The organism is Pseudomonas sp. PI1 (assembly GCF_000812405.1).
Lineage (GTDB): Bacteria > Pseudomonadota > Gammaproteobacteria > Pseudomonadales > Pseudomonadaceae > Pseudomonas > Pseudomonas citronellolis.
Genome location: NZ_JWMC01000019.1, coordinates 1 through 55,656, shown reverse-complemented (window position 1 = coordinate 55,656; position 55,656 = coordinate 1). Strand labels below are relative to the sequence as shown.

At 69.0% G+C, this 55,656-nt stretch carries 49 protein-coding genes (1 of these 49 only partly in view); 21 read left to right on the top strand and 28 right to left on the bottom strand.

Annotated features, from left to right (window positions below):
* Together RN02_RS08215 and eat are read right to left on the bottom strand one after the other, a co-directional pair.
* Positions 1 to 678 carry the beginning of an ethanolamine ammonia-lyase subunit EutB gene (locus RN02_RS08215; RefSeq protein WP_043314044.1) on the bottom strand. The gene continues 717 nt to the left of window position 1, outside the view, so only the first 678 of its 1,395 coding nucleotides appear in the window; its start codon is at positions 676 to 678; its stop codon lies off the left edge, out of view.
* 52 nt (positions 679 to 730) lie between these two features.
* Positions 731 to 2,095, bottom strand: coding sequence for an ethanolamine permease (gene eat / locus RN02_RS08210; protein ID WP_043273217.1), 1,365 nt, complete (start codon positions 2,093 to 2,095; stop codon positions 731 to 733).
* Between the two features lie 303 nt (positions 2,096 to 2,398).
* Here eat and qhpR point away from each other — a divergent pair, with 303 nt between their 5' ends.
* Positions 2,399 to 3,448: an AraC-like transcriptional regulator QhpR gene (qhpR, locus tag RN02_RS08205; protein WP_043273215.1), complete on the top strand. Its 1,050-nt coding sequence runs from the start codon at positions 2,399 to 2,401 to the stop codon at positions 3,446 to 3,448.
* A gap of 275 nt (positions 3,449 to 3,723) precedes the next feature.
* Here qhpR and exaC read toward each other — a convergent pair whose 3' ends face one another.
* Complete coding sequence (exaC, locus tag RN02_RS08200) at positions 3,724 to 5,244, bottom strand: acetaldehyde dehydrogenase ExaC (protein WP_043314043.1); 1,521 nt, start codon at positions 5,242 to 5,244, stop codon at positions 3,724 to 3,726.
* A gap of 304 nt (positions 5,245 to 5,548) precedes the next feature.
* Here exaC and RN02_RS08195 point away from each other — a divergent pair, with 304 nt between their 5' ends.
* The 4 genes from RN02_RS08195 to RN02_RS08180 all read left to right on the top strand — a co-directional run bounded on the left by RN02_RS08195 (position 5,549) and on the right by RN02_RS08180 (position 10,030).
* Positions 5,549 to 7,459, top strand: coding sequence for a sigma-54-dependent Fis family transcriptional regulator (locus RN02_RS08195; RefSeq protein ID WP_043314042.1), 1,911 nt, complete (start codon positions 5,549 to 5,551; stop codon positions 7,457 to 7,459).
* A gap of 310 nt (positions 7,460 to 7,769) precedes the next feature.
* Positions 7,770 to 9,122, top strand: coding sequence for a UDP-N-acetylmuramate:L-alanyl-gamma-D-glutamyl-meso-diaminopimelate ligase (gene mpl / locus RN02_RS08190; RefSeq protein ID WP_043314041.1), 1,353 nt, complete (start codon positions 7,770 to 7,772; stop codon positions 9,120 to 9,122).
* Between the two features lies 1 nt (position 9,123).
* Positions 9,124 to 9,753 carry a flavin prenyltransferase UbiX gene (gene ubiX, locus RN02_RS08185; protein WP_043314040.1) on the top strand — a complete coding sequence of 210 codons (630 nt, stop codon included), beginning with the start codon at positions 9,124 to 9,126 and terminating at the stop codon, positions 9,751 to 9,753.
* 16 nt (positions 9,754 to 9,769) lie between these two features.
* On the top strand, positions 9,770 to 10,030 hold the full coding sequence (locus tag RN02_RS08180; protein WP_043314039.1) for a YceK/YidQ family lipoprotein: 261 nt from the start codon (positions 9,770 to 9,772) through the stop codon (positions 10,028 to 10,030).
* A 619-nt stretch (positions 10,031 to 10,649) separates the two neighbouring features.
* Here the strand turns inward: RN02_RS08180 and RN02_RS08175 are convergent.
* From RN02_RS08175 to RN02_RS08165, 3 genes are all read right to left on the bottom strand, one after another.
* On the bottom strand, positions 10,650 to 11,291 hold the full coding sequence (locus tag RN02_RS08175) for an oxidoreductase (RefSeq protein ID WP_009615978.1): 642 nt from the start codon (positions 11,289 to 11,291) through the stop codon (positions 10,650 to 10,652).
* A 42-nt stretch (positions 11,292 to 11,333) separates the two neighbouring features.
* On the bottom strand, positions 11,334 to 12,848 hold the full coding sequence (locus RN02_RS08170; RefSeq protein ID WP_043314038.1) for a C13 family peptidase: 1,515 nt from the start codon (positions 12,846 to 12,848) through the stop codon (positions 11,334 to 11,336).
* An 89-nt stretch (positions 12,849 to 12,937) separates the two neighbouring features.
* Positions 12,938 to 13,393: a MaoC family dehydratase gene (locus RN02_RS08165; protein WP_009615980.1), complete on the bottom strand. Its 456-nt coding sequence runs from the start codon at positions 13,391 to 13,393 to the stop codon at positions 12,938 to 12,940.
* Between the two features lie 152 nt (positions 13,394 to 13,545).
* Between RN02_RS08165 and RN02_RS08160 the strand changes: the two genes are divergently transcribed.
* Genes RN02_RS08160 through RN02_RS08150 form a run of 3 tightly spaced genes read left to right on the top strand, consistent with a single transcriptional unit; the run spans position 13,546 to position 15,226 of the window.
* Positions 13,546 to 13,914, top strand: a complete 369-nt coding sequence (locus tag RN02_RS08160) for a CidA/LrgA family protein (protein ID WP_009615981.1) — start codon at positions 13,546 to 13,548, stop codon at positions 13,912 to 13,914.
* The gene (locus RN02_RS08155) at positions 13,907 to 14,620 is read left to right on the top strand and encodes an LrgB family protein (RefSeq protein ID WP_043314037.1); all 714 of its coding nucleotides are present in this window, start codon (positions 13,907 to 13,909) and stop codon (positions 14,618 to 14,620) included. The genes RN02_RS08160 and RN02_RS08155 overlap by 8 nt, the downstream gene beginning before the upstream one ends.
* 15 nt (positions 14,621 to 14,635) lie before the next feature.
* Positions 14,636 to 15,226 carry an LON peptidase substrate-binding domain-containing protein gene (locus RN02_RS08150; protein WP_043314036.1) on the top strand — a complete coding sequence of 197 codons (591 nt, stop codon included), beginning with the start codon at positions 14,636 to 14,638 and terminating at the stop codon, positions 15,224 to 15,226.
* Positions 15,227 to 15,470: 244 nt separating this feature from the next.
* Here the strand turns inward: RN02_RS08150 and prpD are convergent, their stop codons facing one another.
* The 6 genes from prpD to RN02_RS08120 form a co-directional block, all read right to left on the bottom strand.
* Entirely contained in the window at positions 15,471 to 16,955 is a 1,485-nt protein-coding gene (gene prpD, locus RN02_RS08145; protein ID WP_043314035.1) for a 2-methylcitrate dehydratase, read from the bottom strand.
* A gap of 329 nt (positions 16,956 to 17,284) precedes the next feature.
* The gene (gene prpF, locus RN02_RS08140) at positions 17,285 to 18,472 is read right to left on the bottom strand and encodes a 2-methylaconitate cis-trans isomerase PrpF (RefSeq protein ID WP_043314034.1); all 1,188 of its coding nucleotides are present in this window, start codon (positions 18,470 to 18,472) and stop codon (positions 17,285 to 17,287) included.
* 162 nt (positions 18,473 to 18,634) lie between these two features.
* Entirely contained in the window at positions 18,635 to 21,244 is a 2,610-nt protein-coding gene (acnD, locus tag RN02_RS08135; RefSeq protein ID WP_043314033.1) for a Fe/S-dependent 2-methylisocitrate dehydratase AcnD, read from the bottom strand.
* Between the two features lie 2 nt (positions 21,245 to 21,246).
* Positions 21,247 to 22,404, bottom strand: a complete 1,158-nt coding sequence (prpC, locus tag RN02_RS08130) for a bifunctional 2-methylcitrate synthase/citrate synthase (protein ID WP_043314032.1) — start codon at positions 22,402 to 22,404, stop codon at positions 21,247 to 21,249.
* Positions 22,405 to 22,516: 112 nt separating this feature from the next.
* On the bottom strand, positions 22,517 to 23,401 hold the full coding sequence (gene prpB / locus RN02_RS08125; RefSeq protein ID WP_009615988.1) for a methylisocitrate lyase: 885 nt from the start codon (positions 23,399 to 23,401) through the stop codon (positions 22,517 to 22,519).
* The gene (locus RN02_RS08120; protein ID WP_009615989.1) at positions 23,398 to 24,120 is read right to left on the bottom strand and encodes a GntR family transcriptional regulator; all 723 of its coding nucleotides are present in this window, start codon (positions 24,118 to 24,120) and stop codon (positions 23,398 to 23,400) included. The genes prpB and RN02_RS08120 overlap by 4 nt, the downstream gene beginning before the upstream one ends.
* A 195-nt stretch (positions 24,121 to 24,315) precedes the next feature.
* On the opposite strand from RN02_RS08120, the gene RN02_RS08115 reads away from it, so the two are divergent.
* The gene (locus RN02_RS08115; protein ID WP_043273198.1) at positions 24,316 to 24,927 is read left to right on the top strand and encodes a class I SAM-dependent methyltransferase; all 612 of its coding nucleotides are present in this window, start codon (positions 24,316 to 24,318) and stop codon (positions 24,925 to 24,927) included.
* Between the two features lie 7 nt (positions 24,928 to 24,934).
* Here the strand turns inward: RN02_RS08115 and RN02_RS08110 are convergent, their stop codons facing one another.
* The 3 genes from RN02_RS08110 to RN02_RS08100 all read right to left on the bottom strand — a co-directional run bounded on the left by RN02_RS08110 (position 24,935) and on the right by RN02_RS08100 (position 26,134).
* Positions 24,935 to 25,174 carry a hypothetical protein gene (locus RN02_RS08110; RefSeq protein WP_009615991.1) on the bottom strand — a complete coding sequence of 80 codons (240 nt, stop codon included), beginning with the start codon at positions 25,172 to 25,174 and terminating at the stop codon, positions 24,935 to 24,937.
* Between the two features lie 165 nt (positions 25,175 to 25,339).
* Positions 25,340 to 25,570 (bottom strand): hypothetical protein, encoded by a 231-nt coding sequence (locus tag RN02_RS08105; RefSeq protein ID WP_009615992.1) that lies wholly within the window; start codon positions 25,568 to 25,570, stop codon positions 25,340 to 25,342.
* A 111-nt stretch (positions 25,571 to 25,681) separates the two neighbouring features.
* Positions 25,682 to 26,134, bottom strand: a complete 453-nt coding sequence (locus tag RN02_RS08100) for a hypothetical protein (RefSeq protein WP_009615993.1) — start codon at positions 26,132 to 26,134, stop codon at positions 25,682 to 25,684.
* Positions 26,135 to 26,260: 126 nt separating this feature from the next.
* Here RN02_RS08100 and RN02_RS08095 point away from each other — a divergent pair, with 126 nt between their 5' ends.
* Together RN02_RS08095 and RN02_RS08090 are read left to right on the top strand one after the other, a co-directional pair.
* Positions 26,261 to 26,557, top strand: coding sequence for a type II toxin-antitoxin system MqsR family toxin (locus tag RN02_RS08095; protein WP_009615994.1), 297 nt, complete (start codon positions 26,261 to 26,263; stop codon positions 26,555 to 26,557).
* A 2-nt stretch (positions 26,558 to 26,559) separates the two neighbouring features.
* Positions 26,560 to 26,961, top strand: coding sequence for a type II toxin-antitoxin system MqsA family antitoxin (locus RN02_RS08090; protein WP_043314031.1), 402 nt, complete (start codon positions 26,560 to 26,562; stop codon positions 26,959 to 26,961).
* A 292-nt stretch (positions 26,962 to 27,253) separates the two neighbouring features.
* Here the strand turns inward: RN02_RS08090 and RN02_RS08085 are convergent, their stop codons facing one another.
* From RN02_RS08085 to ada, 8 genes are all read right to left on the bottom strand, one after another.
* Positions 27,254 to 28,582: a sigma-54-dependent transcriptional regulator gene (locus RN02_RS08085; protein WP_043314030.1), complete on the bottom strand. Its 1,329-nt coding sequence runs from the start codon at positions 28,580 to 28,582 to the stop codon at positions 27,254 to 27,256.
* Entirely contained in the window at positions 28,579 to 30,465 is a 1,887-nt protein-coding gene (locus RN02_RS08080) for a sensor histidine kinase (RefSeq protein WP_043314029.1), read from the bottom strand. The genes RN02_RS08085 and RN02_RS08080 overlap by 4 nt, the downstream gene beginning before the upstream one ends.
* Before the next feature lie 108 nt (positions 30,466 to 30,573).
* A complete protein-coding gene (locus RN02_RS08075; RefSeq protein WP_043314028.1) occupies positions 30,574 to 31,308 on the bottom strand; it encodes an amino acid ABC transporter ATP-binding protein in 735 nt (244 codons plus the stop codon).
* A complete protein-coding gene (locus RN02_RS08070) occupies positions 31,305 to 31,973 on the bottom strand; it encodes an amino acid ABC transporter permease (protein ID WP_173427889.1) in 669 nt (222 codons plus the stop codon). Before RN02_RS08070 ends, RN02_RS08075 begins: the two co-directional genes overlap by 4 nt.
* A complete protein-coding gene (locus RN02_RS08065; RefSeq protein WP_043314027.1) occupies positions 31,970 to 32,716 on the bottom strand; it encodes an amino acid ABC transporter permease in 747 nt (248 codons plus the stop codon). The genes RN02_RS08070 and RN02_RS08065 overlap by 4 nt, the downstream gene beginning before the upstream one ends.
* A 186-nt stretch (positions 32,717 to 32,902) precedes the next feature.
* Entirely contained in the window at positions 32,903 to 33,811 is a 909-nt protein-coding gene (locus RN02_RS08060; protein WP_009616002.1) for a glutamate/aspartate ABC transporter substrate-binding protein, read from the bottom strand.
* 455 nt (positions 33,812 to 34,266) lie between these two features.
* Complete coding sequence (locus RN02_RS08055; protein ID WP_043314026.1) at positions 34,267 to 34,908, bottom strand: phosphatase PAP2 family protein; 642 nt, start codon at positions 34,906 to 34,908, stop codon at positions 34,267 to 34,269.
* Between the two features lie 81 nt (positions 34,909 to 34,989).
* Entirely contained in the window at positions 34,990 to 36,048 is a 1,059-nt protein-coding gene (ada, locus tag RN02_RS08050; protein ID WP_043314025.1) for a bifunctional DNA-binding transcriptional regulator/O6-methylguanine-DNA methyltransferase Ada, read from the bottom strand.
* 122 nt (positions 36,049 to 36,170) lie between these two features.
* Between ada and RN02_RS08045 the strand changes: the two genes are divergently transcribed.
* From RN02_RS08045 to RN02_RS08025, 5 genes are all read left to right on the top strand, one after another.
* Positions 36,171 to 38,534, top strand: a complete 2,364-nt coding sequence (locus RN02_RS08045) for an ATP-binding protein (protein ID WP_043314024.1) — start codon at positions 36,171 to 36,173, stop codon at positions 38,532 to 38,534.
* A gap of 19 nt (positions 38,535 to 38,553) precedes the next feature.
* On the top strand, positions 38,554 to 39,735 hold the full coding sequence (locus RN02_RS08040) for a response regulator (RefSeq protein ID WP_043273188.1): 1,182 nt from the start codon (positions 38,554 to 38,556) through the stop codon (positions 39,733 to 39,735).
* A 92-nt stretch (positions 39,736 to 39,827) separates the two neighbouring features.
* Positions 39,828 to 40,721, top strand: coding sequence for a PA4780 family RIO1-like protein kinase (locus RN02_RS08035; protein ID WP_043314023.1), 894 nt, complete (start codon positions 39,828 to 39,830; stop codon positions 40,719 to 40,721).
* Complete coding sequence (locus tag RN02_RS08030) at positions 40,718 to 41,269, top strand: nucleotidyltransferase family protein (protein WP_043314022.1); 552 nt, start codon at positions 40,718 to 40,720, stop codon at positions 41,267 to 41,269. The genes RN02_RS08035 and RN02_RS08030 overlap by 4 nt, the downstream gene beginning before the upstream one ends.
* 79 nt (positions 41,270 to 41,348) lie before the next feature.
* Complete coding sequence (locus RN02_RS08025; protein WP_009616009.1) at positions 41,349 to 42,239, top strand: EamA family transporter; 891 nt, start codon at positions 41,349 to 41,351, stop codon at positions 42,237 to 42,239.
* A gap of 574 nt (positions 42,240 to 42,813) precedes the next feature.
* Here the strand turns inward: RN02_RS08025 and cueR are convergent.
* From cueR to RN02_RS08010, 3 genes are all read right to left on the bottom strand, one after another.
* Positions 42,814 to 43,215 carry a Cu(I)-responsive transcriptional regulator gene (cueR, locus tag RN02_RS08020; protein ID WP_009616010.1) on the bottom strand — a complete coding sequence of 134 codons (402 nt, stop codon included), beginning with the start codon at positions 43,213 to 43,215 and terminating at the stop codon, positions 42,814 to 42,816.
* On the bottom strand, positions 43,202 to 45,625 hold the full coding sequence (locus RN02_RS08015; protein WP_043314021.1) for a heavy metal translocating P-type ATPase: 2,424 nt from the start codon (positions 45,623 to 45,625) through the stop codon (positions 43,202 to 43,204). The genes cueR and RN02_RS08015 overlap by 14 nt, the downstream gene beginning before the upstream one ends.
* Positions 45,626 to 45,732: 107 nt before the next feature.
* Positions 45,733 to 46,137 (bottom strand): hypothetical protein, encoded by a 405-nt coding sequence (locus RN02_RS08010; RefSeq protein WP_009616012.1) that lies wholly within the window; start codon positions 46,135 to 46,137, stop codon positions 45,733 to 45,735.
* A gap of 152 nt (positions 46,138 to 46,289) precedes the next feature.
* On the opposite strand from RN02_RS08010, the gene RN02_RS08005 reads away from it, so the two are divergent.
* Positions 46,290 to 46,487: a heavy-metal-associated domain-containing protein gene (locus tag RN02_RS08005; protein ID WP_009616013.1), complete on the top strand. Its 198-nt coding sequence runs from the start codon at positions 46,290 to 46,292 to the stop codon at positions 46,485 to 46,487.
* On the opposite strand, the gene RN02_RS08000 is transcribed toward RN02_RS08005, so the two are convergent.
* Entirely contained in the window at positions 46,466 to 47,119 is a 654-nt protein-coding gene (locus tag RN02_RS08000) for a TetR family transcriptional regulator (RefSeq protein ID WP_043273179.1), read from the bottom strand. The two genes, RN02_RS08005 and RN02_RS08000, sit on opposite strands and share 22 nt — an antisense overlap.
* Before the next feature lie 148 nt (positions 47,120 to 47,267).
* On the opposite strand from RN02_RS08000, the gene RN02_RS07995 reads away from it, so the two are divergent.
* From RN02_RS07995 to RN02_RS07985, 3 genes are all read left to right on the top strand, one after another.
* The gene (locus tag RN02_RS07995) at positions 47,268 to 48,452 is read left to right on the top strand and encodes an efflux RND transporter periplasmic adaptor subunit (RefSeq protein ID WP_009616015.1); all 1,185 of its coding nucleotides are present in this window, start codon (positions 47,268 to 47,270) and stop codon (positions 48,450 to 48,452) included.
* Between the two features lie 13 nt (positions 48,453 to 48,465).
* Positions 48,466 to 51,630: an efflux RND transporter permease subunit gene (locus RN02_RS07990; RefSeq protein ID WP_043314020.1), complete on the top strand. Its 3,165-nt coding sequence runs from the start codon at positions 48,466 to 48,468 to the stop codon at positions 51,628 to 51,630.
* Positions 51,631 to 51,804: 174 nt separating this feature from the next.
* Complete coding sequence (locus RN02_RS07985; RefSeq protein WP_043273176.1) at positions 51,805 to 52,980, top strand: multidrug effflux MFS transporter; 1,176 nt, start codon at positions 51,805 to 51,807, stop codon at positions 52,978 to 52,980.
* Positions 52,981 to 52,986: 6 nt separating this feature from the next.
* Here the strand turns inward: RN02_RS07985 and RN02_RS07980 are convergent, their stop codons facing one another.
* Positions 52,987 to 53,166 (bottom strand): hypothetical protein, encoded by a 180-nt coding sequence (locus RN02_RS07980; protein ID WP_043314019.1) that lies wholly within the window; start codon positions 53,164 to 53,166, stop codon positions 52,987 to 52,989.
* A gap of 260 nt (positions 53,167 to 53,426) precedes the next feature.
* Here RN02_RS07980 and RN02_RS07975 point away from each other — a divergent pair, with 260 nt between their 5' ends.
* On the top strand, positions 53,427 to 55,322 hold the full coding sequence (locus RN02_RS07975) for a propionyl-CoA synthetase (RefSeq protein WP_043314105.1): 1,896 nt from the start codon (positions 53,427 to 53,429) through the stop codon (positions 55,320 to 55,322).
* Positions 55,323 to 55,656: the final 334 nt, after the last annotated feature.

Genomic DNA, 55,656 nt, shown 5'->3' with positions numbered 1-55,656 from the left:
GAGCACGCAGGACTGGGTGGGGATTTCGTAGCGCTGGATGATGGCGTCGAGCATTTCCAGCAGGGTGCAGATGGATTGCAGGCTGTCGGTGGCCGGGTTGATCCCCAGCATGGCGTCGCCGTTGCCGTAGAGCAGGCCATCGAGGACGCTGGCGGCGATGCCGGCCGGATCGTCGGTGGGGTGGTTGGGCTGCAGCCGGGTGGACAGCCGGCCGCGCAGCCCCTGGGTATTACGGAAGCGGGTGACCACGCGGATTTTCTGCGCCACCAGCACCAGGTCCTGCACGCGCATGATCTTCGATACCGCGGCCGCCATCTCCGGCGTCAGCCCCGGCGCCAGGGCGCGCAGGCTGGCCTCGTCGGCGGCGTCGCCGAGCAGCCAGTCGCGGAAGTCGCCCACCGTCAGGTGGCTGACCGGGGCGAAGGCGGCGCGGTCGTGGCCGTCGATGATCAGCCGGGTGACTTCGTCGGCTTCGTAGGGGATCAGCGCCTCGTCGAGGAAGCGCTTGAGCGGCACCTCGGCCAGGGCCATCTGCGCGGCCACGCGCTCGGCGTCGCTGCTGGCGGCGACGCCGGCCAGGCAGTCGCCGGAGCGCGCCGGGCTGGCCTTGGCCATCAGTTGCCTGAGGCTGTCGAAGCGCCAGGTCTGGCCACCGACGCTGTGGACGTATCCGGGCATGGGAACTCCTTGTGCTCAACGGCGCCGGACCTCGCGGCCCGGCGCGGGTGGATCAACCTTCGCTGGCGAAGCTGGCCGGCACGCCACGGCGCGCGGCGATCACCAGGTTGCAGCAGATGAAGCCGGCGAGCATCAGCGCCAGGAACACCAGGGCGATCACCTGGTTGTACCACAGCATGGCAGCCAGGCAGACCAGCGCCAGGGCCAGGGCGATGCCCGGCACTATCGGGTAGCCGGGCGCGCGGAAGGTGCGCTCCAGGTGCGGCTCGCTGCGGCGCAGCTTGAACAGGCTGAGCATGCTCATGATGTACATGACGATGGCGCCGAACACGCTCATGGTGATCATCGCGGCGGTCAGGGTCATGCCCTGCAGGCTGATCAGGTTGTCGCTGAAGATCGCCGCGATGCCCACCACGCCGCCGGCGAGGATGGCCCGGTGCGGGGTCTGGAAGCGCGACAGCTTCGCAAGGCTTGCGGGCAGGAAGCCGGCGCGGGCCAGGGCGAAGAACTGCCGCGAGTAGCCGAGGATGATGCCGTGGAAGCTGGCCACCAGGCCGAACAGGCCGATCCACACCAGCATGTGCATCCAGGTGGAGTTGTTGCCGACCACCGCTTTCATCGCCTGCGGCAGCGGGTCGTTGATGTTCGACAGCTCGCGCCAGTCGCCGACGCCGCCGGCGAAGATCATCACGCCGATGGCCAGGGTCACCAGGGTGAGGATGCCGGCGATGTAGGCGCGCGGGATGGTGCGTTTCGGGTCCTTGGCTTCCTCGGCGGCCATGGCCGCGCCCTCGATGGCGAGGAAGAACCAGATGGCGAAGGGAATGGCCGCGAAGATGCCGCCGATGGCCGCGCTGCTGAAGGTGCTGGAGCCGGCCCAGCCGTTGAGCACGAAGTTGCTGAAGCTGAAGCCCGGCGCCACCACGCCCATGAACACCAGCAGCTCGGCCACCGCGAGCACGGTGACCACCAGCTCGAAGGTGGCGGCGATGCTCACGCCGAGGATGTTCAGTGTCATGAAGATGGCGTAGGCGCCGGTGGCCGCCCATTTCGGGTCCAGCGCCGGGAACTGCACGTTGAGGTAGGCGCCGATGGCCATGGCGATGGCCGGCGGGGCGAAGACGAACTCGATCAGGGTGGCGATGCCGGCGATGGTCGCCCCGGTCTTGCCGAAGGCCCGCAGGCTGTAGGCGAAGGGGCCGCCGGCGTGGGGGATGGCGGTGGTCAGCTCGGTGTAGCTGAAGATGAAGCAGGTGTACATCAGGGCCACCATCAGGGTGGTGACCAGGAAGCCCAGGGTGCCGGCGGTGCCCCAGCCGTAGCTCCAGCCGAAGTACTCGCCGGAAATCACCAGGCCCACGGCCAGGCCCCAGAGGTGCAAGGTTCCCAGCGTCGGTTTTAGTTGTGATGCGCTCATTGCGGACTCCTCTGCCCCTCGGGGCGTGGACGGGTTGCCTGGCTTCGATGGTAGCGACGGCGGGGGCCCAGGACTTGACCCTGGAGCCCGCCGTGCGGTCTCTGCGGTCAAGTTGCAACGAGGTGTTACCCATCGCCCCAGGATGGCGCGGGGCCTGCACGGGAATGTCGCGTCCAGGGGCCGATGCGGCGGCTGTCATGGGGTATTTCGGGCCTCCGGGGCGAGGCACGGTAATTGCTAACGGTAAACGGTAATTGCTAAGTAGTTTTGTCGGATAAGCGATCAATAACAACGAGCGTGCCCATGAACCCGTCCCTGTTTTCCTGTGCCGTCGCCACGCCCTCGGCGAGCAACCTGGGCGTGCTGTCCGCCGCCGCCAGCGGCCTGGATGGCTTCATCACCGCCCAGGGCGGCGACATCGACCGCGTCTTCGGCCGCGCCGGCATCGACCCCGAGCGCCTGCGCCACCCCACCCTGAGCCTGGCCCTGACCAACTATTGCCAGGTACTGGAGGAGGCGGCGCGGCAGTCCGGCTGCGACAACTTCGGCCTGCGCTACGGCCAGCAGTTCCAGCCCCGTGCCCTTGGCCTGCTGGGCTACGTGGGGCTGTGTTCGGAAACCCTGGAAGACGCCCTGCGCAACTTCGCCGCGGCCTTTCCCTTCCACCAGCACAGTACCCTGATCCGCCTGGTGGATTGCGGCGAGTGCTACCGCTTCGACTACCAGGTGCAGCACGGCGCCATCCTCGACCGCCGCCAGGACGCCGAGCTGACCATGGGCATGGCGCTGAACCTGCTGCGCCACGCCCTCGGCCAGGACTGGTCGCCGCGCGCGGTGGGCTTCGAGCATGCCCGCCCGGAGGACTGGCAGGAGCACGCGCGGGTGTTTGGCGCGCCGGTGCACTTCCAGCGCGGCTGTAATTCGCTGCTGGTGCCCAAGGCCGACATCAAGGGCCGGCTAATGCCCGAGCGCGACGCCAACCTGCTGTTCCTGGTGCAAGACGTGATTCGCCGCCTGGGCGAGCAGGGCCGCGGGCCGGACCTGCTGGAAGACGCCGGCACCCAGATCCGCCTGGCCCTGAGCGAGGGCGAACCGGTGCTGGAACTGATCGCCGAGCGCCTGGAGCTGACCACCGCCGGCCTGCAACGGCGCCTGCGCGAGGCCGGACTGAGCTTCAGCCAGTTGGTGGAAAACACCCGCCGCGAACTGGCGGTGCACTACCTGCGCCAGCGCCAACGGCCGATCTCCGAGCTGGCGCCGCTGCTGGGCTACTCCGAGACCAGCGCCTTCTCCCGCGCCTTCCGCCGCTGGTTCGGCGTGAGCCCGCGGCAATGGCGCAGCGACGAAGCCTGATCTTCCCGGCCGCGCCGGCGCACGCCTGCAACGTAGGACCTTGACCGCGATAACCGGAGATTCCGGCGCGGATTACGCTGCGCGACCCGCGCCGTTCCCATGTAGGAGCGCGCCCTGCGCGCGAATCGCGGGCAGGGCCCGCTCCTACAGGTTGACTGCGAATTTCCCATCCATGCCGGGAGATAACGGCGGATAACCGCGAACGCTTACTTCTTCGAGACGAAAAAAAGCGCGACCCGAAGGCCGCGCGGAAGAGAGTCGGAAGCTCGGTCGGATCAGAAGAAGCCCAGCGGGTTGATGTCGTAGCTGACCAGCAGGTTCTTGGTCTGCTGGTAGTGGTCGAGCATCATCTTGTGGGTCTCGCGGCCCACGCCGGATTTCTTGTAGCCGCCGAACGCGGCGTGCGCCGGGTACAGGTGGTAGCAGTTGGTCCACACGCGGCCGGCCTTGATGCCGCGGCCCATGCGGTAGGCGCGGTTGATGTCGCGGGTCCAGACGCCGGCGCCCAGGCCGTACTCGGTGTCGTTGGCGATGGCCAGGGCCTCGGCCTCGTCCTTGAAGGTGGTGACGCCCACCACCGGGCCGAAGATTTCTTCCTGGAACACGCGCATCTTGTTGCTGCCCTTGAGCAGCGTCGGCTGGATGTAGTAGCCGGTGGCCAGGCTGCCTTCGAGCTTCTCGACCTGGCCGCCGACCAGCACTTCGGCGCCTTCCTGCTGGGCGATGTCGAGGTAGGAGAGGATCTTGTCGAACTGCTGCTGCGAGGCCTGGGCGCCGACCATGGTGTCGGTGTCCAGCGGGTCGCCGCGCTTGATCGCCTTGACCTTCTTCATCACCACTTCCATGAACTGCGGGTAGATGGATTCCTGCACCAGCGCGCGGGACGGGCAGGTGCACACCTCGCCCTGGTTGAAGAAGGCCAGCACCAGGCCCTCGGCGGCCTTCTCGATGAAGGTCGGCTCGGCCTGCATGATGTCTTCGAAGTAGATGTTCGGGCTCTTGCCGCCCAGTTCCACGGTGCTGGGGATGATGTTCTTCGCCGCGCACTCGAGGATGTGCGAGCCCACCGGGGTGGAGCCGGTGAAGGCGATCTTGGCGATGCGCTTGCTGGTGGCCAGCGCCTCGCCGGCTTCCTTGCCGAAGCCTTGGACGACGTTGAGCACGCCCGGCGGCAGCAGGTCGCCGATGATCTCCATCAGCACGCAGATGCCCAGCGGCGTCTGCTCGGCCGGCTTGAGCACCACGCAGTTGCCGGCGGCCAGGGCCGGGGCGAGTTTCCAGGCGGCCATCAGCAGCGGGAAGTTCCACGGGATGATCTGCCCGACCACGCCCAGCGGCTCGTGGATGTGGTAGGCCACGGTAGTGTCGTTGATCTCCGCGGCCGAGCCTTCCTGGGCGCGGATGCAGCCGGCGAAGTAGCGGAAGTGGTCGGCGGCCAGCGGGATGTCGGCGTTGAGGGTTTCGCGCACCGGCTTGCCGTTGTCCCAGGTCTCGGTGACGGCGAGCACTTCCAGGTTCTGTTCGATGCGGTCGGCGATCTTCAGCAGGACCAGCGAGCGCTCCTGCACCGAGGTGCGGCCCCAGGCATCGGCCGCGGCATGGGCGGCGTCCAGGGCCTTGTCGATGTCGGCGGCGTCGGAGCGGGGGAACTCGGCGATGGGCTGGCCGTTCACCGGCGAGGTGTTGACGAAGTACTGGCCGTTGACCGGGGGCACGAACTCGCCACCGATGTAGTTGCCGTAGCGGGACTTGAAGGAAACGACAGCACCTTGGCTACCGGGTTGGGCGTAACGCATGGTGGATCTCCTGGCTCTTGTGCTTGTTGGGGAGGACGCGTTTGCGGTCTGACAAGCGTAGAGCAAGGGCCGGGCCATGCCAGCGCGAACCGCGTGGTTGCTGGGCCGGCGGTCGGCTGGCGGGCGCCCGCCGACGGGCGGTGTGGCAGCGCTGGCACAGGCCGGGGTGACAGTTTGTCCCGCATCCGGTACAGCGGCTGACCGCCAGGTCACGCGGGCATTGCATTGCGCGGCGCGCTGGACGATGCTGCGGGAACGGTCGCCCCGGGACTGCCTGCCGTCCCTTCCGTGGAGAACCATAACAATGAGTGCGAACGCCATGAGTCGCCACGCCCGCCAGGTCATGACGGTGGCCCGTGGGCAGCAACCGGCCAGCGGCCCCGCCGCCGATCCGTCGATCGCCCGTTCCTGGCTGCGCTGCCTGGAGGAATACCACCTCGACCCGGCGCAGACGCTGCCGCCCACGGTGCTGGAGCACCGGCGCATGCTGGAGCGCCGCGAAGGCCTGCAGCAGGTGCTGGAGATCGCCAGCGGCGAGATGACCAGCCTGCGCCAGCAGCTTGCCGGCGCCGGCCACGCGGTGCTACTCACCGACGCCCGCGGGGTGATCCTCAACCGCGTCTGCGACGAGGCCGAGCGCGCCACCTTCGAACACGCCGGGCTATGGCTGGGCGCCGACTGGAGCGAGGCCCGCGAGGGCACCAACGGCATCGGCACCTGCCTCATCGAGCGCCAGGCGCTGACCATCCACCGCGACGAACATTTCCGCAGCCTGCACACCGGCCTGACCTGCTCGGCGAGCCCGGTGTTCGACCCCCACGGCGAACTGCTGGCGGTGCTCGACGTGTCCTCGGCGCGCCGCGACCTGTCGCGGCAGAGCCAGTTCCACACCATGGCCCTGGTCAACCTCTCGGCGAAGATGATCGAGAGCTGTTACTTCCTGCGCCGCTTCGAAGGCCAGTGGCTGCTGCGCTTCCACCTGCAGGCCGAGTACGTCGGGCTGTTCAGCGAGGGCCTGGTGGCCTTCGACGGCGCCGGGCGCATCCTCGCCGCCAACCAGGGCGCGCTGAACCTGCTCGACCGCCCGCGCGACGGCCTACTCGGCCGATCGGTGGAGGACTGCTTCGACATCCGCCTGGACGAACTGCTCGGCCGCGCCAGCACCCAGGCCGGCCTCAGCTGGCCGCTGCGCAGCCATGCCGGGCGCCAGTTCCACGCCCAGCTGCGGGGCGAGCCGCGGCCGCTGGTGGTGCCCGTGGCGCGGCCGGCGCCTGTCGCCCCGGGGCTGTGCCTGGGCGACGAACACCTGGCCGCGGACTTCCGCCGCGCCCTCAAGGTCTATGCCCACGACGTGCCGCTGCTGTTGCACGGCGAGACCGGCTCGGGCAAGGAGGCCTTCGCCAAGGCCGTGCACCAGTCCGGCGAGCGCGCCGGCAAGGCCTTCGTCGCGCTGAACTGCGCGGCCATCCCGGAAAGCCTGATCGAGAGCGAGCTGTTCGGCTACCGCGGCGGCAGCTTCACCGGCGCGCGCAAGGAAGGCATGCGCGGCAAGCTGCTGCAGGCCGACGGCGGCACCCTGTTCCTCGACGAGATTGGCGACATGCCCCTGGCCCTGCAGACGCGCCTGCTGCGCGTACTGGAAGAGCGCCAGGTGGTGCCCCTGGGCGACGGCGTGGCGCAGCCGGTGGACCTGCGCCTGATCAGCGCCACCCACCGCAACCTGGAAGAGCTGGTGGCCGCCGGCACCTTCCGCGAAGACCTCTACTACCGCCTCAACGGCCTGGTGCTGCAACTGCCGGCCCTGCGCGAGCGCGAGGACCGGCCGCAGCTGCTGGCGCAACTGCTCGCCGAGGAATCCCGGGGCCGGTCCATCGTGCTCGACGAGGACGTGCGCCAGGTCCTGCTCGACCATCCCTGGCCGGGCAACGTGCGCCAGCTGCGCAACGTGCTGCGCACCCTGGTGGCGCTGAGCGAGGGCGGCCGCGTGCACCTGGCCGACCTGCCGGTGGACATCCGCCGCGCCGCGCAACCCAAGCCCGCGCCCGAAGCGGAGGCGCCCGCCGACTGCCTGCTCGACGCCGAGCGCGGCGCGCTGCTGGCGGTGCTGGAGGCGCAGCGCTGGCACATGAGCCGCACCGCGCAGCAGCTGGGCATCAGCCGCAACACCCTCTACCGCAAGCTGCGCCGCCACGGTTTGAGCCGCTCCGTACCGTAGGGCGTACAACCGTTCGCGGTTGTACGCCGTTTGACCCAGGCCCCAGGCGGCTCCGGGTTCGACCTTGGCGGTGGGGGCGGCTGTGTAGATGGATGGCTTCAGGTTCGACCTTGGCTTTGGGTGAAGATTGGGTGTATCGGCGGATAACCGCGAACGGTTATACGCCCTACGCCAGGCCCACCAATGGCTTGCGTGGAACCCCCGCCCAATGGCGCCGTCTGATGCATCCAGCCACCCCGCCGGCACCCGGCGCTGTGCTAATCTGCCGCCCATTCGAAGCGCCTTCCCAGGCTTGATTGCAGGAGTCTGCATGCATATCCACATCCTCGGCATCTGCGGCACCTTCATGGGCTCGCTGGCCGTGCTGGCCAAGGAACTGGGGCACCGCGTCACCGGTTCCGACGCCAACGTCTACCCGCCCATGAGCACCCAGCTGCAGGCCCAGGGCATCGAGCTGATGCAGGGCTACGAGCCCGCCCACCTGGAGCCGGCGCCGGACCTGGTGGTGATCGGCAACGCCCTGTCGCGCGGCAACCCGGCGGTGGAGCACGTGCTGAACAAGGGCCTGCCCTACGTTTCCGGCCCGCAGTGGCTGGCCGACCACGTGCTGCAGGGCCGCTGGGTGCTGGCCGCCGCCGGCACCCACGGCAAGACCACCACCAGCAGCATGCTGGCCTGGGTGCTGGAGCATGCCGGCATGAGCCCGGGCTTCCTGATCGGCGGCGTGCCGCAGAACTTCGGCGTCTCCGCGCGCCTGGGCGGCACGCCGTTCTTCGTGGTGGAGGCCGACGAGTACGACAGCGCCTTCTTCGACAAGCGCTCCAAGTTCGTCCACTACCGCCCGCGCACCGCCATCCTGAACAACCTGGAATTCGATCACGCGGACATCTTCCCCGACCTGGCCGCCATCGAGCGGCAGTTCCACCACCTGGTGCGGACCATCCCCGGCGAAGGCCTGATCATCCACCCGGAAAACGAAACCGCGCTCAAGCGCGTGATCGGCATGGGCTGCTGGACCCCGGTGCAGACCACCGGCGAGGGCGGCCAGTGGCAGGCGCGCCTGCTCAGCGCCGATGGCTCGCGCTTCGAGGTGCTGTTCGACGGCGCCGCCCAGGGCACGGTGGAGTGGGAACTGACCGGCCAGCACAACGTCGCCAACGCCCTGGCCTGCCTGGCCGCGGCGCGCCACGTCGGCGTGGTGCCGGAGCTGGGCTGCGCCGCGCTGTCGGCGTTCAAGAGCGTCAAGCGGCGCATGGAGAAGGTCGCCGAAGTGAAGGGCGTGACCCTCTACGACGACTTCGCCCACCATCCGACCGCCATCGCCACCACCCTCGACGGCCTGCGCAAGCGCGTCGGCGACGCCCCGGTGATCGCCGTGGTCGAGCCGCGCTCCAACTCCATGAAGCTCGGTGCCCACCGCGACGGCCTGGCGGACAGCGTCACCCAGGCCGACCAGGTGTTCTGGTACGCGCCGCCGAACCTGGGCTGGGACCTGGCCGCCACTGTGGCCGGCTCGACCGTGCCGACCCAGGTGTGCGACTCCCTGGAAGCCATCATCGAGGGCGTGAAGGCCGTGGCCACGCCGGGCACCCAGGTGGTGATCATGAGCAACGGCGGCTTCGGCGGCCTGCACGGCAAGCTGGCCAAGGCCCTGGAGGACTGAGATGGCGGGAGCCGAACGCGTCACCCTGGCGATGACCGGCGCCTCCGGCGCGCAGTACGGCCTGCGCCTGCTCGACTGCCTGGTGCAGGAAGACCGCGAGGTGCACTTCCTGATCTCCAAGGCCGCGCAACTGGTGGTGGCCACCGAGACCGACGTGACCCTGCCGGGCAAGCCCCAGGCGATGCAGGCCTTCCTCAGCGAATACACCGGCGCCGCGCCGGGGCAGATTCGCGTCTACGGCAAGGAAGACTGGATGGCCCCGGTAGCCTCCGGCTCCGGCGCGCCCGGCTCGATGGTGGTGGTGCCCTGTTCCACCGGCACGCTGTCGGCGATCGCCAGCGGCGCCTGCAACAACCTGATCGAGCGCGCCGCCGACGTCGCCCTGAAGGAGCGCCGCCAGCTGATCCTGGTGCCGCGCGAGGCGCCGCTCTCCAGCATCCACCTGGAGAACATGCTCAAGCTGTCCAACCTGGGCGCGGTGATCCTGCCGGCGGCGCCGGGTTTCTACCACCAGCCGCAGACCATCGACGACCTGATCGACTTCGTGGTCGCGCGCATCCTCAACCAACTGGGCATCCCCCAGGACATGCTACCGCGCTGGGGCGAACACCACCTTGTCAGTGACGAATAAGCTCCTCGCCGCCCTGATGCTGCTGCAGCTGGGCGGCTGCGCCACCGTGAAGACCCTCGACGCCAACAAGCCCGGCGCCCCGCTGATCTATGCCGGCACGCGGCTGGACTGGTATTCCATCAACGGCGGTTGTTGCCCGCAGGATCATTACGGCACCGAGGCGCCGAAATACCCGCGGCTGGACCTGCCGGGTAGCGCGTTGCTGGACACCGTGCTGTTGCCGCTGTCGATCGCCGCCGAGCTGGGGATCGGCCTGCAGGTGTGGGGCGGGAATTGACGCCGCGGGCCTTGCCCGCGAATCGCGCGCAGGGCGCGCTCCTACAGGTGGGCGTCGCGTAGAGCGGATCCTATCCGCGAACCGCGCCGGAGCCCCCGGCTATCGCGGACAAGGTCCGCTCCTACAGGGGAATGCCATGCCTCATGCCGAACTGTAGGAGCGGGCCCTGCCCGCGAAATCGCGCGCAGGTTGCGCTCCTGCAGGTGGGCGTCGCGTAGGAGCGGATCTTATCCGCGAACCGCGCCGGAGCCCCCGGCTATCGCGGACAAGGTCCGCTCCTACAGGGGAATGCCATGCCTCATGTCGAACTGTAGGAGCGGGCCCTGCCCGCGAATCGCGCGCAGGGCGCGCTCCTACAGGTGGGTGTCGCGTAGGAGTGGATCCTATACGCGAATCGCGCCGGAATCTCCGGCTATCGCGGACAAGGTCCGCTCCTACAGGGGAATGCCATGCTTCATGCCGAACTGGGAGCGGGCCCTGCCCGCGAAATCGCGCGCAGGGCGCAACAGGAAACACCGTCGTAGGATGGTGTTGAGCGAAGCGATACCCATCGCCACGGCCGCATGGGTTTCGCCAAGGCTCAACCCATCCTACGAAGAGCGCCTCGGCGCTGTCGGGACTATTTCCCCAGCCTGCGCAGCTCATCCGACTCCACGAACCGCACACCCTTGCCCGTCTCCAGGGCCAGGCGCCAGAGGGCGCGGGCCAGGGCGCAGGCTTCGATGCCGTGCAACTTGCCGGGGAGGATGCGGGCGAAGGGCGCGGCGAGCAGTTCGGCCAGGCGGATTTCCTCGCGCTGGCCCAGCAGCAGGGACGGGCGGGCGATGGTCAGTTGCGCCCAGCCCTGTTTCTGCAGGGCCTCTTCCAGCTCGCCCTTGACGCGGTTGTAGAACAGCGAGGACTTGCTGTCCGCGCCCAGCGCGCTGACCACCACGTAGTGCCGCGCGCCGAGCTTGAGCGCGTGCTCGCCCAGGGCCAGCGGCAGGTCGTAGTCCACCGCCTTGAAGGCCGCCTCCGAGCCGGCCTCCTTGAGGGTGGTGCCCAGGCAGCAGAACACCGTGTCCACCGGTCCGGCCAGGTTGGGGATGAGTTCGGCCAGCGGGCCGATGGGGTTCTCCAGGCGCGGGTGGGCGGCCAGTGGCCGGCGCGTAGGCGCCAGCACGCGCTTGACCGTCGGCTCGCTGAGCATGCGGTCGAGCAGGTGTTCGCCGGTGAGGCCGGTGGCGCCGGCGAGAATGACATGCGTCGGTGTTGAATACATCCTGGTTTCTCCGCTGACACAGTTACAAGCGTAGTTGCCGGGCTATCGTTTTTCCTGCACGTGCCCCGCATCGGCGCTCAGGGCCCGGCTGGCCTGGCCCGCACGCAAGGTGTTCCAGCGCTGCAGCACGGCCGCTGGCGCCCACAGCTGCGGCTCGGAAGCGTCGAAGCCGTCCGCCGCCTCGCGCCGGGCGACCTCGCTGCTGGCCAGCTGGAAGGCCTGCTGCAGGTCGTCGGTGGCGTTCAGGGCGTTGGCGAACAGGGCCTGGCCGAAGTAGGTGAAGTCCGCTTCCTCGGAACAGCCGAAGGACACCCGGTCGCTGCGCGCCGCCGTCATGATCAGAGTCCTGTCGTCCTTCAGAGGTTCGATGAAGCCGCCGCTGTAGCAGGCCGAGATCACCAGCACCTTGTCGCGATCCTTCAGCGGCGCGAGGAGTTCGGCCAGGTCGGCGGCGGGCAGGTTGTCCAGGCGGATGCCGGGCATGTCGAGGATCAACTGGTGGTCGTGGCTGCCGTGGCTGGTCAGGTAGATGAACACCAGGTCTTCCGGGCCGCTGCTGCGCGCCAGGGCGCGGATCGCCCGCGCCAGGCTTTCGCGGGTGGCCATGGGGCGGTCGTCGGCATGGTTGCGGTTGTTCACCAGGGTAACCACGCCGCGCGCGCCGAAGCGCTGGCCGAGCAGGCGGGCGACGTAGTCGGCCTCGCGCAGGAACACGCTCTGCTTGCCGTCGCCGCCCACGCTCAGGGCGTACAGCTCCACCTGCGGCGTGGAAGGCGGCAGCGCGGCCAGGGCGCGGTCGAGCAGGCGGCCCTGTTCCAGCAGGCCGATCTCCACCGGGTTGGGCAGGCGCCGGCCCTGTTCGTCGCGGCGCAGCAGACCGTTGCTCCAGGTGCCGGCCTGCAGGCGCCCGTCGGCGCCGCGCAGGCTGCCCTTGCCGGCGAACTTGCCGTCGGCGAACTGGCCACGGTAGACCTGGCCGTCGGCCTGGGTCAGCACGCCTTCGCCGGCGAAGCGCCAGTCCTTGAAGCCGCCTTCGTAGCGGCTGCCGTCGCGGCCCTCGTACTTGCCCTGGCCGTTCAGCGCGCCCTGGCTGAACTGGCCGCTCCAGACGTCGCCGTCGGCGTTGACGAAGCGCCCCTGGCCGCTGAATTCGGTGTTCTCGAAGCCGCCCTCGTAGCGGTCGCCGTCGGCATCGCTGAAGCTGCCCTTGCCGCGCAGCTGGCCGTTCTCGAAGGTGCCGGCGTATTCGTTGCCCTGGCCGTCGTCCAGTTGGCCCTGGCCGTGGTAGAGGCCGGCGCGGAAGCCGCCCTGGTAGTGGCTGCCGTCGGCGCCGTGCCATTCGCCCGGGCCGTCGAACAGGCCCTTGGCGAAGCGGCCCTGGTACCAGGCGCCGTTGCCGTGCTCCAGGCGCCCCTCGCCATGCAGGCGGCCATCGACGAGGGCGCCGTGGTAGCGCGCGCCGTCGGGCAGCACCAGGTCGGCCGAGGGCTGGGCGGGGCCCTGGTCGCAGGCCGCCAGGGCCAGGATCAGGGCGAGGAGGGGAAGGTGCAGGCGCATGCGGCAGGTCGGTCACGGCGGTTTTGCACCAGTGTGACGCAAAAAAGCCCGCGGGCGCGGGCTTTTTTACCGGGGGCCGGGCGCCGGCGTCAGACGAAGGCCAGGCTCAGCGATTCGGCGATGTAGGCCGGCTTGGGCAGGCCCTCGATCTCCAGGGTGCAGCGTGCCTTGATCAGCCACTGGCCGGGGTTCTTCTCGCTGACGTCGAGGATGGTCACCTGCAGGCGCACCCGCGAATCCACTGGCACCGGCTGGATGAAGCGCACGCTGTCGAGGCCGTAGTTGACCACCATCTTCGGGTTCTCCGGGAGCACCAGCAGGCCCTCGCAGAGCTTGGGAATCAGCGACAGGGAGAGGAAACCGTGGGCGATGGTGCCGCCGAACGGGGTCTTCTTCGCCTTCTCCGGGTCCACGTGGATGAACTGGTGGTCCTCGGTGCACTCGGCGAACTGGTTGATGCGGTTCTGGTCGATGGTGAGCCATTCGGAATGGCCCAGGTCCTTGCCAATGTAGTCCTTGAGGGTGCTGACGGGAACGAACGGCATGTTTTCCTCCGCGAACGCGTGTTGTTGTTTTTTGCGTGCGATGCAGCATGGCACAGGTCGATGACGGCTGCGCACCTATGCTTGAAGCGAATGCCATGCCATAGGCCGGGCGTACTTGGGCATAATGTCGGGCTTTTTCACAGGAGGTTGCCATGCTGCTCCGCGGCCTGACCTGGCTGGTGCTGTTCCAACTGCTGGGCACCGGTCTGAATGTTCTCATCCTGCCGATGATCCCCGGCCCCATCATTGGGCTGGTGCTGCTGTTGGCGTTCCTGCTGGCGCGCGGGGAAGTGGGCGAGCCGATCACGCTCGCGGCCTCCTCGCTGCTGCGCTACCTGCCGCTGCTGCTGGTGCCGCCGGCGGTGGGGGTGATGGTCTACGGCCGCCAGCTGCTGGCGGACTTCTGGCCGCTGGCCGGGGCCCTGGCGCTGTCGCTGCTGGGCTCCTTCCTGTTCGCCGGCTGGCTGATGCAGAAGCTGATCGACCGCCAGCGCGGCCGCAAGGAGGCCCGCGATGCTTGACTGGCAAGGCGCCTGGCAGGCGGTCACCCATCACCCGCTGTTCTGCATCGGCATCACCCTGGCGACCTACCAGCTGGCCCTGGCGGCGTACGAGCGCACGCGCTGGGTGTTCCTGCAGCCGGTGCTGGTGTCCATGGCCATGGTGATCCTGGTGCTGCTGGGCACCGGCATCGACTACCAGGCCTACAGCGCCGGGGTCAGCGTGCTGACCGTGCTGCTCGGCCCAGCCACCGTGGCCCTGGCGGTGCCGCTGTTCCTCAACCTCAAGCGCATCCGCCAGCTGTTCTGGCCGACCCTGGTCACCCTGCTGGTGGCCGGCGTGCTGGCCACCGTGGCCGGCATCGGCCTGGGCTGGCTGTTCGGCCTGCGCGGCGAGCTGCTGATGAGCCTGGCGCCGAAGTCGGTGACCTCGCCCATCGCCATGCTGGTGGCCAGCCAGATCGGCGGCGTGGCGGCGCTGGCGGCGGTGTTCGTGCTGATCACCGGGGTGCTCGGCGCCATCCTCGGCCCGGAGCTGCTGCGCCGCATCGGCGTGCGCCACCCGGCTGCCCAGGGCATGGCGCTGGGCATGACCGCCCACGCCGTGGGCACCTCCCGAGCCCTGCAGGAGGGCGAGGAATGCGGCGCCTTCGCCGCCCTGGCGATGAGCCTGATGGGCGTGGCCACCGCAGTGCTGCTACCGTTGGCGGTAGCGTTGATCGCCTGAAGCAGGAAGATTCACATGAAGTTGCCGCTCTTCCCCCTCAACACCGTGCTGTTCCCCGGTTGCCGCCTGGACCTGCAGATCTTCGAGGCGCGCTACCTGGACATGATCGGCCGCTGCATGAAGCAGGGCGGCGGCTTCGGCGTGGTGTCCATCGTCGAAGGCCGCGAAGTGGGCGAGGCGCCGCAGGCGTTCAGCCAGGTCGGCTGCGAGGCGCTGATCCGCGACTGGCAGCAGTTGCCCAATGGGCTGCTGGGCATCCGCGTCGAGGGTGGCCGGCGCTTCCGCGTGCTGGATACGCAGGTGCAGCCGGACCAGTTGCTGGAAGCCGAGGTGGCCTGGCTGGAGGAACAGCCCGACCAGCCGCTGACCGAGGAACACGACGACCTGGCCGCGCTGCTCGGCGCGCTGTCGCTGCACCCGATGGTCGCCACCCTGGAGATGGGCGGCGAGGTCAACGGCCAGCAGGAGCTGGCCTGCCAACTGGCCTACCTGCTGCCCTTCGAGCCGGAGCAGAAGCAGGTGCTGCTGGAGATGGACGACCCCACGGTGCGCCTGGCGCGCATCCAGGTGCTGCTGGAGCAGTTGCAGGGGGATCTGTTGGCCTGAGCGTTGTGGCCGCCCTGTAGGAGCGGATCTCATCCGCGAATCGCGCCGTTGGTTCCGGCTATCGCGGACAAGGTCCGCTCCTACGGGGAGAGAATGCCATGCCTCACGGCAACCTGTAGGAGCGGGCCCTGCCCGCGATTCGCGCGCAGGGCGCGCTCCTACAAGGGAATGGCGTAGCGCAGCGATACCCATCGCCATGACCGCATGGGTTTCGCCAGGGCTCAACCCATCCTGCAAAAGCGCTTCAGATCACCAGCAAATCCATGAAGCGGTGCACCGGCGTGGCTTCCAGCTGCGCGGGGTCGTCGCACAGCGCGGTTATCTGCGCGCAGCGCTGCGGGGCGAAGCGGGTGGCCAGGGCGTTGCGGAACTTCGCCTCCAGCAGCGGGATGCCCTCGGCACGGCGGCGGCGATGGCCCACCGGGTATTCCACCTCGATCTTCGGCGTGCTGCTGCCGTCGCTGAAGAACACCTGCACGGCGTTGGCGATGCTGCGCTTGCCCGGCTCCAGGTATTCGCGGCTGTAGCGCGGGTCCTCCACCACTTCCATCTTGTCGCGCAGGCGATCGATCAGCGGGTGCGCGGCGTGGAAGGCGTCTTCGTAGTGCTCGGCTTCCAGGGTGCCGTAGATCAGCGGCACGGCGACCATGTACTGGATGCAGTGGTCGCGGTCGGCGGCGTTGGCCAGGGGGCCGGTCTTGGAGATGATGCGGATCGCCGATTCCTGGGTGTCGATGACGATGCGGGTGATCTCGCTGATGCGGTTGCGCACCAGCGGGTGCAGCTGCACCGCGGCTTCCACGGCGGTCTGCGCGTGGAACTCGGCGGGGAAGCTGATCTTGAACAGCACGTTCTCCATCACGTAGCTGGCGAAGGGCTGCGGCAGGCGGAAGCGGCGCTGGTCGTCGGGCTTGAGCGCCAGGTCCTTGTTGGTGTGGCTGAACAATACGTCGTAGAAGCCCCATTGCGGCGCGGTCAGCACGCCGGGGATGCCCATCTCGCCGCGCCGGGCGATGTCCGCCAGGCGCAGGCCGCGGCTGCTGGCGTCGCCGGCGGCCCAGGACTTGCGCGAGCCGGCGTTGGGCGCGTGGCGGTAGGTGCGCAGCGCCTGGCCGTCGACGCAGGCGTGGGAGAGGGCGGAGAGCAGCTGCTCGCGGTCGGCACCGAGCAGCCGTGCGCTCACCGCCGTGGAGGCGAGCTTGACCAGGAACACGTGGTCCAGGCCGACGCGGTTGAAGGCGTTCTCCAGGGCGAACACGCCTTGGATCTCGTGGGCCAGGACCATGGATTCCAGCACGTCGCCCATGCTCGGCGGCGGTTCGCCGTTGGCCTGGGCGCGTTGCGCCAGGTGGTCGGCGAGGCCGAGGATGGCGCCGAGGTTATCCGACGGATGGCCCCATTCGGCGGCCAGCCAGGTGTCGTTGTAGTCCAGCCAGCGCACCAGCGCGCCAATGTCCCAGGCGGCCTTGACCGGGTCGAGGCAGAAACGCGTGCCCGGCACCCGCGAGCCGTGGGGCACCACGGTGCCTTCCACCTGCGGGCCGAGCAGCTTGGTGCATTCGGGGAAGCGCAGGGCCAGCAGGGCGCAGGCCAGGCTGTCCATCAGGCACAGCCGCGCGGTGTCGCGTGCTTCGGCGGAGTCGACGCGGTAGGTCAGGACGTAGTCGGCGATCTGCTGCAGGACGCCGTCGTAGTCGGGGCGGGTGTTCGGATCGGCGTTGGTGCTCATGGCGTGCTCCTGCGCGGTAATCCGGGAGAGTCTAGACGCTGGGGGCGCAAAGCTTTCGCGAACGATGGCGATGGGTATCGCTTCGCTCGACCCATCCTACGGCGAGCAGCTGCCGAGGTGCTCGCCTGCAACGTAGGAGCGACTGTCTTGCGCCGAGGTGCTCTTCGTAGGATGGGTTGAGCTTGCGAAACCCATGCGGTTGCGCTGATGGGTATCGCTTCGCTCAACGCCATCCTATGAAAAGCCGTGCTTCCTGGAACCGTAGGATTCATCCGCGATTGCGCCGGCCAGGGCCATCGCGGACGGAGTCCGCTCCTACGGGGCGGCGCTCAGAAGGCGTCGCCCGGCACCCGCACCCAGCCTTCCATGAGGATGCGCGCGCTGCGGCTCATGATGGCCTTGGTCACCGTCCATTCGCCGTCCACCTGCTTCGCCTCGGCGCCTACGCGCAGGGTGCCGGAGGGGTGGCCGAAGCGCACGGCGGTGCGTTCGCCGCCACCGGCCGCGAGGTTGACCAGGGTGCCCGGCACGGCCGCGGCGGTGCCGATGGCCACGGCGGCGGTGCCCATCATGGCGTGGTGCAGCTTGCCCATGGACAGCGCGCGCACCAGCAGGTCGACGTCGCCGGCCTGCACCTGCTTGCCGCTGGAGGTGCGGTAGTCCTTGGGCGGCGAGACGAAGGCGATCTTCGGCGTGTGCTGGCGGGTGGCCGCTTCTTCGGGAGTCTTGATCAGGCCCATGCGCAGGGCGCCGGCGATGCGGATCTGCTCGAAGCGCGCCAGTTGCTCGGGATCGGAGTTGATGTCTTCGCGCAGTTCGGTGCCCTTGTAGCCGATGTCCTCGGCGTTGACGAACACCGTGGGGATGCCGGCGCTGATCATGGTCGCCTTGAAGGTGCCGACGCCGGGCACTTCCAGGTCGTCCACCAGGTTGCCTGTGGGGAACATCGAGCCGCCTTCCTCGCCGTCGTCGGACGGGTCGAGGAATTCCAGCACGATCTCGGCGGCCGGGAAGGTCACCCCGTCCAGCTCGAAGTCGCCGGTTTCCTGGACCTGGCCGTTGGTGACCGGGACGTGGGCGATGATGGTCTTGTTGATGTTGGCCTGCCAGATGCGCACCACGCAGGTGCCGTTGTCCGGGATGCGCTCGGGGTCGACCAGGCCGGCGTGGATGGCGAAGGCGCCGGCGGCGGTGGAGAGGTTGCCGCAGTTGCCGCTCCAGTCGACGAAGGCCTTGTCGATGGAAATCTGCCCGTAGAGGTAGTCGACGTCGTGGCCGGGCTGGCTGCTCTTGGACAGGATCACGCACTTGCTGGTGCTGGAAGTGGCGCCGCCCATGCCGTCGATGTGCGCCGAGTAGGGGTCGGGGCTGCCGATCACGCGCATGAACAGCTTGTCGCGCGCCGCGCCGGGCACCTGGCAGCGCTCGGGCAGGTCCTGCAGGCGGAAGAACACGCCCTTGCTGGTGCCGCCGCGGATGTAGGTGGCGGGGATTTTCACTTGGGGTACGTGGGGCATGGGGTCGCTACCTGAAAGTTCGAGGGGGGCAACCCTCTCCCCCCGCCCTCTCCCTGAAGGGAGAGGGAGCCGTCCGTGCCGGCTGACGCATTGGTTTCATCCTGCGCCGAACGGTCCCCTCTCCCTTCAGGGAGAGGGTTAGGGAGAGGGGCTCTTGTTACATCACGCCGCGGACGACTCGAGGAAGTCCTTGGCGAAGCGCTGCAGCACGCCGCCGGCCTTGTACACGCTGACGTCGGCGGCGGTGTCGAGGCGGCAGGTCACCGGCACACGAACCACTTCACCGTTGCGGCGGTTGACCACCAGGGTCAGGTCGCAGCGCGGCGACAGTTCGCCTTCGATGTCGTAGGTCTCGGTGCCGTCCAGGCCCAGGGTCAGGCGCGTGGTGCCCGGTTTGAACTCCACCGGCAGCACGCCCATGCCCACCAGGTTGGTGCGGTGGATGCGCTCGAAGCCTTCGGCCACGATCACCTCGACGCCGGCCAGGCGCACGCCCTTGGCCGCCCAGTCGCGGGACGAGCCCTGGCCGTAGTCGGCGCCGGCGACGATGATCAGGTTCTGCTTGCGGTTCATATAGGTCTCGATGGCTTCCCACATGCGCATCACCTTGCCTTCCGGCTCAACGCGGGCCAGCGAACCTTTCTTCACCGCGCCGTCGACCACGGCCATCTCGTTGACCAGCTGCGGGTTGGCGAAGGTGGCGCGCTGTGCGGTGAGGTGGTCGCCGCGGTGGGTGGCGTAGGAGTTGAAGTCCTCCTCCGGCAGGCCCATTTTCGCCAGGTATTCGCCGGCCGCGGAGCTGGCGAGGATGGCGTTGGACGGCGACAGGTGGTCGGTGGTGATGTTGTCCGGCAGGATCGCCAGCGGGCGCATGCCCTTGAGCGTGCGTTCGCCGGCCAGCGCGCCTTCCCAGTAGGGCGGGCGGCGGATGTAGGTGGACTGCGGGCGCCAGTCGTACAGCGGGCTGTCGGCTTCCTTGACGCTGCCCAGGTCGAACATCGGGATGTACACCTGGCGGAACTGCTCGGGCTTCACACTGGCCGCGACAATGGCGTCGATCTCTTCGTCGGACGGCCACAGGTCCTTCAGGGTGATCGGGTTGCCGTTGGCGTCGGTGCCCAGCGGGTCCCGCTCGATGTCGAAGCGCACGGTGCCGGCGATGGCGTAGGCCACCACCAGCGGCGGCGAGGCGAGGAAGGCCTGCTTGGCGTAGGGGTGGATGCGCCCGTCGAAGTTGCGGTTGCCCGAGAGCACGGCGGTGGCGTACAGGTCGCGGTCGATGATCTCCTGCTGGATCTTCGGCTCCAGCGCCCCGGACATGCCGTTGCAGGTGGTGCAGGCGTAGGCGACGATGCCGAAGCCGAGCTTCTCCAGCTCGGTCAGCAGGCCGGCTTCTTCCAGGTACAGCCTGGCGACTTTCGAGCCCGGCGCGAAGGAGGTCTTCACCCAGGGCTTGCGCACCAGGCCCAGCGCGTTGGCCTTCTTCGCCAGCAGGCCGGCGGCCACCACGTTGCGCGGGTTGGAGGTGTTGGTGCAACTGGTGATGGCGGCGATGATCACCGCGCCGTCGGGCATCAGGCCGTGGGCTTCTTCGTCGCGGCCGGATTCCAGCTTGGCCTCGTCGGCGATGCCGCGCTCGGCCAGCGCCGAGGTCGGCAGGCGGCGGTGCGGGTTGGACGGGCCGGCCATGTTGCGCACCACGCTGCCCAGGTCGAAGCTGAGCACGCGCTCGTACTCGGCGCTCTTCAGGGCGTCGCCCCACAGGCCGAGGGTCTTCGCGTAGTTCTCCACCAGCGCCACCTGCTCCGGCTCGCGGCCGGTGAGCTTGAGGTAGTCGATGGTCTGGCCATCGATGTAGAACATCGAGGCGGTGGCGCCGTATTCCGGGCACATGTTGGAGATGGTCGCGCGGTCGCCGACGGAGAGGCTGTCTGCGCCTTCGCCGAAGAACTCCACGTAGGCGCCCACCACGCGCTCCTTGCGCAGGAACTCGGTCAGGGCCAGGACGATGTCGGTGGCGGTGATGCCGGGCTGGCGCTTGCCGGTCAGCTCGACGCCGACGATGTCGGGCAGGCGCATCATCGACGGGTGGCCGAGCATCACGGTCTCGGCTTCCAGGCCGCCGACGCCGATGGCGATCACGCCCAGGGCGTCCACGTGCGGGGTGTGCGAGTCGGTGCCCACGCAGGTGTCGGGGAAGGCCACGCCGCCGCGCGCCTGGATCACCGGGCTCATCTTCTCCAGGTTGATCTGGTGCATGATGCCGTTGCCGGCGGGGATCACGTCGACGTTCTTGAACGCGGTCTTGGTCCACTCGATGAAGTGGAAGCGGTCCTCGTTGCGGCGGTCCTCGATGGCGCGGTTCTTCTCGAAGGCCTCGGGGTCGAAGCCCGGGGCTTCCACGGCCAGGGAGTGGTCGACGATCAGCTGCGTCGGCACCACCGGGTTGACCTTGGACGGGTCGCCGCCCTGGTCGGCGATGGCGTCGCGCAGGCCGGCCAGGTCGACCAGCGCGGTCTGCCCGAGGATGTCGTGGCAGACCACGCGCGCCGGGTACCAGGGGAAGTCGAGGTCGCGCTTGCGGTAGATCAGCTGTTCCAGCGCAGCGGTCAGCAGCTCCGGCTCGCAGCGGCGCACCAGCTGCTCGGCCAGCACGCGCGAGGTGTACGGGAGTTTGTCCCAGGCACCAGCCTGGATCTCTTCGACGGCCGCACGGGCGTCGAAGTAGTCCAGTTGTGTGCCGGGCAGGCTTTTACGGTATTGGGCATTCATGATTATTTACGCTCCTTGAGCGGCACGAACTTCAGGTCTTCGGGACCTACGTAGTTGGCGCTCGGGCGGATGATCTTGCCGTCGATGCGCTGCTCGATGACGTGGGCGGACCAGCCGGCGGTGCGGGCGATCACGAACAGCGGGGTGAACATGGCGGTGGGCACGCCCATCATGTGGTAGCTCACGGCGCTGAACCAGTCGAGGTTGGGGAACATCTTCTTGATTTCCCACATCACGCTTTCCAGGCGCTCGGCGATGTCGTACATCTTGCTGTTGTGCTGCTCTTCGGAGAGCTGGCGGGCGACTTCCTTGATCACCTTGTTGCGCGGGTCGGACACGGTGTAGACCGGGTGGCCGAAGCCGATCACCACTTCCTTTTTCTCGACGCGGGCGCGGATGTCGGCCTCGGCTTCGTCCGGGTTGTCGTAGCGCTTCTGGATCTCGAAGGCCACCTCGTTGGCGCCGCCGTGTTTCGGGCCGCGCAGCGCGCCGATGGCGCCGGCGATGCAGGAGTACATGTCCGAGCCGGTGCCGGCGATGACGCGGGAGGTGAAGGTGGAGGCGTTGAACTCGTGCTCGGCGTACAGGTTCAGCGAGGTGTGCATGGCGCGCACCCAGGACTCGCGCGGCTTCTCGCCGTGCAGCAGGTGCAGGAAGTGGCCGCCGATGGAGTCGTCGTCGGTTTCCACGTCGATGCGCTTGCCGTTGTGGCTGAAGTGATACCAGTACAGCAGGGCGGAACCCAGGGAGGCCATCAGCTTGTCGGCGATGTCACGGGCGCCGGGGTGGTTGTGGTCGTCCTTCTCGGGCTGTAGGCAGCCGAGCACGGAAACCGCGGTGCGCATCACGTCCATCGGGTGGGCCGACGGCGGCAGGGTTTCCAGGGCGGCCTTGACGCCCGCCGGCAGGCCGCGCAGGGCCTTGAGCTTGGCCTTGTAGGCGGCCAGTTCGGCGACGTTGGGCAGCTTGCCGTGGACCAGCAGGTGGGCGATTTCCTCGAATTCGCAGCGGTTGGCGAAGTCGAGCACGTCGTAGCCGCGGTAGTGCAGGTCGTTGCCGGTGCGGCCGACGGTGCACAGGGCGGTGTTGCCGGCGGCGGTGCCGGAGAGGGCCACGGATTTCTTCGGCTTGAAGGCAGTGGTGGTTTCAGTCGTGCTCATCGGTGTTTCCTCATCTTGGACTTTTAAGAGCCGATAAGAGCGCTGGAGGCTGGAGGCTGAACGAAGAGCGAGTCGTTCAGCCTTCAGCGCTTTTTTCGGCCTTTATCGGCTTTTATTTTTTGCTGGCGAAGAGCGCGTCGAGCTTCTGCTCGAAGGCGTGGTAGCCGATGCGGTCGTACAGCTCGGCACGCGTCTGCATCAGCTCGATGACGTTCTGCTGGTGGCCTTCCTGGCGGATCGCGGTGTACACGGCTTCGGCGGCCTTGTTGGCGGCGCGGAAGGCCGACAGCGGGTAGAGCTGGATGGCCACGCCGACCGAGGCCAGTTCGTCGCGGGTGAACAGCGGGGTGGCGCCGAACTCGGTGATGTTGGCCAGCACCGGCACGTTCAGCGCGTCGACGAAGCGCTTGTAGGTCGGCAGGTCGTAGGCGGCCTCGGCGAAGATGCCGTCGGCGCCGGCCTCCACGTAGCGCAGGCAGCGCTCGATGGCGGCGTCCACGCCCTCGGCCTGGATGGCGTCGGTGCGGGCGATGAGGAAGAAGTTCGGGTCGGTCTTGGCGTCGGCGGCGGCCTTCACGCGGTCGGCCATCTCCTCGGTGGAGACGATTTCCTTGCCCGGACGGTGGCCGCAACGCTTGGCGCCGACCTGGTCCTCGATGTGCGCGGCGGCGGCGCCGGCCTTGATCAGGCTCTTGACCGTGCGCTCGATGTTGAAGGCGCTGGGGCCGAAGCCGGTGTCGATGTCCACCAGCAGCGGCAGGTCGCAGACGTCGGTGATGCGGCGCACGTCGGTGAGCACGTCGTCCAGGGTGTTGATCCCTAAGTCCGGCAGGCCCAGGGAGCCGGCGGCGACGCCGCCGCCGGAGAGGTAGATGGCCTTGAAGCCGGCGCGCTTGGCGAGCAGGGCGTGGTTGGCGTTGATCGCACCGATCACCTGCAGCGGTTTCTCTTCGGCAAGGGCGGTACGGAAACGCTGGCCGGGGGAAAGCAGACTCATGACTCACCTCGTTCGTTGGCTGTCTTGGCTTGGGCGTCCAGGTAGTGACGCTCGATGTTGCGCTTGGAAGCGCCGATGTGACGGCGCATCAGCAGTTCGGCCAGTTCGCCGTCACGGTCGGCGATGGCATCGAGAATGCGGTGGTGCTCGGCGAAGGCCTGGCGCGGCCGGTTCGGCACGGCGGAGAACTGCAGGCGGTACATGCGCACCAGCTGGTACAGCTCGCCGCAGAGCATCTGGCTCAGGGTGCGGTTGCCGCTGCCCTGGATGATCCGGTAGTGGAAGTCGAAGTCGCCTTCCTGCTGGTAGTAGCCGCGCCCGGCCTGGAAGGCCTCGTCGCGCTCGTGGGTGTCGAGCACCCGGCGCAGCTCGTCGATCTCGGCCTGGCTCATGCGCTCGGCGGCCAGGCGGCAGGCCATGCCTTCCAGGGATTCGCGGATTTCGTACAGCTCGATCAGTTCGGCGTGGCTCAGCGACACCACCCGCGCGCCGACGTGGGGCACGCGCACCAGCAGCTTCTGGCCCTCCAGGCGGTGGATCGCTTCGCGCAGCGGGCCGCGGCTGATGCCGTAGGTGCGCGCCAGCTCCGGCTCGGAAATCTTGCTGCCGGGGGCGATCTCGCCCTTGACGATGGCCGACTGGATCTTGCGGAACACGTGTTCCGAAAGCGTCTCGCCGTCGCCTTCGACGTCGTTGGGCAGGAGCAGGGATTCGTTCATGGTGTCGACAATCCACATCAGGTGCGGCGAAAACTAACCCCCCTCGTTCGTGTGGTCAAGGGGATTGTCGACAATCGTCTAATGGGCCGACGAGTTATGCACAAAGGTTCCCAGGAATCCGGCGGATGGCGGAAAAGCCCGCGCGACGCGGCCTGGGCTGCGCTAGGCTGGGCGAAACCGCCAGGGGAGACGAGCATGGGTGTCTACGACCGCTACCTGCTGCCACGGCTGATCGACTGCGCCTGCGGGATGGGCGAGGTGATGAAGCAGCGTTCGAAGCTGGTGCCGCGGGCCCATGGCCGGGTGCTGGAGATCGGCATCGGCACCGGATTGAACCTGGGTTTCTACGACGCGGGGAAAGTGTCGACAATCGTCGGCGTCGACCCGGCGGCGCAGATGCAGGGCCTGGCGCGCAAGCGCGCGGCGGGGATCGGCATCCCGGTGGAAATGGTGGCGCTGGAGCTGGGGCAGATTCGCGCCGACGCCGGCAGCTTCGACTCCATCGTCTGCACCTTCACCCTGTGCAGTATTCCGGACGTGCTGGCGGCGCTGCGCGAGATGCGCCGGGTGCTCAAGCCGGGCGGCGAGTTCCTCTTCTGCGAACATGGCCTGGCGCCGGATGCCGGCGTGCGCGCCTGGCAGCACCGCCTGACGCCGATCTGGAAGCCGCTGGCCGGCGGCTGCCACCTGGACCGCGACATCCCGGCGCTGATCGAGGCCGGCGGTTTCCAGGTGCGCGAATTGAGCCGCGAGTACCTGCCGGGGCCGCGGCCGATGACCTATGTCTACAAGGGGATGGCCGACTGAGGCCGCTTCAGGCCGGCACCGGGCCCAGGGCCATCACCCGCAGGATGTGCACGCTGCGGATGAACAGGTCGGCCACCGGGCCGCGGCGGTCGGCGCGGCAATCGTCCAGGCGCACCAGGCTGGGGGCGCAGCCGGCCAGCAGGTCGAAGTAGTCGCGCAGTTGCATGCGTCCGCGCAGGCGGTGCGGGCGCTGGGCGTTGTCCAGGGTTTCCAGTTCGACCCAGAGGGTGTCTTGATCCGGTTGCATGGTGGGCTCTCGCACGGCGCTGCTGCCGAAGGCTGCGTAGGAAGTTGCCGAAGATTCCTCTGTGACTGACGCCGTGGCGCCCGGTTCCCCGGGCGCCGATGAATCGTGGCGATATTCAGCTTCGGTTCAGTTAGCCCCGCGCCCGGGCACGCTTCGGCGTGGCGCCTAGGCGGCTGCGTCGCTGTCGTCGGTGCGGACCACCCAGCGGATGTTCACCCCGCGGATGAACAGGTCGCTCTGGCCATGCAGGTCCGTCAGGCGCACCAGGGCGGGCGTGTCGCCCAGCAGCAGGTCGTGGTAGTCGTTCAGGCTGATGCGCCCGCGCAGGATGCGCGGGGCGTGGTTGGGCAGGTGGGTTTCGAGTTCCACCGGCAGGCTGTCGTGATCGTGGGGCATGGCGGGCGCCGCTGGGTGCAATGAGCCCGCAACTGTAGGTTCGGCCCGGCGCCCGGCCTAGTGGAGATTCACCGCTGCTTCTGTAGGAAAAAGCCTGGGTTGCGTGTCGGCTCAGAGACCTTCGTCGTCGCGCACCAGCACGCAATGGCAGCCGTCTTCCTCTTCGTGCCAGTCGTGCAGGAAGTACATCTGCACCTTGTCCGGGCTCGGCATCACGGCGACGAAATCGCCGATCTCCGGGACGAAGAAGGCCTTGCTGCCGGGCTCGGCCTCGCACTCCACCAGGGCGTTGAAGAAGGCCGCCGGGTCGGCATCCTCGAAGAACGCCTCGCGCTCGGCGGCGTCCCAGTCGGCGGGCGCCTCGAAGGGGCCGAGAATGAGCACCCTGGCGTCGCCCAGGTCCAGCTCCTCGGCGTCCGGGTCGTTGTCGTCGGGGCGGTAGAAGCAGGCATCCACCGCCTTCGCATCGGCCAGAATGGCCTGGCGCGCGGCCAGGCGCCGCTGCGGGTCGACGCCGGCGTCGGCGCAGAGCTGGTTCCAGAAGGCTTCGGATTTGGCGGACATGGGGCGGCTCCGGCGGGGCGGCGATGGGAAAGGCGGGTAGTGTCCCGGAGCTTGCGTGGGAGTGCAATGCGGCAGGCTGGAATTAACCAAGTTGCCAAATGGCCGGGGTTTGTCTAGCCTTGCTCGATGGAGAAATCGACGCCCCATTGCCGTCTCGACCGAGTCAAGTCGCTGCTTGCCCAGGGCAGGGTTCGCGCGACCTATTCCGCGCTCTCCGGCGGCGCGGCGCTGGGGTTGGACTTCGCCGGCATGCTGGCGGTCATCGAGGCCCTGGCGCCCCGCGATTTCTACAAGAGCATGACGACTCACGCCGATCATCGGGTCTGGCAGGACGTCTACCGACCTTCGACCGCCGTGGGGCGGATCTATCTGAAGTTGACCGTCATAGACGATGTGCTTGTCGTGTCCTTCAAGGAGCTATGAGCATGAAATGTCCCCTCTGCGGTGGAGCCGAACTGCTCCACGAGACCCGCGACCTTCCCTATGCCTACAAGGGGGAGAGCACCCTGATAACGGCTGTGCGCGGTGAGTTCTGCCCGGCCTGTGGCGAGGCGGTGCTGGACGCCGACGAGTCGGCGCGGGTGAATGCCCAGATGCTGGCCTTCAACAAGCGGGTGAACGCTTCGATGGTCGATCCGGGATTCATCGCCGCGGTACGCAAGAAGCTGGCGCTGGACCAGCGCGAGGCCGCGGAGATCTTCGGTGGCGGCGTGAACGCGTTCTCCCGCTACGAGAATGGCAAGACGCGCCCGCCGTTGGCGCTGGTCAAGCTGCTCAAGGTGCTCGACCGCCATCCCGAATTGCTGGAGGAGGTACGCGCGGGGTAAGGGGCGTCTCCTGCACCTTCCGGCAAATATGACACCCCGTAGGTTGTGCCGATGGATGGTCCGGTGCAATGGATCGGGCCGATCGCGGAGAGAGTCCGCTCCTACAACTCCAGGGAAGCCCCGTAGGATGGGTTGAGCGAAGCGATACCCATCACCACGACTGACCTTGGCCGCGCCCCGCTCGGAGCCGACCTTGGCCGCTCTCACCGACGGAAGAGGATCGCCCGGTTCGACCCCGGCGTCGGCGAGGGCATGGGTGTAGCGGCGGATAACGCCGTAGGCGTTATGCGCCCTACGCCAACCCGTATTTCTTCACCTTGTCGAACAGCGTGGTCTTGGCCATGCCCAGGGCCTGGGCGGCCTGGCTGAGGTTGCCTGCGTGGCGTTCCAGGGCGCTTTGCAGCAGGCTGCGTTCGAAGGCTTCCACGGCTTCGGCGAAGCGCGGTTCGCTGGCGTCCGGGCCCTGGCCGCCGCCGGTCAGCACCGGTAGGCCGAGGGCGAAGCGTTCGGCGACGTTGCGCAGTTCGCGCACGTTGCCCGGCCAGTCGTGGGCCATCAGGCTGGCGGCGGTGGCGTTGTCGATGGCCGGCGCCGGGCGGTCGAAGCGCAGCGAGGACTGCTGCAGGAAGTGCTCGAAGAGCATCAGGATGTCTTCGCGTCTTTCCCGCAACGGCGGCAACTGCAGGGTGATGACGTTGAGGCGGTAGTAGAGGTCGCTGCGGAAGCTGCCCTCGCGGCCCATGGCGGCGAGGTCCGACTTGGTCGCGGCTATCACCCGGCAGTCCACCGGGATCAGCTGGTTGGAGCCCAGGCGTTCCAGCTGGTGTTCCTGCAGCACGCGCAGCAGCTTGACCTGCAGGTTCAGCGGCATGCTCTCGATCTCGTCGAGGAACAGGCTGCCGCCGTCGGCGTGCTCGATCTTGCCGATGCGCCGCTTGCCGGCGCCGGTGAAGGCGTGGGCCTCGTGGCCGAAGATTTCGCTGTCGATCAGGCTTTCCGGCAGGCCGCCGCAGTTCAGCGCGACGAAGGCCTTGGCCTGGCGCCGGCTGTAGTCGTGCAGGCAGCGGGCGACCAGCTCCTTGCCGGTGCCGGTCTCGCCCTCGATGAGCACGTTGGCCGAGGTGTCGGCGACGTTGGCGATCAGCTCGCGCAGCGCCTGCATCGCCGGCGAACGGCCGATCAGCCGGGCCTCCAGGGCCTGGCGCCCGGCCAGTTGGCGGCGCAGCTGGCCGATCTCGCGGCTGAGCCGGCGGTGCTCCAGGGCGCGCCGCGCCACGTCCACCAGGCGCTCGGGGGCGAAGGGTTTTTCCATGAAGTCGTAGGCGCCGTCGCGCATGGCCTGCACCGCCATGGCGATGTCGCCGTGGCCGGTGATCAGCACCACCGGCAGCTGCGCGTCCTTCTCGCGCAGGCGGGCCAGCAGTTGCAGGCCGTCCATGCCGGGCAGGCGGATGTCGCTGACGACGATGCCGGGGAAGTCGGCGCCCACGCGCCGCAGCGCTTCCTCGGCGCTGGCCACGCCGTCGCTGTCGAGGTCTTCCAGGGCCAGGGCCTGCTGGCAGCCGAGCAGCACGTGGGGGTCGTCCTCGACCACCAGTACGCGGAGTTTTTCGTCGCTCATGGCGTGGGTTCCTGAGTGGGCAGCAGGGGCAGGCTGAGTTCGAAGGCGGTGCCGCCGGCTTCCGGGTGGGCCACGCCTAGGCTGCCGCCGGCGGCGGTGGCGAGGCTGGCCGAGAGCGTCAGGCCCAGGCCCAGGCCGTGCTCGCCGGGCTTGGTGGTGAAGAAGGGTTCGAACAGGTGCTCACGGGCATCCGGCGGGATGCCCGGGCCGTTGTCGCGCACCGTCAGGTGGTATTGCGCGCCCTCGGCGCGGCCGCTGAGCCAGAGCTGGCGGTCGGCCTGCGCGCTCATTGCGTCGAGGGCGTTGGCGATGAGGTTGACCAGGATCTGCTCCAGGCGCGTCTGGTCGATGCCCAGGCACACATCGTCGAATTCGCGGTGCAGGGCCAGCGGGCAGTCCTTCAGGCGCACCTGCAGCACCCGCAGCGCGGCGTCCACCGCCTTGCCCAGGCGCGCCTGGCCGTGGTCGTCGGCGCGCCGGGCGAAGGCGCGCAGGCTGGCGGTGATGCGGCCCATGCGGTCGACCATTTCGTTGATCGCTTCCAGGTTGCTGCTGGCGATGTCCAGGGCGCCGCGCTGGAGGAAGCGCACGGTGTTGCCGGAGAGGGTGCGCAGCGCCGCCAGCGGCTGGTTCAGCTCGTGGGCGATGCTGGTGGACATCTGCCCGATCACCGCCAGCTTGCCGGCCTGGACCAGGCGGTCCTGGGCCTTGCGCAGGGTGTCCTCGGCCTGGCGGCGCTCGCGGATCTGCTCGCGTAGATGCTGGTTGCTGGCGCGCAGGTCGGCGGTGCGTTCGGCGATGCGCCGCTCCAGTTCGTCGTTGGCCTGCTGCAGCGCCTCGCGGGCGGCCAGGCGGGTGGCCAGGACCTTGCGCCGCTCGTTCCAGGCGATCAGCAGGAACGCCAGCAGGGCGAAGCCCACCGCGGCCAGCACGCCGTGGATCATGGCCTCGCGGCGCACGTCCTGCAGCGGGCTGAGCAGGGTGAAGTCCCAGGGGGTGTCGTTCAGGCGGCGGCTCTGCTTCAGGTACAGGCGCTCGGCGTGCGGCTCGCCGCTGGCGTCGCGGTCGCGGAAGCCGATTTCCTCCACGCCCTCGCCCAGGGCCCGGCGCGAACTGGGCTGCCATTCGTTGAGCGCCCACCAGTAGTACTGCAGGCTGCGCGCCAGGCGCTCCTTGTCCGCGGCGCTGAGCGGGCGCACCGCCTTCAGGCGCAGCTGCGGGTTGCTGGAGAGGACGATGATACCGTTCTCGTCGCTGACGAAGGCCTGCAGCTGGGCCTTCTCCCAGCGTTCCTCCAGGGCCTCCATCTTCACCTTGACCACCGCCACGCCGACGATGCGCCCGCCGTGCACCAGGCCGTGGGCCAGGTAGTAGCCGGGCTCGCCGACGGTGCTGCCGATGCCGTAGAAGCGCCCCGGGCGGCCCTGCACGGCGTCCTGGAAGTAGGCGCGGAAGGACAGGTCCTCGCCCAGGTAGCTGTCGGCGTCCTGCCAGTTGCTGGTGGCCAGCACCCGGCCGGAGGTGTCCAGCAGGTAGATGGCGCGGCTGCCGGCGCGGCGGTTGAGGCCTTCGAGGTAGGCGTTGACCAGGTCGCGGCGGTCGGGCGTGGGTTCCAGCAGCAGGCGGGTGACGTTGTTTTCCAGCTCCAGCAGGCTGGGCAGGTAGGTGTAGCGGCTGATCTCGCTTTCCACCCCGCGGGCGTGCAGTTCCAACTGGCGTTCGCCGCTGGCGACCAGGGCGCGGGTGCCGGCGCCGGCGCTGACCAGGTAGCCGCCGTAGCCGAAGCCGAGCATCAGCAGGATCAGCGGAATCGGCAACAGCAGGTTGCGCACGAGGCTCGGCTTCACGTTCGGCGGTGGCAGGGTCAATGGCTGGGCGGGCATTGCATCACAGTCGTCGGAAGCGGGCCAGCCCGGCGCCGGGTGTGGCGACGGGCCGGCCGCTGATGGGTATCGCTTCGCTCAACCCATCCTACGGGGCATGGGTGGGCTTCAGTGGGTGAGGATCTTGGCGAGGAACTGCCGGGCGCGCTCGGAGCGGGCTTCCAGGTCGCCGAAGAACTCTTCCTTGGCGCAGTCTTCGACGATCTGCCCGCGGTCCATGAAGATCACCCGGTCGGCCACCTTGCGGGCGAAGCCCATCTCGTGGGTTACGCACATCATGGTCATGCCTTCCTGGGCCAGTTGGACCATCACGTCGAGCACTTCGTTGACCATCTCCGGATCCAGCGCCGAGGTGGGTTCGTCGAACAGCATCACGATCGGGTCCATGGCCAGGGCGCGGGCGATGGCCACGCGCTGCTGCTGGCCGCCGGAAAGCTGGCCGGGATGCTTGTGGGCGTGGGCCTTGAGGCCGACGCGGTCGAGCAGCGCCAGGCCCTTCTCGGTGGCCTCGTCCTTGTCGCGGCCGAGCACCTTGACCTGGGCGATGGTCAGGTTCTCGGTGATGGTCAGGTGCGGGAACAGCTCGAAGTGCTGGAACACCATGCCCACCCGCGAACGCAGCTTCGGCAGGTTGGTCTTCGGGTCGGCGATGGAGGTGCCATCGACCACGATGTCGCCCTTCTGGAACGGCTCCAGGGCGTTGACGCACTTGATCAGCGTCGACTTGCCCGAACCGGACGGCCCGCAGACCACCACCACTTCACCCTTGGCGACCGAGGTGCTGCAGTCGGTGAGGACCTGGAAGTCGCCGTACCACTTGTTGACGTTGTCGATGGTGATCATAGGGCTAACCCTTTCTGCAGGCGCTTGACCGCGAAGGAGGCGGTGAAGCTGACGATGAAGTAGACGAGACCGGCGAAGATCAGGAATTCGTGGGGCTGGCCGATGATGTCGCCGCGCGAGCGCGCCGCGTTGAGGAAGTCCATCAGGCCGACGGTGTAGACCAGCGAGGTGTCCTGGAACAGGATGATGCTCTGCTGCAGCAGCAGCGGGGTCATCTTGCGGAACGCCTGGGGCAGGATGATCAGCCGCATGCACTGGCCGTAGGTCATGCCCAGGGCTTGCGCCGCGCCCATCTGGCCCTTGGGGATGGCCTGGATGCCGGCGCGGACGATCTCGCAGAAGTACGCCGCCTCGAACATCACGAAGGCCACCAGGCAGCTGGTGAAGGCGCCCACCGGGGTGTCGCTGCCGGTGATCCAGCGCAGGATGTAGGGCACCGCCAGGTAGAACCAGGTGATCACCAGCAGCAGCGGGATGGAGCGGAAGTAGTTGACGTAGAAGCCGGCGAGGTTGCTCAGCAGGCGGTTGTGGGACAGCCGCATCAGCGCCAGCAGGGTGCCCAGCACCACGCCGCCGAGCACGCCCAGGCCGGTCAGCTGCAGGGTCATGGCCATGCCGTCCCACAGGCCCGGCAGCGCCGGGACGATCGAGCCGAAGTCCATCATTTGCCTCCCACGGAAATCAGCCCGGGCAGCGCGACCTTGCGCTCGACCAGGCGCATGAACAGCATCAGGCTCATGTTCAGGGTGAAGTAGATCGCCGTGGCCAGGGTGAAGGCCTCGAACAGGTTGGCGCTGAACTCGGCGGTCTGCTTGGTCTGCGCCAGCAGCTCCATGAGGCCGATCAGCGAGGCCACCGAGGAGTTCTTGAAGATGTTGAGGAACTCCGAGGTCAGCGGCGGGATGATGATGCGCAAGGCCTGCGGCAGCAGCACGTAGCGGTACACCTGCGGCAGGCTGAAGCCCATGGCGCGGCCGGCGGCGACCTGCCCCCCGGGCAGCGCCTGGATGCCGGTGCGCACCTGCTCGCAGACGCGCGCGGCGGTGAACAGGCCCAGGCACACCACGACGCTGACGAAGGCCGAGGTTTCCGGCGCCAGGCCGAGCTTGAACCAGTCCTGCAGCGGCTGCGGCAGCAGGTCCGGGACCAGGAAGTACCAGATGAACAGCTGCACCAGCAGCGGCACGTTGCGGAACAGCTCGACGTAGCCGGTGCCGATGGCCGACAGCCAGCGGTTCGGCACGGTGCGCAGCACGCCCAGCACCAGGCCCAGCGCCAGGGCGAGGAGCCAGGCAGTGAGGGCGACGGCGATGGTCCAGCCCAGGCCGGTGAGGTACCAGTCCAGGTAGATCTCGTCGCCGATCCCGGTGGACTTGAAGAACACGCCCCAGTCCCAGTTGTAGTTCATGAAGGTTGCCCTCGATGGCCCCGTGCGGGGCGTCGAAACGGCCGGAACGCGGCGCGCAGGCGCCTGCGCCCGTGGGTGGCGGGCGTGTTCCGGTGGTGGATCGGGAAGGAAGGGGAGGCCGGGAGCGCCGCTGGCGCTCCCGTTCCCCGCCCGGCCGCGCCTCGTGAGCGCGGCTGGGCGCCACCCTTACATCTGCTCGGCAGACTTGTCGGTGGGACTGGCGATCAGCTTCTTGAGCGTGTCGCTCATCGGGAATTCGAGGTTCAGGCCCTTGGGCGGCACCGGCTGGGTGAACCACTTGGCATAGATGTCGTTGATCTGCCCGGAGGCGAAGGTGTCGGCGATGGCCTTGTCGACCACTTTCTTGAAGCCCTCGTCGCCCTTGCGCACCATGCAGCCGTAGATTTCATAGGACTGCGGGGTGCCGACCACCGCCCAGTCGTCGGGCTTGCGGGCCTTGGCCATTTCGCCGTAGAGCAGGGCGTCGTCCATCATGAAGGCCACGGCGCGGCCGGATTCGAGCATCAGGAAGGACTCGCCGTGGTCCTTGGCCGAAATGATGTTCATGCCCATCTTCTTCTCGGCGTTCATCGACTTGAGCAGGCGCTCGGAGGTGGTGCCGGCGGTGGTCACCACGTTCTTGCCCTTGAGGTCGGCGAAGTCGTTGATGCCGCTGGTCTTCCTGGTCAGCAGGCGGGTGCCCACCTCGAAGATGCCGAGGGAGAAGTCGACCTGCTTCTGGCGCTCCAGGTTATTGGTGGTGGAGCCGCACTCGATGTCCACGGTGCCGTTCTGCACCAGCGGGATGCGCGTCTGCGAGGTGACCAGGTTGTAGCGCACCTTGAGGTCGGGCATGCCCAGTTCCTGCTTGACCGCCTCGACCACCTTCAGCTGCAGGTCGTGGGAATAGCCCACCGGCTGGCGCGGGTCGTCGGCCAGGTAGGAGAAGGGAATGGAGGCGTCACGGTGGCCGAGGACGATGGTGCCGGAGTCCTTGATCTTCTTCAGGGTGCCGGTGAGTTCCTCGGAAAGGGCCGGAGTGGCGAACAGGGCGGCGACGATGGCCACGCCCAGCACACGGGGTGCGATACGCATTGATGCTTCCTCGACTTGTTCTGGTTGTTGTCGATCCTGCGGCAGGCGTACCCGGCGGCGGGCCCTCCTGGCGGCCGGCGGGCAAGCGCGGCGCTGCCGCATGCTCACGGGAAGCACTGGAGCAGGGACCGTGCCAGTCCCTGGGATTTATTTCAAGTAATTGAATTTAAAGGACTTATATTCGGACTTGGCAGGCCGTTGGCGAGACGGGCGTTCGGAGTTCCGGATAGATGCCGTTCGCGCGTTCGGTTTTCCGAACGCGCACGCCGCTCCCTTGTAGGAGCGCGCCCTGCGCGCGAATCGCGGGCAGGGCCCGCTCCTACGAAGAGCGCTTCAGCGCGGTCTGTAAGGGAGGCAGGGTATTTCACCGTAGGATGGGTTGAGCGAAGCGATACCCATCACCGTGGCCCGATGGGTTTCGCAGGCTCAACCCATCCTGCGAGGAGCATCTCGGCTCAGGCCGCCGGCGCCCGCTGCCCGTCGAGGCGATGGAAGCCACCCCACTCGCCGCGCTTGAACGGCTGGTCGCGGTCGGCCATGTAGGCGGCGATGCGTTCCAGCATCTGGTGGGTAGGGGCGCGTACGCCGGTCACGCCCTGCAGCGAGGCCAGCAGCAGGACCAGGGCCAGCAGCACGGGCGACAGCGACGGCAGGCGGCGCTGCGTCAGGCAGAGGAAGGCGCCGCTGGCGACCAGGCCCACGGCCAGCCCGCCGTAGACTTCCGCCGGCGAATGGACGTTGATCTGCAGCCGCGACACGCCCACCAGCACCGCCAGCACGGCGCCGCCGGTCGCGGCGGCCAGGCGCCAGGCGGGGCGGGCGGGCAGCAGCAGGCTGCAGAGCACCGGCAGGACGCTGGCGGCCATCATGCTGTGGCCGGACAGCCCGGTGAAGTTCCACGCCGGAATACCGATGCCCCAGCCCATGAAGGCCAGCTTGGAGACCAGGGTGACGCCGGCGGCCAGGCCGAACAGCAGCAGCCAGCAGTTGGCGTTGTACGTTTCCCGGCGCAGCAGCAACCAGGCATAGATGAACAGCGCGCAGGGCAGCAGCAGCGAGCTGTCGCCGAAACGGGTGATGAGGTTCCAGAGGGTCATGGGGCTTGCAGGCGGTCCTTCGAGGGGCCGAACCATAGCACAGCGAGGGCTCTGCCATGGGCCTGGCCGATCGGAGGCGGCTCAGGCCGGTTCGTCCTGCTGCGCCGCCTGGTCCTCGCGGCGCAGCAGCTCGCGCTTGCGCTCCAGGCCCCAGCGGTAGCCGCCGCTGCCGCCGTCGGCAGCCACCACCCGGTGGCAGGGCACCAGCAGCCCCACCGGGTTGCTGGCGCAGGCGCGGGCGATGGCGCGGGGGTGGCTGTGCAACTGCTCGGCCAGTTCGCCGTAGCGCCGCGTCTGCCCGCTGGGAATCTGCGCCAGGGCGCGCCAGACGCGCAGCTGGAAGGCGCTGCCGTGCAGGTCCAGGGGCAGGCCGGCGGCGCGTTCGGGCTGTTCCAGCTGGCGCAGCACCCGGCCCAGCCAGTCGCCCAGGCCGGCGTCGTCGCGCTGCAACTCGGCGGCGGCGAAGCGCTGGCGGAGTTCCGCCTCCAACTGCTCCGGCGCGTCGCCGAACAGCAGGGCGCAGACGCCCCGCGGGCTGGCGGCCAGCAGCACCTGGCCGAGCGGGCAGGGGGCGATGGCATAGCGCAGCCGGGTGCCGGCGCCTTTCTGCCGGCGCTGCGCCGGGCTCAGCGCGGTGGGCGCCTCGTAGAGCGCGCGGGTGCCGGAATAACCCGCCTCCAGGGCGGCATCGAGCACCGAACGCGCCTGCGGCAGGGCGGCGGCCAGGCGCTGCTGGCGGCGGGCCTCGGCCCAGGCCCGCGGCGTCAGGCCGGTACGGGCCTTGAAGGCGCGGGCCAGGTGCGAGGCCGAGAGGCCGATGCGCGCGGCCAGTTCGTCCATGGTCAACGGGCGCTCGGCCTGCTCCAGCAACTGGCAGGCGGAGGCGACCAGGGCGTCCAGGCGCTGCGCCGGGCTTTCGCCGTCGGGCGTGCAGCGCTTGCAGGGGCGGAAGCCCGCGGCTTCGGCGGCGGCTGCGTCGGCGTGGAAGCGCACGTTGGCGCGGCTTGGCCGCCGCGCCGGGCAGCTCGGCCGGCAATAGACGCCGGTGGAGCGAACGGAAAACACGAAACGCTGGTCGAAGCCCGCGTCACGCTCGCAGACCGCCTGCCAGCAGCGTTCGTCATCGGGAAGTGGGGGCATGGCGCTCTCCAGGGAGGACCGGGTACATGGGGAAATTGTCGGCGTCACCCGGCGGGCGGGCAATCCGTAATCGCTTTTCAAACTGCCGGCTACGCTTGCAGGAGGTCCGTCGAGAGCCCGCCATGCCCTGCCGCCGACTCCTTAGCCATTGCCTGCTGCTCTGCCTCCTGCTGTGCCCGCCGCTGTGGGGCGCGGAGCTGGCGCTCAGCGGCCACGAGCGCAGCTGGCTGGAGGCCCACCCGACGCTGCGGGTGGGCATTTCCCGCGATGGCTGGCCGCCGTTCGAGATGGTCGACGCCCAGGGCGGGTTTCAGGGTATCAGCGCCGACTACCTGAACCAGGTCGCCCAGCGCCTGGGCCTGCAGTTGCAGACGCAGACCTTCGACGACTGGGCGCAGGTGATCGAGGCGGCGCGCAACGGCGAGGTCGACCTGCTGCCGACCGTGGCGCGCTCGCCCGAGCGCGAGCGCTTCCTCGCCTTCAGCCAGCCCTACCTGAGCACCAGCAGCCTGATCTTCGCCCGCCGCGACAGCAACGTGCGGGTGCTCGATGACCTCTCCGGCAAGCGCGTGGCCGTGGAGCGCGACTTCGCCGTGCACGACCTGCTGCGCACGGCGGTGCCGGGGGTGGCCTTCGTCATCGTCGACGACACCGCCGAAGCCCTCAAGGCCGTGGCTTCCGGGCGCGCCGACGCCTACGTGGGCAACCTCATCTCGACCAACTATCTGATCGGCCAGCTCAACCTGAGCAACCTGGAGGTGCGCGGCGACAGCGGCCTGGACAACAGCCAGGTGCGCTTCGCCGTGCGCCGCGAGCTGGCGCCCCTGGTGCCGCTGCTGGACCGCGCCCTGGCCAGCATCGACGACGGCGAGCAGGAGCGCATCCGCCAGCGCTGGCTGCCGCAGATCGACGCCTTCGACTGGATGCAGCTGCTGCAGGCGGCCTGGCCCTACGTGGCGGGCTTCTTCGCCCTGCTCGCCTTCGTCCTGGTCTGGAACCGCCGCCTGCAGATCCAGGTGGCCGAGCGCGCCCGCGCCGAGGCCGAGGAGCACCGCCAGCGGCGCACCCTGCTGGCGCTGATCAACGCCATCCCCGACCCCATCTGGTTCAAGGACACCGAAGGCCGCTACCTGGGCGCCAACCACGCCTTCGCCGAATGCCTGGGGCTGCCGGCCGAGGACGTGATCGGGCGCAGCGACGCCCAGCTGTTCAGCGACGCCGCCAGCGCCGGCCGCGGCGAGCGCGACCGCCAGGCGCTGTCGGCCAGCCAGCCGTTCGCCAGCGAGGGCTGGGTGGTCTACCCGGATGGCCGGCGGGTGCTGTTCGACACCCTGCGCAGCGCCTTCCACGACGACCACGGCGCCCTGCTCGGGCTGGTCGGGGTGAGCCGCGACATCACCGCGCGCAAGGCCACCGAGGAGGCCCTGGCCCAGGCCCGCGACCTGGCTGAGCAGGCGGCGCGGCTGAAGAGCGAGTTCCTGGCCAACGTCAGCCACGAGATCCGCACCCCGCTGAACATCATCATCGGCCTGGCGCACCTGCTCGAACAGACCGCCCTGGACCCGCAGCAGCGCGACTACCTGGGCAAGATCCAGGGCTCGGGCCAGTACCTGCTGGAGCTGATCAGCGACATCCTCGACCTGTCCAAGGTGGAGGCCGGGCGCCTGGAGTTCGAGCACCTGGACTTCGACCTGGAGCGCCTGCTCGGCGAGCTGGTCGACCTGCTGGCGATCCGCGCCGCGGGCAAGGGCCTGAGCCTGGAATGCCACATCGACCCGCGGCTGCCCTCGCACCTGCTGGGCGACTCGCTGCGCCTGCGGCAGATCCTGATGAACTACGGCAACAACGCGCTCAAGTTCACCGAGCACGGCTCCCTGGAGCTGGAAGTGCGCCTGGACATGCAGGCCGGCGACGAGGACTGGCTGTACTTCGGCCTGCGCGACACCGGCATCGGCATCAGCCCGGCGCAGCAGGAGCGCCTGTTCGAGTCCTTCCGCCAGGCCGACAACTCCATCACCCGGCGCTACGGCGGCTCCGGTCTGGGCCTGGCGATCTGCAAGCGCCTGGCCGAGGCCATGGGCGGCGAGGTCGGGGTGGACAGCGAGCCAGACAAGGGCAGCCTGTTCTGGTGCCGCCTGCCCCTGGGCCACGTGGAGGACGCGCGGCCCATCGACCTGTCGCGCATCCTGCGCTCGCCCTCGACGGCGCCGCCGCTGCTGGAGGCGCCAGAACCGGCGGGGCAGCCGGCGGTCGAACTGCCGGCGGCCGAGCGCCAGCAGGCCGAGCAGGTGGTGCGCCGCCTGGCGCACCTGCTGGCCGCCGACGACCCGCGCGCCGGACGGCTGGTCGGCGAGCGCGCGGGCCTGCTGCGCAGTATCTTCAATGACGGGTACGACGAAGTCGCGGCGAGCATCCGTCGCTTCGAGTTCGAGCGGGCCCTGGAAAAACTGCTGGTGTTGTCGCGCGAGCGCGACATCCGCATCTGAGCGCAAGAGGGGTGGAACCTTGGACAGCATGCTGGACCGACCGGACCAGGAAGTGATCCTGGTGGTCGACGACCAACCGGACAACCTCATGCTCATGAGCGAGCTGCTCATGGGCCAGTACCAGGTGCGCGTCGCCGGCAGCGGCGCCAAGGCCCTGCGCCTGGCCGCCAGCGAGCCGCGGCCGGACCTGGTGCTGCTCGACATCATGATGCCGGAGATGGACGGCTACGAAGTCTGCCGCCAGCTCAAGGCCGACCCGCTGACCGCCGAGATTCCGGTGATCTTCCTCACCGGCATGGTCAGCACCGCCGACGAGCAGCGCGGTCTGGACCTGGGCGCGGTGGACTACATCACCAAGCCGATCAGCCCGCCGGTGACCCTGGCGCGCATCCGCGCGCACCTCAAGCTCAAGGCCAACGCCGACTTCCTGCGCGACAAGAGCGAATACCTGGAGCTGGAAGTGCGCCGCCGCAGCCGCGAACTGCAGGCCGCCCAGGACGCCACCCTGGAGGCCATGGCCACCCTCTGCGACCTGCGCGACAACCCCCACAGCCGCCACCTGCTGCGCATCGAGCAGTACATGCGCCTGCTCGCCGACGCCCTGGCCCGGCGCGAAGGCGAGGCCGGCGGCCTGGACCTGGAGCAGATCGAACTGCTGGCGCGCTCGGCGCAGCTGCATGACATCGGCAAGGTGGCGGTGCCCGACCGCGTGTTGCTCAACCCCGGCCAGCTCAGCCCCGAGGACCAATTGCTGATGCAGAGCCACACGCGCATCGGCCACGACGCCCTGGCCGCTGCCGAACGCCGCCTGGGCAGCCCGGCGGAATTCCTGCGCTACGCCAAGGAGATCGCCTACGGCCACCACGAACGCTGGGACGGCAGCGGCTACCCGCGGGGCCTGCGCGGCGAGCAGATCCCGCTGTCGGCACGGCTGCTGGCGCTGATCGACTGCTACGACGAGCTGACCAGCCGCCATCCCTACCACGCGACCTTGTCGCCGGATGAGGCCCGCCAGCAGATCCTCGCCGCCAGCGGCAGCCACTTCGACCCGCAGGTGGTGGAGGCCTTCGCCGAGGTCGCCGACGGCTTCGCCGCCATCGCCATCCGCTACGCCGACGACGCCCAGGCCCTGGGCAGCGAGATCGAGCGCATGGCCGATGCCCTGGGCGAAAGCATCGAAATGACCACGACGCCACCATGATTCCGGCGGTCGGTGCTGGGCGTCACCCGGCGCATGTCGTATAAGGAGCGGCTGCGGCCGCTTGGGCCGGACAAGAACGACGACGGAGCCTGATGAAGACACCCAAACGCATAGAGCCGCTGATCGAGGACGGCCTGGTCGACGAAGTGCTGCGCCCGCTGATGAGCGGCAAGGAAGCGGCGGTCTACGTGGTGCGCTGCGGCGAGCAGCTGCGCTGCGCCAAGGTCTACAAGGAGGCCAACAAGCGCAGCTTCCGCCAGGCCGCGGAATACCAGGAGGGCCGCAAGGTTCGCAACAGCCGCCAGGCCCGGGCCATGGCCAAGGGCTCGCGCTACGGCCGGCGCGAGCAGGAGGAGGCCTGGCAGAACGCCGAGGTGGCGGCGCTGTTCCGCCTGGCCAACGCCGGGGTGCGGGTGCCCAAGCCCTACGACTTCCTCGATGGCGTGCTGCTGATGGAAATGGTCGCCGACGAATACGGCGAGGCCGCGCCGCGCCTCAACGACGTGGTGCTGGAGCCGGAGCAGGCGCGCGAGTACCACGATTTCCTCATCCGCCAGATCGTCATGATGCTCTGCGCCGGGCTGGTCCACGGCGACCTCTCGGAGTTCAACGTGCTGCTCGGCCCCGACGGCCCGGTGATCATCGACCTGCCCCAGGCGGTGGATGCGGCGGCCAACAACCATGCCTTCCGCATGCTCGAACGCGACGTCGGCAACATGGCCGCCTACTTCGGCCAGTTCGCCCCGGAGCTCAAGCACACCCGCTACGCCAAGGAAATGTGGGCGCTGTTCGAAGACGGCAAGCTGCAGCCGGACACCCCGCTGACCGGCCACTTCGACGAGCCGGAAGAGGAAGCCGACGTCGATGCGGTGATGCGCGAGATCGCCGCCGCCCTGCGCGAGCAGGAGCGCCGCGAGGCGGCCCGCGCCGAGCAGGATGGCCCGCCGCGCGCCGAGGAGCCGCCACCGCCGCCGTGGCTGCAGTGAGCCCGCAGGCGGCGCGCCTGATCGCTCTGCTCGCCGCCTGTCCGCAACGCCTGGGCCTGCTGCGCGCCCTGCGCGAGTACGGCCCGCCTGGCGCCTGGATCGGCGCCGGCTTCGTGCGCAACGCCGTCTGGGACCATCTGCACGGGCTTCCGCCCGGCCCCCTGGCGGACGTGGACGTGCTGTACTTCGACGCCCGCTGCCTGCAGGCCGAGGCCGACGCAGCCTTCGAGCGACGCCTGGCCCGGGCCTGCCCGCAGGCGCCCTGGTCGGTGCGCAACCAGGCGCGCATGCACCTGCGCAACGGCGATGCGCCCTATGCGGACGTCGCCGACGCCATGCGCCATTGGCCGGAAGTCTGCACCGCGGTGGCGGTGCGCCTTGCCGACCAGGGCCTGGAGCTGCTGGCGCCGCTGGGCCTGGAGGACCTGTTCGAACTGCGCGTTCGCCCCACCGAACATTTCCGCAACAAGCCCGAGGTCTACCGCGAGCGTCTGTGCCACAAGGACTGGACGCGGCGCTGGCCGCAGTTGCGCATCGAACTGTCCTGATGCATTTGCGCGGCAACTGTGTACATACAGCCCGCCGCGGCCCTGCTAGCGTGGCCCGATCCCACCCGGAAGCACCGCCATGCCCTTGCCGCACGTCCTCCTCGCCCTGCTGGTCACGCTGATCTGGGGCGTCAACTTCGTCATCATCAAGGTCGGCCTGCACGACTTCCCGCCGCTGCTGTTCTGCGCCCTGCGCTTTGCCCTGGCGGCGCTGCCGCTGGTGTTCCTGCGCGGGCCGCTGCCGGCGCCGTTCTGGCGCATCGTGCAGATCGGCGTGCTGCTGGGGGTGGTCAAGTTCGGCCTGCTGTTCGTCGGCATGCACCTGGGCATGCCCGCCGGCCTGTCGTCCCTGGTGCTGCAGAGCCAGGTGTTCTTCACTGTGCTGATCGCCGCCGCCTTCCTCGGCGAACGCCCCAGCGCCCGCGCCCTGGCCGGCCTCGCCCTGGCCGCCGGCGGCCTGCTGCTGATCGGCCTGGAACGCCCCCTGGGCGACAGCCTGCTGGCCTTCGCCCTGGTGATGGCCGCGGCCCTGGCCTGGGCCTTCTCCAACATCGCCACCAAGCGCTCCGGGGCCAGCGACATGCTGCGCCTGATCAGCTGGGTGAGCCTGATCCCGCCGTTGCCGCTGCTGGTCCTGTCGTGGATTTTCGAAGGCCCGCAAGCCATCTCGACGGCGCTGACCGGCATCAGCTGGGAAGGCATGGGCGCGCTGTTGTACATCGCCTTCCTCGCCACCACCGTGGGCTTCGGCCTGTGGAGCTTCCTGCTGCGCCGCTACCCGGCCAGCCAGGTCACCCCCTTCGCCCTGGCGGTGCCGGTCTCCGGCCTGCTGTCCGGCTGGCTGCTGCTGGGCGAACGACTCACCGCCCAGGACTGGTTGGCCTGCGCGCTGGTCTTCGTGGGGCTGGCGGTGACGGTGCTGCCGGCGTCGTTGTGGCGGCGCGGGGCGGTGGCGCAGGTGCGTGGTTGACCTTGGTTCAGGGCCAGGCCTTATGGTGATGGTGTGGTGAGGTTGCTCTGGTGCTGGCCCTGAAGAGCGCCCTCTCCCTAACCCTCTCCCTGAAGGGAGAGGGGACCGTTCGGTGCGATCTGGTTTTCCCGAGTCAGCCGGCAAGCGCGGTGGTTTCCGGCTGAAACCATGCCTGCTCTCGGCACGGCCTAGCCCCCTCTCCCTTCAGGGCGGGGCGCGCAGCCGAGGGCTGGGGAGAGGGAGCGGAGTCAATCCGAAACACAGCTGCTGCCGGTAAACACCGTTCGCGAGCAAGCTCGCTCCTACGGGGAAATGCTGTGCTTCATGTGGACGTAGGGCGAATAACGCGAAGCGTTATCCGCCGATCGGATGGCCATGGAGTTCAGGATGGCGGCGTATAACCGCGAACGGTTATACGCCCTACCGCCGATCAACCATAGGAGGAACGCCGTCGTAGGATGGGTTGAGCGAAGCGATACCCATCGCCGCGACCGCATGGGTTTCGCAAGCTCAACCCATCCTACGAAGAGCACCTCGGCGCAGCCGGCAAGACCGTTGGGACAGCAGAGGGACTTCAATGACAGCAACTCCCCGACTCCAGGTCCTTGAGGATCGGGCAGTCCGGGCGGTGGTCGCCCTGGCAGTGGTCGTGGAGTTCCTGCAGGGTGTCGCGCAGGGCGCTGAGTTCGGCGATCTTGCGTTCCAGTTCGGCGATGTGCTGGCCGGTCAGGGCCTTGACGTCGGCGCTGGCGCGCTGGCGGTCCTGCCAGAGGGCTAGCAGGCGGCCGACTTCTTCCAGGGAGAAGCCGAAGTCCCGCGAGCGGCGGATGAAGGCCAGGCGGTGCAGGTCCTGCTCGCTGTAGTGGCGGTAGCCGCTGGCGCTGCGGCCGGCCGGGGCGAGCAGGCCGATGGATTCGTAGTAGCGAATCATCTTCGCCGACAGACCGCTCTTCTTCGCCGCTTCACCGATGTTCATCGCCATCTCCCTTTGCGTTCGCGCCGTGCGCCGGTTTCCAGCGCTTGAGCAGCAGGGCGTTGCTCACCACGCTGACGCTGGAGGCGGCCATGGCGGCGCCGGCGACCATCGGGTTGAGCAGGCCGAAGGCGGCCAGGGGCACGCCGACCAGGTTGTAGATGAAGGCCCAGAACAGGTTCTGGCGGATTTTCGCGTAGGTGCGCCGGGCGATGTCCAGGGCCTCGGGGACCAGCCGTGGGTCGCCGCGCATCAGGGTGATGCCGGCGGCGTGCATGGCCACGTCGGTGCCGCCGCCCATGGCGATGCCGACGTCCGCCGCGGCCAGCGCCGGGGCGTCGTTGATGCCGTCGCCGACCATCGCCACCACCTTGCCGCCGCTCCTGAGCTGCGCCACCACCGCGGCCTTGTCCGCCGGCAGCACTTCGGCGTGGACGTCGTCCAGGCCCAGCGCTTCGGCCACCACCCGCGCGCTGCCGCGGTTGTCGCCGGTGATCAGGTGGCTGTCTATACCACGCTCGCGCAGCGCCCGCACCGCCTCGGCGGCGCCGGGCTTGAGGCTGTCGCCGAAGGCGAACAGGCCGAGCAGGCGCGGCTGCGGCTGCAGTTCCAGCAGCCAGGACAGGGTGCGGCCCTGGCCTTCCCATTCCGTGGCCTTGTCCTGCAGTTCGCCGGCGGCCAGGCCCTGTTCGTCGAGCAGGCGGCGGTTGCCCAGGGCCAGCAGGCGCTCGCCGACCTGACCCTGGATGCCGCGCCCGGCCAGGGCCTGGCTGTGGCTCACGATGGGCACGCGCAGGTGTTGCTCGGCGCAGGCGCTGAGCACCGCCTTGGCCAGCGGGTGCTCGCTGCCGCGCTGCAGGGCGCCGGCCAGGGCCAGGGCGGCGTCGGGTTCGCCTTCGGCCACGGCGAAGTGGACCAGGCTGGGCGTGCCCGAGGTGAGGGTGCCGGTCTTGTCGAAGGCCACGGCGCTTACCGCGTGGGCCACTTCCAGGGCCTCGGCGTCCTTGATCAGGATGCCGTGGCGCGCGGCCACGCCGGTGCCGGCCATGATCGCCGTTGGCGTGGCCAGGCCCAGGGCGCAGGGGCAGGCGATGACCAGCACGGCCACCGCGTTGATCAGTGCGGTTTCCACGCCGGCGCCGGCCAGCAGCCAGCCGGCCAGGGTGACCAGGGCGATGCCGATCACCACCGGGACGAAGACGTTGCTGACCTTGTCCACCAGTTTCTGGATCGGCGCCTTGGCCGCCTGGGCGTCTTCCACCAGGCGGATGATGCGCGCCAGCACGGTTTCCCCGCCCAGGGCGGTGGCGCGGATGGTCAGCAGGCCCTCGCCGTTGATGGCGCCGCCGGTCACCTTGTCGCCCGGGGCCTTGGGCACCGGCAGGCTTTCCCCGGTGATCAGCGCCTCGTCGGCGTGGCTGCGGCCGTCGAGCACCTTGCCGTCCACCGGGAAGCGCTCGCCGGGGCGCACCAGCAGTTCGTCGCCCAGGCTCAGCTCGGCGATGGCGACGTCTTCCTCGTGGCCGTCGCGGATGCGCGTGGCACGTTCCGGGCGCAGCGCCTCCAGGGCGCGGATGGCCGTGGCGGTCTGGCGCTTGGCGCGGCTTTCCAGGTACTTGCCGAGGAGGATCAGGGCGATCACCACGGCGCTGGCCTCGAAATACAGGTGCGGCATGGCGCCGGGGGCGGCGCTCAGCCACAGGTACAGGCTCAGGCCGTAGCCGGCGCTGGTGCCCAGGGCCACCAGCAGGTCCATGTTGCCGCTGCGGGCGCGCACTGCCTTCCACGCCGAGACATAGAAGCGCGCGCCGATGATGAACTGCACCGGAGTGGCCAGGGCGAACTGCACCCAGGCCGGCAGCATCCAGTGCAGCCCGGCCCATTCGGCGAACATCGGCAGCACCAGGGGCACGGCCAGGACGATGGCCGCCAACAGGAACCAGCGCTCGCGGGCCAGGCGCGCCAGGGCCGGGTCCTCGGCCGGGCGTTCGGCCTGCAGCAGGCGGGCGTGGTAGCCGGCCTTGTCCACCGCGGCGATGAGCGTGGCCGGGTCAACCGGGCCGAGCAGGTCCAGGCGGGCGCGCTCGCTGGCCAGGTTGACGCTGGCCTCGCGCACCCCGGGGACCTTCTTCAGCGCGCGCTCGACGCGGCCCACGCAGCTGGCGCAGGTCATGCCGTCGATGGCCAGCTCCAGGCTGTGGCTGGGCACCTGGTAGCCGGCGTTCTCTACCGCTGCCACCAGGGCCGGCAGTTGTTCGGGCGAGTCGACGCTCACCCGCGCCTGCTCGCTGGCCAGGTTGACGCTGGCCGCGAGCACCCCGGGCACCTTCTTCAGGGCGCGTTCGACGCGGCCGACGCAGGATGCGCAGGTCATGCCGGTCACCGGCAGGTCGAGCTCGATGGGGCTGTTCATGGACGATCCTCCTGATGTCCGCCGCCCGCTTACTGCAGGCGCGGCGGTCACGATCCGACGATGCTGCGAGGATGAACCTTGCCACGAGGGCAAGGTCAAGCCCTCGCTCAGGGAACGTTGACCGGCGTCAGGAACAGCCCGCCTTCGCGGTAGCCGATGCGGTAGCTGCGGATTTCCCCGGCGCGCAGGCGCAGGGTCTGCGCCTGCAGTTGCTGCATGCCGTCGCGGCAGGCGCCGGTGGCGGAGACGGCGAGGCGGATGGGCACCTCGCCGGGGGACAGGTTCAGCGCCACCGTGCCCTCGGGCTGCAGGCGCGCCAGCAGTTCGCCGCGCACGTAGAGGTCGATGTCGCAGGCGCTGCCGCTCTGCAGGCCCTGGCGGCTGATGTTGAGCACGGCGTAGCCGGGCGGCGGCGGCTCCTGCTGCGGCCAGGCCTGCACCGTCGGCGGGTCGGCGGCCAGGGCCAGGGCGGGCCAGAGCAGGCAGGGCAGGGCGCGGAGCAGGCGGCGCATGGGGGGCTCCCGGTAGGGCTCGGATGCGCAGAGCTTGGCCGAGGGCGGCGCCGGGGGCAAGCCCGCGGCGTGGCGCCGCAGGGGGCTTGACCTTGCCACGGTGGCAAGGTCGACACTGCGCCCATCGTCAAGCGAACCCGAGGAGTTCGACCATGCAAGCGTTCAGTGTGAAAGGCATGTCCTGCGGCCACTGCGTGCGGGCCATCACCCAGGCGATCCAGGCCCGCGACGGCGCCGCCGAGGTCCAGGTGGACCTGGCCGGCGGCGAGGTGCGGGTGGCCAGCCGCCTGGCGGCCGAAGAGGTGCTGGCGGCGATCCGCGAGGAGGGCTACGAGGCCGCGCTGGCCTGAGCCGCGCCGGCCTGGCTCCAGTCGCGGATCAGGCCGCGGAACAGCGGCTCGAGCAGCGCTTCGGCGTCCTGTAGCGGGTCGAACAGCTGCGGGTCGCGCAGCCAGTCGTTGATCAGCCCGTGGATCAGGCCGTGGACCGCCCGCGAGGCGGTCTTCGGCGTCACCCCGGGCAGCAGCCGCACCTGGCATTTGTCGCGGGCGAAGAGCTGCTCGCAAAGGTCGATGAACTGGCGGATGAAGGCGTTGTGGCGGAGGATCGCCTCGCGCAGTTCCTCGGTGAACTCGCAGCGCTGCATCAGGATGGTCAGCACGCGGCGCTTCTGCGCGTTCTGCGCCAGGCTGTGCACCACTTCCACGCACAGGTCGAACAGCGACTGCAGCGGGTCCACCCCGTCGCAGCCGGACAGGCGCAAGGCCAGTTGCTCCGGCGGCAGGCGCACCTGGTTGAGCAGTTCGTTGAACAGGTGGGCCTTGTTCTCGAAGTGCCAGTACACCGCCCCGCGGGTGACCCCGGCGTTGCGGGCGATCTCCTCGAGGCTGGTGCTGGAAACGCCGTTTTCCAGGAACAGCGCCTCCGCCGAGTCGAGGATCGTCTGGCGGGTTCGTTCCGAATCTTCTTTAGTTCTTCTCATGGCGCGGTTTGCTACACGGGCTAGGCTCACTGGTATTTCCGCAGTTTACTGAAATTTCGAGCGGGAACCGTGAGTTACTGGCGGATGGCAGTTTTCCCCCGATAGCGTGCCGAATCGTCTTAGCCGACATTTTCCATGGAGAGGTTCTATGCCGTTCACCCCGCGCTTGCCCGCCGCCCTGACCCTGTGTGCCCTGGTCGCCGCGCAGTCTGTCCTGCCGGCCCTGGCGGACGAGGGGAGCGCGGCGCCACCGGCCCCGGAGGTCACGGTGGAAGTGGCCAGGAGCGCCAGCCTGCCGCTGAACCTCGAATATTCGGCGCGGGCGGCCGGCTACCGCGAGGTGGAGGTGCGCGCCCAGGTCAGCGGCATCCTGCAGAAACGCACCTACGAGGAAGGCCGGCCGGTGAAGCAGGGCCAGGTGCTGTTCCAGATCGACCCGCGCCCCTACCAGGCCGCCCTCGGCCAGGCCAAGGGCGCGCTGGCCCAGGCCCAGGCGCGCTACCGCCAGACCGACCGCGACCTCAAGCGCATCCGCGAGCTGCAGCGCAAGGGCTTCGCCAGCGCCAGCGAGCTGGACCGCTACACCTCCGACTACGAGCAGGCCAAGGCCGACGTCGAGGCGGCCAAGGCCAACGTCGACGCCAAGCAGATCGACCTGGACTACACCACGGTGAAGGCGCCGATCTCCGGCATGGCCAGCAAGGAAACCCGCTCCGAGGGCAGCCTGGTCACCGCCAGCGACCCCAACACCAGCCTGCTCACCGAGCTGACCCAGCTCGACCCCATCTACGTCAACTTCGCCTATTCCGACACCGAGGCCGCGCGCCTGCGCGAGGGCGTGCAGCAGGGCCGCCTGGTGCTGCCCGAGCACGGCAAGCTGAACGCGCAGATCTTCTTCGGCGACGGCAGCCGCTACCCCATCGACGGCGTGGTGGACTTCACCGACAGCTTCGTCAACACCGGCACCGGCACCATCAACGCCCGCGCCGTGGTGCCCAACCCGGAAACCCACCTGATCCCCGGCCAGTTCGTCCGCGTGGTGGTCACCGGCATCGTCCGCAAGGCCGCGGTGACCGTGCCCGAGCGCGCCCTGGCCCAGGGGCCGCGCGGCACCTTCGTCTACGTGGTGGACAAGGACGGCTTCGCCCGCGTGCGCCAGGTGACCACCTCGCAGGTAGTCAACCAGCGCTGGATAGTCGATTCCGGCGTCGACGACGGCGACAGGGTGATCGTCGACGGCCTGCCCAAGGTCCGCCCGGACCAGCCGGTGAAGGCCGTCGAGGCGCCGGCCGCGCCGGCGCAGCAGGCCCCCGCCCAGCCAGCCCAGTCCTGAAGGAGCGGCCATCGTGATCTCGCGCTTCTTCATCGACCGCCCCGTGTTCGCCATGGTGATCTCCATCGTCATCCTGCTCGCGGGCCTGGCGGCCCTGCGCGCGCTGCCGGTGGCGCAGTACCCGGAGATCCTGCCGCCGCAGGTCTCGGTGACCGCCTCCTATCCCGGCGCCAGCTCGCAGGTCATCGCCGAGACCGTGGCGGCGCCGCTGGAACAGGAGATCAACGGCGTCGAGGGCATGATCTACCAGCTGTCCAACTCCGACAGCAGCGGCGCCATGAGCCTGACCGTGTACTTCAAGGTCGGCACCGCCCCGGACCAGGCCACCATCAACGTCAACAACAAGGTCCAGGCAGCCCTGGCCAAGCTGCCGGAAGAAGTGCGCCGGCAGGGCGTGAAGGTGCAGAAGAAGTCCGCCGACATCCTCCAGGTGGTGACGCTGTTCTCCCCGGACGGCTCGCGCGACCCGGTGTTCATCAGCAACTACGCGCTGATCAACGTCATCGACGAGCTCAAGCGCCTCCCCGGCGTGGGCGACGTCACCCAGTTCGGCTCCAAGGACTACGCCATGCGCATCTGGCTGCGCCCGGACAAGCTGGCGCAGTACAACCTCACCCCCAGCGACGTGGTCGACGCCATCCGCGAGCAGAACTCGCAGTTCGCTGCCGGCAACTTCGGCAAGGAGCCGCTGAATACCCCGCAGGACTTCACCTACACGGTGAGCACCCAGGGCCGCTTCACCGACCCGAAGGAGTTCGAGGGCGTCATCCTGCGCACCGACAGCACCGGCGCCAGCCTGCGCCTGAAGGACGTCGCGCGCATCGAGCTGGGCGCCCAGGACTACTCGATGAAGACCACGCTGAACGGGCGGCTCAACGCTTCCTTCGGCGTCTACCTGCAGCCGGGGGCCAACGCCCTGGACACCGCCGAGGCCGTGGAAACCACCATGGAGCGGCTGGCCAAGCGCTTCCCCGAAGGCGTCGTCTACAAGATCCCCTACGACACCACCACCTTCGTCAAGGTATCCATCGAGGAGGTGGTGCACACCTTCTTCGAGGCCCTGGTGCTGGTGATGCTGGTGGTCTACATCTTCCTGCAGAACCTGCGCGCCACGCTGATCCCGGTGCTGGCCATCCCGGTGTCGCTGGTCGGCACCTTCGCCGGCATGTACCTGCTGGGCTTCTCCATCAACCTGCTGACGCTGTTCGGCATGGTGCTGGCCATCGGCATCGTGGTGGACGACGCCATCGTGGTGCTGGAGAACGTCGAGCGGGTGATGCGCACCGAGAAGCTGCCGCCGCGGGAGGCGGCGATCAAGGCCATGGAGGAGGTGACCGGGCCGATCGTCGCCATCGTCCTGGTGCTCTGCGCGGTGTTCGTCCCCGTGGGCTTCCTCGGCGGCCTGGCCGGGCAGATGTACCAGCAGTTCGCGATCACCATCGCGGTCTCGGTGGTGATCTCCGGGATAGTCGCGCTGACCCTCTCGCCGGCGCTCTGCGCGCTGATCCTCAAGCCCGAGCACAAGGAGCCGGCGGCGCCGTTCCGCTGGTTCAACCGCATGTTCGACGCGGCCACCGCGGCCTACGGCGCCGGCGTGCAGTTCTTCCTCAAGCGCGTGCTCATCGGCCTGCTGGTGTTCGGCGGGATGATCGCGCTGATGCTGCTGCTGTTCGGCCGGGTGCCCGGCTCGCTGGTGCCCGACGAGGACCAGGGCTACGTGATCAACGCCTACATGCTGCCGCCGGCGGCCTCGCTGTCGCGCACCGAGGCGCTCACCGACGCCGTCTCGCAGCAGCTGGAGAAGCACCCGGCGGTGCAGGACGTGCTGACCTTCGCCGGCCTGAACATCCTCACCAACGCCAACACCACCAGCGCCGGGGTGTCCTTCGTCACCCTCAAGGACTGGAAGGAGCGCGAGACCCCGGAGCTGGACGCGCGCAACCTCACGCGCACCTTCATGGCCATGGGCGCCAAGCAGCAGGATGGCGTGGTGATGAGCTTCAACCCGCCGCCGATCACCGGCATGAGCACCACCGGCGGCTTCGAGGCGTACATCCAGGACCGTAGCGGCGGCACCTCCGCGCAGCTCGAACAGATGGTGCAGAAGTTCATGGCGGCGGCGGCCAAGCGCCCGGAACTGGCTGGGGTGACCAGCACCTTCAACGCCAACGTGCCGCAGTACTTCATCAACCTCGACCGCACCAAGGCGCGTTCGCTGGGGGTAGCCATCAACGATGTGTTCACCGCCATGCAGGCGACCTTCGGCGCCTACTACGTCAACGACTTCACCCTCTACGGGCGGACCTGGAAGGTCAACCTGCAGTCCGAGTCGGACTTCCGCCGCAAGCCCGAGGACCTGACCCAGGTGTACGTGCGCTCCTCCAGCGGCGACCTGGTGCCGCTGTCGGCCCTGGTCAGCGTGCAGCGCACCCTCGGCCCGGATTCCTACGCGCGCTTCAACGTGTTCCCCGCGGCCAAGCTGCTCGGCGGCCCGGCGCCGGGCTACAGCTCCGGCCAGGCCCTGGCGGCGATGCAGGAAGTGGCCGACCAGACCCTCGGCGACAGCTACTTCCTCACCTGGATCGGCTCGGCCTACCAGGAGCTGGAGACCCAGGGCTCGGGCAGCACCGCGTTCGTCTTCGGCCTGATCCTGGTGTTCCTCATCCTCGCCGCCCAGTACGAGCGCTGGACCCTGCCGCTGGCGGTGGTCACCGCGGTGCCCTTCGCGGTGTTCGGCGCCATCCTCGCCATCTGGCTGCGCGGGCTGAGCAACGACGTGTACTTCCAGGTCGGCCTGGTGACGCTGATCGGCCTGGCGGCGAAGAACGCCATCCTGATCATCGAGTTCGCCGTGATGGTCCGCGAGGAGCAGGGGCTGAGCCCGCTGCAGGCGGCGCTGGAGGCGGCCAAACTGCGCTTCCGGCCGATCGTCATGACCTCCCTGGCGTTCATCCTCGGCGTGGTGCCGCTGGCCATCAGCAGCGGCGCCGGCTCGGCCAGCCGCCATTCGATCGGCACCGGGGTGATCGGCGGCATGCTCGCGGCCACCGTGCTGGCGACCTTCCTCATCCCGATGTTCTACATGTTGGTGGAATCGGCCGCCGAACGCCTGGGCAAGCGCAAGACCAAGGCCCGGCCCGCGGCCGAAGCGGCCCAGGGGGAGGGGCCGGCGCACTGACGGGCACGGGCGCCGGCCGCCTGGCCGGGGCCTGAAGCCGGCTCGCAAATTTCCTCTTCCGGCCCTGCCCCGGGGCCGGCGAATTGATATGCTTGCCGGCGTTTCGTTAGCCTGCTTGCAATTCTTGCCCGAACCTTTCCAGGCCCCGTCAGGCGACGGGGCCAACGGTGTTCCATGACCTTTCGCATCCTGCTGATCCTCGGCGCGCTGAGCGCCTTCGGCCCCATGGCCATCGACTTCTACCTGCCCAGCTTCCCGGCGCTGGCCGCGGCCTTCGGCACCGACGTCGAGCACATCCAACTGAGCCTGTCGGCCTACTTCGCCGGCCTGGCCATCGGCCAACTGCTCTACGGCCCGCTGGCCGACCGCTACGGCCGGCGCCTGCCGCTGCTGCTGGGGGTGATCATCTTCACCGCGGCCTCGCTGGCCTGCGCTTTCGCGCCGGACCTGCACTGGCTGATCGGCGCGCGCTTCGTCCAGGCCCTGGGCGGCTGCGCCGGCATGGTCATCTCGCGGGCGGTGGTGCGCGACCTGTGCGATGCGGTGGCGGCGGCTAAGGCCTTCTCGCAGCTGATGCTGGTGATGGGCCTGGCGCCGATCCTCGCGCCCCTGGGCGGCGGCGCGCTGCTGGGGCTGTTCGGCTGGCAGTCGATCTTTCTCTGCCTGGTGGCGTTCAGCGCCGTGGCCGGCAGCGCCATCGCCCTGTGGCTGCCCGAGACCATCCCCGCCGGCCCGCGGCCGCCGCTGTCCGGCGCCCTGGGGGAATACCGCCGGCTGCTGGGCGAGCGCGCCTTCCTCTGCTACGCGCTGACCGGCGGCGTGGCCATCGCCGGGATGTTCGCCTACATCGCCGGCTCGCCCTTCGTGTTCATCCAGCTCTACCAGGTGCCGGCGGAACACTACGGCTGGATCTTCGGCAGCAACGCCGCCGGCTTCATCCTCATGGCCCAGGTCAACGCGCGGCTGCTGCGCTACCGCGGGCCGGGTTTCTGGCTGCGCCGCGCGGTGTGGGTGTACTTCTTCTGCGGCCTGGCGCTGCTGGCGGTCACCCTGTACCGCCCGGAACACCTGTGGCCGCTGCTGATGCCGCTGTTCGGCGCCATCGCCAGCCTGGGCTTCCTGCTGCCCAACTCCTCGGCCTGCGCCATGGCCGGGCAGGGCAGCCACGCCGGCAGCGCCTCGGCGCTGATGGGCAGCCTGCAGTTCACGGTGGCGGCGGCTGCCTCGGCGCTGGTCGGGGTGCTGCACGACGGCAGCGCGCTGCCCATGGCGCTGGTGATCACGACCTGCGGCGGCTGCGCGGCGCTGCTGGGCTGGTACACCGGGCAGATCAGCGAGCGCAGCGTCTGAGGCGCTTCAGCCGGCCAGCGGCTGCTCCGTGCGCGGCAGCGCGTGGGGCGCGCGCAGGCGGGCCTCCAGGGTGCTGACGAAGTGCCGCGCCTCCTGCTCGTTGCGGAAGTCCACGGCGAACTGATCGAGGCAGACCTGCCAGCGCTTGCCCTGGGCGCCGGCCGACGGACGAACGAGTATGTGCATGGCGCGACACCCGTGTCTGTGTTGGGGGGAAGCTGAGTGTAGTTCCGCCAGCCGCGCTGTCCGGAGTGACTCGACAATCGGCGCCGGGTCTCGCTGACCTGGGCGACGCTGTGCCCGCTGCCAGGGCAGCCGGTTCGGCCGAGGGGCGCGGTCTCCCGGGAAGGCGCCGCCGGCTTACGACCAAAGGTTGATGGCGGCCCCCCGCGGCCTGTCCATACTCGTTATTCGACCTCGATAAAAACAATTCAGAGGGTCAGATGATGAATTACCGGCAATCCCATGCCCGCTCCATTGCGGACCCTGCCGCCTTCTGGGCCGAACAGGCCGAGGCCGTGGCCTGGTACCAGCGCCCGCGCAACATCCTCGAAGCACTCCCCGACGGCAGCCACCGCTGGTTCGCCGATGGCCGCCTGAACAGCTGCTACCTGGCCCTGGACCGGCAGATCGCCCTGGGCCGCGGCGAGCAGGCGGCGCTGATCTACGACTCCCCGGTCACCGGCGTGCAGCAGCGCTACAGCTTCCGCGAGCTGCGCGACGAAGTGGCGCGCCTGGCCGGCGCCCTGCGCGCCCTGGGCGTGGGTAAGGGCGACGGGGTGATCATCTACATGCCCATGGTGCCCCAGGCGGCCATGGCCATGCTGGCCTGCGCGCGCATCGGCGCGGTGCACTCGGTGGTGTTCGGCGGCTTCGCCCCCTACGAGCTGGCGCTGCGCATCGACGACGCCAGGCCCAAGCTGATCCTCACCGCCTCCTGCGGCCTGGAGTTCGAGCGCGTCATCGAATACAAGCCGCTGGTGGACAAGGCCCTGGAGCTGGCCCTGCACCAGCCGGCCCAGGTGCTGGTCTGGCAGCGCCCGCAGGCGATGGCCGAGCTGCACGCCGGGCGCGACCTGGACTGGCGCGAGACGGTGGCCCACGCCGAGCCGGCCGACCCGGTGGAGGTGGCCAGCGGCGACCCGCTGTACATCATGTACACCTCCGGCACCACCGGTAAGCCCAAGGGCATAGTGCGCGACAACGGCGGCCACGCGGTGGCCCTGCACTACACGCTGCCGACCATCTTCGGCATGCAGCCGGGCGACGTCTGGTGGGGCATCTCCGACGTCGGCTGGGTGGTCGGCCACTCGTTGATCGTCTACGGTCCGCTGATGAACGGCTGCACCACGCTGTTCTACGAGGGCAAGCCGGTGCGCACGCCCGACGCCGGCAGCTACTGGCGGGTGATCGAGGAACACCAGGTCAACGCGCTGTTCTGCGCGCCCACGGCGATCCGCGCGATCCGCAAGGAAGACCCCAACGGCGAGTTGCTCAAGCGCTACGACCTGGGTTCGCTGCGCCAACTGTTCCTCGCCGGCGAGAAGCTCGACAGCAGCACCCACCAGTGGCTGGAGGAACAGACCGGCAAGCCGGTGTTCGACCACTGGTGGCAGACCGAGACCGGCTGGCCGGTGACCGCGCCCTGCACCGGGCTGGGCTGCCAGGAGCAGCGCGCCGGCTCCAGCAACCTGGCGGTGCCCGGCTACGACGTGCAGGTGGTGGACGAGGAGGGGCGCCTGCTGGCGCCGGGGCAGACCGGCTCGATCGTCATCGGCCTGCCGCTGCCGCCCGGCTGCGCGCAGACCCTCTGGAACGACCACCCGCGCTACCTCAGCGCCTACCTGCGGGCCTTCCCCGGCTACTACCACACCGGCGACGGCGGCTTCATCGACGAGGACGGCTTCGTCCACATCATGGGCCGCACCGACGATGTGATAAACGTCTCCGGCCACCGCCTGTCCACCGGCGAGATGGAAGAGTTGCTGGCGCTGCACGACGCGGTGGCCGAATGCGCGGTGATTGCCGTGCAGGACCCGCTCAAGGGCCACGTGCCGCTGGGCCTGGTGGTGCTCAAGGACGACGCGCGCGTCACCGAGGAGCAATTGCAGCGCGAACTGGTGGCGCTGGTCCGCGAGCGCATCGGCGCGCTGGCCTGCTTCCAGCGCGCGGTGGTGGTCAAGCGCCTGCCCAAGACGCGCTCGGGCAAGATCCTCCGCGCCGTGTTGCGCAAGATCGCCGACGGCGAGGACTACGTGGCGCCGTCCACCATCGACGACCCGGCCATCCTCGACGAAATCGCCGCCCGCCTGCAGGCCGTGGGCCTCGCCCGGGCCAGCTGAACCCACGCGCCGGCCTGCGGGCCGGCTTTCCTCCAGGGCCGCGTTGCGGCCCTTTTTTTGTCCATGTATCGGCCTCGCGGGCCCTGCCCACGAAATCGCGCGCAGGGCGCGCTCCTACAGGGGAACGGCGTAGGTGGGGCAGCGTAGGAGCGGATCTCATCCGCGAACCGCGCCGATATGCCCGGCCATCGCGGACAAGGTCCGCTCCTACGCCCGTGCCATCCTGGAATTGTAGGAGCAACTGTCTTTCACTGCTGCACGGTACCTGTTCTCCAGCAGGTACCGTCCCTGACCATGGCGTTCAACCGCACGATGAGCACACGCATGCAGGCCA

Bases quoted from the DNA above. Each gene is read 5' to 3' on its own strand.
- eat (WP_043273217.1), bottom strand. From the start codon at position 2,095: ATGAGCGCATCACAACTAAAACCGACGCTGGGAACCTTGCACCTCTGG.
- qhpR (WP_043273215.1), top strand. From the start codon at position 2,399: ATGAACCCGTCCCTGTTTTCCTGTGCCGTCGCCACGCCCTCGGCGAGC.
- exaC (WP_043314043.1), bottom strand. From the start codon at position 5,244: ATGCGTTACGCCCAACCCGGTAGCCAAGGTGCTGTCGTTTCCTTCAAG.
- RN02_RS08195 (WP_043314042.1), top strand. From the start codon at position 5,549: ATGAGTGCGAACGCCATGAGTCGCCACGCCCGCCAGGTCATGACGGTG.
- mpl (WP_043314041.1), top strand. From the start codon at position 7,770: ATGCATATCCACATCCTCGGCATCTGCGGCACCTTCATGGGCTCGCTG.
- ubiX (WP_043314040.1), top strand. From the start codon at position 9,124: ATGGCGGGAGCCGAACGCGTCACCCTGGCGATGACCGGCGCCTCCGGC.
- RN02_RS08180 (WP_043314039.1), top strand. From the start codon at position 9,770: ATGCTGCTGCAGCTGGGCGGCTGCGCCACCGTGAAGACCCTCGACGCC.
- RN02_RS08175 (WP_009615978.1), bottom strand. From the start codon at position 11,291: ATGTATTCAACACCGACGCATGTCATTCTCGCCGGCGCCACCGGCCTC.
- RN02_RS08170 (WP_043314038.1), bottom strand. From the start codon at position 12,848: ATGCGCCTGCACCTTCCCCTCCTCGCCCTGATCCTGGCCCTGGCGGCC.
- RN02_RS08165 (WP_009615980.1), bottom strand. From the start codon at position 13,393: ATGCCGTTCGTTCCCGTCAGCACCCTCAAGGACTACATTGGCAAGGAC.
- RN02_RS08160 (WP_009615981.1), top strand. From the start codon at position 13,546: ATGCTGCTCCGCGGCCTGACCTGGCTGGTGCTGTTCCAACTGCTGGGC.
- RN02_RS08155 (WP_043314037.1), top strand. From the start codon at position 13,907: ATGCTTGACTGGCAAGGCGCCTGGCAGGCGGTCACCCATCACCCGCTG.
- RN02_RS08150 (WP_043314036.1), top strand. From the start codon at position 14,636: ATGAAGTTGCCGCTCTTCCCCCTCAACACCGTGCTGTTCCCCGGTTGC.
- prpD (WP_043314035.1), bottom strand. From the start codon at position 16,955: ATGAGCACCAACGCCGATCCGAACACCCGCCCCGACTACGACGGCGTC.
- prpF (WP_043314034.1), bottom strand. From the start codon at position 18,472: ATGCCCCACGTACCCCAAGTGAAAATCCCCGCCACCTACATCCGCGGC.
- acnD (WP_043314033.1), bottom strand. From the start codon at position 21,244: ATGAATGCCCAATACCGTAAAAGCCTGCCCGGCACACAACTGGACTAC.
- prpC (WP_043314032.1), bottom strand. From the start codon at position 22,404: ATGAGCACGACTGAAACCACCACTGCCTTCAAGCCGAAGAAATCCGTG.
- prpB (WP_009615988.1), bottom strand. From the start codon at position 23,401: ATGAGTCTGCTTTCCCCCGGCCAGCGTTTCCGTACCGCCCTTGCCGAA.
- RN02_RS08120 (WP_009615989.1), bottom strand. From the start codon at position 24,120: ATGAACGAATCCCTGCTCCTGCCCAACGACGTCGAAGGCGACGGCGAG.
- RN02_RS08115 (WP_043273198.1), top strand. From the start codon at position 24,316: ATGGGTGTCTACGACCGCTACCTGCTGCCACGGCTGATCGACTGCGCC.
- RN02_RS08110 (WP_009615991.1), bottom strand. From the start codon at position 25,174: ATGCAACCGGATCAAGACACCCTCTGGGTCGAACTGGAAACCCTGGAC.
- RN02_RS08105 (WP_009615992.1), bottom strand. From the start codon at position 25,570: ATGCCCCACGATCACGACAGCCTGCCGGTGGAACTCGAAACCCACCTG.
- RN02_RS08100 (WP_009615993.1), bottom strand. From the start codon at position 26,134: ATGTCCGCCAAATCCGAAGCCTTCTGGAACCAGCTCTGCGCCGACGCC.
- RN02_RS08095 (WP_009615994.1), top strand. From the start codon at position 26,261: ATGGAGAAATCGACGCCCCATTGCCGTCTCGACCGAGTCAAGTCGCTG.
- RN02_RS08090 (WP_043314031.1), top strand. From the start codon at position 26,560: ATGAAATGTCCCCTCTGCGGTGGAGCCGAACTGCTCCACGAGACCCGC.
- RN02_RS08085 (WP_043314030.1), bottom strand. From the start codon at position 28,582: ATGAGCGACGAAAAACTCCGCGTACTGGTGGTCGAGGACGACCCCCAC.
- RN02_RS08080 (WP_043314029.1), bottom strand. From the start codon at position 30,465: ATGCCCGCCCAGCCATTGACCCTGCCACCGCCGAACGTGAAGCCGAGC.
- RN02_RS08075 (WP_043314028.1), bottom strand. From the start codon at position 31,308: ATGATCACCATCGACAACGTCAACAAGTGGTACGGCGACTTCCAGGTC.
- RN02_RS08070 (WP_173427889.1), bottom strand. From the start codon at position 31,973: ATGATGGACTTCGGCTCGATCGTCCCGGCGCTGCCGGGCCTGTGGGAC.
- RN02_RS08065 (WP_043314027.1), bottom strand. From the start codon at position 32,716: ATGAACTACAACTGGGACTGGGGCGTGTTCTTCAAGTCCACCGGGATC.
- RN02_RS08060 (WP_009616002.1), bottom strand. From the start codon at position 33,811: ATGCGTATCGCACCCCGTGTGCTGGGCGTGGCCATCGTCGCCGCCCTG.
- RN02_RS08055 (WP_043314026.1), bottom strand. From the start codon at position 34,908: ATGACCCTCTGGAACCTCATCACCCGTTTCGGCGACAGCTCGCTGCTG.
- ada (WP_043314025.1), bottom strand. From the start codon at position 36,048: ATGCCCCCACTTCCCGATGACGAACGCTGCTGGCAGGCGGTCTGCGAG.
- RN02_RS08045 (WP_043314024.1), top strand. From the start codon at position 36,171: ATGCCCTGCCGCCGACTCCTTAGCCATTGCCTGCTGCTCTGCCTCCTG.
- RN02_RS08035 (WP_043314023.1), top strand. From the start codon at position 39,828: ATGAAGACACCCAAACGCATAGAGCCGCTGATCGAGGACGGCCTGGTC.
- RN02_RS08025 (WP_009616009.1), top strand. From the start codon at position 41,349: ATGCCCTTGCCGCACGTCCTCCTCGCCCTGCTGGTCACGCTGATCTGG.
- cueR (WP_009616010.1), bottom strand. From the start codon at position 43,215: ATGAACATCGGTGAAGCGGCGAAGAAGAGCGGTCTGTCGGCGAAGATG.
- RN02_RS08015 (WP_043314021.1), bottom strand. From the start codon at position 45,625: ATGAACAGCCCCATCGAGCTCGACCTGCCGGTGACCGGCATGACCTGC.
- RN02_RS08010 (WP_009616012.1), bottom strand. From the start codon at position 46,137: ATGCGCCGCCTGCTCCGCGCCCTGCCCTGCCTGCTCTGGCCCGCCCTG.
- RN02_RS08005 (WP_009616013.1), top strand. From the start codon at position 46,290: ATGCAAGCGTTCAGTGTGAAAGGCATGTCCTGCGGCCACTGCGTGCGG.
- RN02_RS08000 (WP_043273179.1), bottom strand. From the start codon at position 47,119: ATGAGAAGAACTAAAGAAGATTCGGAACGAACCCGCCAGACGATCCTC.
- RN02_RS07995 (WP_009616015.1), top strand. From the start codon at position 47,268: ATGCCGTTCACCCCGCGCTTGCCCGCCGCCCTGACCCTGTGTGCCCTG.
- RN02_RS07985 (WP_043273176.1), top strand. From the start codon at position 51,805: ATGACCTTTCGCATCCTGCTGATCCTCGGCGCGCTGAGCGCCTTCGGC.
- RN02_RS07980 (WP_043314019.1), bottom strand. From the start codon at position 53,166: ATGCACATACTCGTTCGTCCGTCGGCCGGCGCCCAGGGCAAGCGCTGG.
- RN02_RS07975 (WP_043314105.1), top strand. From the start codon at position 53,427: ATGAATTACCGGCAATCCCATGCCCGCTCCATTGCGGACCCTGCCGCC.